Origin of the sequence: Rhodohalobacter sp. 8-1 (genome assembly GCF_038150125.1) — a bacterium.
Classification (GTDB): domain Bacteria; phylum Bacteroidota; class Rhodothermia; order Balneolales; family Balneolaceae; genus SW132.
Map to the genome: position 1 here is coordinate 115,344 of NZ_JBBVMF010000002.1, position 57,671 is coordinate 173,014.

53 protein-coding genes (2 of these 53 cut by a window edge) are annotated in these 57,671 nt (G+C 42.5%); 31 read left to right on the forward strand and 22 right to left on the reverse strand.

From position 1 onward, the window contains the following. The 4 genes from AABW11_RS02080 to AABW11_RS02095 form a co-directional block, all read left to right on the forward strand. Positions 1–77: the final stretch of an ABC transporter permease gene (locus AABW11_RS02080; protein ID WP_340102930.1), read on the forward strand. Its footprint begins 694 nt before the window's first position; 77 of the gene's 771 nt are visible here — the last part of the coding sequence; the start codon falls outside the window, past its left edge; the stop codon is at positions 75–77. Position 78: 1 nt separating this feature from the next. Then, entirely contained in the window at positions 79–795 is a 717-nt protein-coding gene (locus AABW11_RS02085; protein WP_340102932.1) for an ABC transporter ATP-binding protein, read from the forward strand. A 267-nt stretch (positions 796–1,062) separates the two neighbouring features. Continuing rightward, on the forward strand, positions 1,063–1,869 hold the full coding sequence (locus tag AABW11_RS02090) for a phosphorylase family protein (RefSeq protein ID WP_340102934.1): 807 nt from the start codon (positions 1,063–1,065) through the stop codon (positions 1,867–1,869). Next, positions 1,862–2,908, forward strand: a complete 1,047-nt coding sequence (locus tag AABW11_RS02095) for a phosphotransferase (protein ID WP_340102936.1) — start codon at positions 1,862–1,864, stop codon at positions 2,906–2,908. Before AABW11_RS02090 ends, AABW11_RS02095 begins: the two co-directional genes overlap by 8 nt. Before the next feature lie 66 nt (positions 2,909–2,974). On the opposite strand, the gene AABW11_RS02100 is transcribed toward AABW11_RS02095, so the two are convergent. Beyond that, positions 2,975–3,259: a DUF427 domain-containing protein gene (locus AABW11_RS02100; protein WP_340102938.1), complete on the reverse strand. Its 285-nt coding sequence runs from the start codon at positions 3,257–3,259 to the stop codon at positions 2,975–2,977. Positions 3,260–3,584: 325 nt separating this feature from the next. On the opposite strand from AABW11_RS02100, the gene AABW11_RS02105 reads away from it, so the two are divergent. Then, complete coding sequence (locus AABW11_RS02105; RefSeq protein WP_340102940.1) at positions 3,585–4,307, forward strand: hypothetical protein; 723 nt, start codon at positions 3,585–3,587, stop codon at positions 4,305–4,307. Positions 4,308–4,370: 63 nt separating this feature from the next. Here the strand turns inward: AABW11_RS02105 and AABW11_RS02110 are convergent, their stop codons facing one another. The 5 genes from AABW11_RS02110 to AABW11_RS02130 all read right to left on the reverse strand — a co-directional run bounded on the left by AABW11_RS02110 (position 4,371) and on the right by AABW11_RS02130 (position 11,765). Continuing rightward, a complete protein-coding gene (locus tag AABW11_RS02110) occupies positions 4,371–4,856 on the reverse strand; it encodes a hypothetical protein (RefSeq protein ID WP_340102942.1) in 486 nt (161 codons plus the stop codon). A 92-nt stretch (positions 4,857–4,948) separates the two neighbouring features. Next, a complete protein-coding gene (locus AABW11_RS02115; RefSeq protein WP_340102944.1) occupies positions 4,949–5,593 on the reverse strand; it encodes a hypothetical protein in 645 nt (214 codons plus the stop codon). Further along, on the reverse strand, positions 5,590–6,288 hold the full coding sequence (locus AABW11_RS02120) for a cytidine deaminase (protein ID WP_340102945.1): 699 nt from the start codon (positions 6,286–6,288) through the stop codon (positions 5,590–5,592). Before AABW11_RS02120 ends, AABW11_RS02115 begins: the two co-directional genes overlap by 4 nt. Beyond that, positions 6,285–9,218, reverse strand: coding sequence for a glycoside hydrolase family 3 N-terminal domain-containing protein (locus AABW11_RS02125; RefSeq protein WP_340102947.1), 2,934 nt, complete (start codon positions 9,216–9,218; stop codon positions 6,285–6,287). The genes AABW11_RS02120 and AABW11_RS02125 overlap by 4 nt, the downstream gene beginning before the upstream one ends. Positions 9,219–9,311: 93 nt before the next feature. Next, positions 9,312–11,765: a penicillin acylase family protein gene (locus AABW11_RS02130; protein WP_340102949.1), complete on the reverse strand. Its 2,454-nt coding sequence runs from the start codon at positions 11,763–11,765 to the stop codon at positions 9,312–9,314. A 119-nt stretch (positions 11,766–11,884) separates the two neighbouring features. Here AABW11_RS02130 and AABW11_RS02135 point away from each other — a divergent pair, with 119 nt between their 5' ends. The 3 genes from AABW11_RS02135 (at position 11,885) to AABW11_RS02145 (ending at position 15,498) form a co-directional block, all read left to right on the forward strand. Then, positions 11,885–12,730 (forward strand): 3-hydroxyacyl-CoA dehydrogenase family protein, encoded by an 846-nt coding sequence (locus AABW11_RS02135; RefSeq protein ID WP_445263731.1) that lies wholly within the window; start codon positions 11,885–11,887, stop codon positions 12,728–12,730. A 320-nt stretch (positions 12,731–13,050) separates the two neighbouring features. After that, positions 13,051–14,070 (forward strand): threonine aldolase family protein, encoded by a 1,020-nt coding sequence (locus tag AABW11_RS02140; protein ID WP_340102952.1) that lies wholly within the window; start codon positions 13,051–13,053, stop codon positions 14,068–14,070. A 375-nt stretch (positions 14,071–14,445) separates the two neighbouring features. Beyond that, complete coding sequence (locus AABW11_RS02145) at positions 14,446–15,498, forward strand: AI-2E family transporter (protein ID WP_340102954.1); 1,053 nt, start codon at positions 14,446–14,448, stop codon at positions 15,496–15,498. A 118-nt stretch (positions 15,499–15,616) separates the two neighbouring features. On the opposite strand, the gene AABW11_RS02150 is transcribed toward AABW11_RS02145, so the two are convergent. From AABW11_RS02150 to AABW11_RS02165, 4 genes are all read right to left on the reverse strand, one after another. Beyond that, the gene (locus tag AABW11_RS02150) at positions 15,617–17,017 is read right to left on the reverse strand and encodes a glycosyltransferase family 2 protein (protein ID WP_340102955.1); all 1,401 of its coding nucleotides are present in this window, start codon (positions 17,015–17,017) and stop codon (positions 15,617–15,619) included. Then, positions 17,014–18,075 (reverse strand): HEAT repeat domain-containing protein, encoded by a 1,062-nt coding sequence (locus AABW11_RS02155; RefSeq protein ID WP_340102957.1) that lies wholly within the window; start codon positions 18,073–18,075, stop codon positions 17,014–17,016. The genes AABW11_RS02150 and AABW11_RS02155 overlap by 4 nt, the downstream gene beginning before the upstream one ends. Before the next feature lie 143 nt (positions 18,076–18,218). Continuing rightward, complete coding sequence (locus AABW11_RS02160) at positions 18,219–18,596, reverse strand: response regulator transcription factor (RefSeq protein WP_340102958.1); 378 nt, start codon at positions 18,594–18,596, stop codon at positions 18,219–18,221. Positions 18,597–18,937: 341 nt separating this feature from the next. Further along, positions 18,938–21,511: a T9SS type A sorting domain-containing protein gene (locus tag AABW11_RS02165; RefSeq protein ID WP_340102960.1), complete on the reverse strand. Its 2,574-nt coding sequence runs from the start codon at positions 21,509–21,511 to the stop codon at positions 18,938–18,940. A 539-nt stretch (positions 21,512–22,050) separates the two neighbouring features. On the opposite strand from AABW11_RS02165, the gene AABW11_RS02170 reads away from it, so the two are divergent. After that, positions 22,051–23,271 (forward strand): YaiO family outer membrane beta-barrel protein, encoded by a 1,221-nt coding sequence (locus AABW11_RS02170; protein ID WP_340102962.1) that lies wholly within the window; start codon positions 22,051–22,053, stop codon positions 23,269–23,271. A gap of 469 nt (positions 23,272–23,740) precedes the next feature. Here AABW11_RS02170 and AABW11_RS02175 read toward each other — a convergent pair whose 3' ends face one another. Beyond that, entirely contained in the window at positions 23,741–25,033 is a 1,293-nt protein-coding gene (locus AABW11_RS02175) for an ABC transporter permease (protein WP_340102963.1), read from the reverse strand. Further along, the gene (locus AABW11_RS02180; protein WP_340102965.1) at positions 25,030–25,968 is read right to left on the reverse strand and encodes an ABC transporter ATP-binding protein; all 939 of its coding nucleotides are present in this window, start codon (positions 25,966–25,968) and stop codon (positions 25,030–25,032) included. The genes AABW11_RS02175 and AABW11_RS02180 overlap by 4 nt, the downstream gene beginning before the upstream one ends. A 193-nt stretch (positions 25,969–26,161) precedes the next feature. On the opposite strand from AABW11_RS02180, the gene AABW11_RS02185 reads away from it, so the two are divergent. Both AABW11_RS02185 and AABW11_RS02190 read left to right on the forward strand, forming a co-directional pair. Beyond that, the gene (locus AABW11_RS02185; protein ID WP_340102967.1) at positions 26,162–27,607 is read left to right on the forward strand and encodes a glycogen synthase; all 1,446 of its coding nucleotides are present in this window, start codon (positions 26,162–26,164) and stop codon (positions 27,605–27,607) included. Positions 27,608–27,610: 3 nt separating this feature from the next. After that, positions 27,611–28,885, forward strand: a complete 1,275-nt coding sequence (locus AABW11_RS02190; RefSeq protein WP_340102969.1) for a glucose-1-phosphate adenylyltransferase — start codon at positions 27,611–27,613, stop codon at positions 28,883–28,885. Between the two features lie 92 nt (positions 28,886–28,977). On the opposite strand, the gene sucD is transcribed toward AABW11_RS02190, so the two are convergent. Then, entirely contained in the window at positions 28,978–29,844 is an 867-nt protein-coding gene (sucD, locus tag AABW11_RS02195) for a succinate--CoA ligase subunit alpha (protein ID WP_340102971.1), read from the reverse strand. Between the two features lie 175 nt (positions 29,845–30,019). Continuing rightward, the gene (locus AABW11_RS02200) at positions 30,020–30,886 is read right to left on the reverse strand and encodes a bacteriorhodopsin (RefSeq protein WP_340102973.1); all 867 of its coding nucleotides are present in this window, start codon (positions 30,884–30,886) and stop codon (positions 30,020–30,022) included. A 271-nt stretch (positions 30,887–31,157) separates the two neighbouring features. Here AABW11_RS02200 and dnaG point away from each other — a divergent pair, with 271 nt between their 5' ends. From dnaG to AABW11_RS02220, 4 genes are all read left to right on the forward strand, one after another. Next, positions 31,158–33,158, forward strand: coding sequence for a DNA primase (dnaG, locus tag AABW11_RS02205; RefSeq protein ID WP_340102974.1), 2,001 nt, complete (start codon positions 31,158–31,160; stop codon positions 33,156–33,158). Between the two features lie 55 nt (positions 33,159–33,213). Further along, positions 33,214–34,275 (forward strand): DNA polymerase III subunit delta, encoded by a 1,062-nt coding sequence (gene holA / locus AABW11_RS02210; protein ID WP_340102976.1) that lies wholly within the window; start codon positions 33,214–33,216, stop codon positions 34,273–34,275. Positions 34,276–34,323: 48 nt separating this feature from the next. Continuing rightward, a complete protein-coding gene (locus AABW11_RS02215) occupies positions 34,324–34,932 on the forward strand; it encodes a sigma-70 family RNA polymerase sigma factor (RefSeq protein ID WP_340102978.1) in 609 nt (202 codons plus the stop codon). A 138-nt stretch (positions 34,933–35,070) separates the two neighbouring features. Beyond that, on the forward strand, positions 35,071–35,364 hold the full coding sequence (locus AABW11_RS02220; RefSeq protein ID WP_340102980.1) for a hypothetical protein: 294 nt from the start codon (positions 35,071–35,073) through the stop codon (positions 35,362–35,364). On the opposite strand, the gene AABW11_RS02225 is transcribed toward AABW11_RS02220, so the two are convergent. The 4 genes from AABW11_RS02225 to AABW11_RS02240 all read right to left on the reverse strand — a co-directional run bounded on the left by AABW11_RS02225 (position 35,343) and on the right by AABW11_RS02240 (position 38,937). Next, the gene (locus AABW11_RS02225) at positions 35,343–35,978 is read right to left on the reverse strand and encodes a tetratricopeptide repeat protein (RefSeq protein WP_340102982.1); all 636 of its coding nucleotides are present in this window, start codon (positions 35,976–35,978) and stop codon (positions 35,343–35,345) included. The genes AABW11_RS02220 and AABW11_RS02225 overlap by 22 nt on opposite strands. Then, entirely contained in the window at positions 35,978–38,170 is a 2,193-nt protein-coding gene (locus tag AABW11_RS02230; RefSeq protein WP_340102984.1) for a patatin-like phospholipase family protein, read from the reverse strand. Before AABW11_RS02230 ends, AABW11_RS02225 begins: the two co-directional genes overlap by 1 nt. 52 nt (positions 38,171–38,222) lie before the next feature. Next, a complete protein-coding gene (locus tag AABW11_RS02235) occupies positions 38,223–38,612 on the reverse strand; it encodes a response regulator (RefSeq protein WP_340102986.1) in 390 nt (129 codons plus the stop codon). Positions 38,613–38,712: 100 nt separating this feature from the next. Next, positions 38,713–38,937, reverse strand: a complete 225-nt coding sequence (locus AABW11_RS02240) for a translation initiation factor (RefSeq protein ID WP_340102988.1) — start codon at positions 38,935–38,937, stop codon at positions 38,713–38,715. A 373-nt stretch (positions 38,938–39,310) separates the two neighbouring features. Here AABW11_RS02240 and AABW11_RS02245 point away from each other — a divergent pair, with 373 nt between their 5' ends. From AABW11_RS02245 to tmk, 5 genes are all read left to right on the forward strand, one after another. Next, positions 39,311–39,868 carry a bifunctional nuclease family protein gene (locus tag AABW11_RS02245; protein WP_340102990.1) on the forward strand — a complete coding sequence of 186 codons (558 nt, stop codon included), beginning with the start codon at positions 39,311–39,313 and terminating at the stop codon, positions 39,866–39,868. Position 39,869: 1 nt separating this feature from the next. Then, positions 39,870–41,486 (forward strand): bacillithiol biosynthesis cysteine-adding enzyme BshC, encoded by a 1,617-nt coding sequence (bshC, locus tag AABW11_RS02250; protein WP_340102992.1) that lies wholly within the window; start codon positions 39,870–39,872, stop codon positions 41,484–41,486. Next, a complete protein-coding gene (locus AABW11_RS02255; protein ID WP_340102994.1) occupies positions 41,486–42,070 on the forward strand; it encodes a 5-formyltetrahydrofolate cyclo-ligase in 585 nt (194 codons plus the stop codon). Before bshC ends, AABW11_RS02255 begins: the two co-directional genes overlap by 1 nt. 94 nt (positions 42,071–42,164) lie before the next feature. Further along, positions 42,165–42,845, forward strand: a complete 681-nt coding sequence (locus AABW11_RS02260; RefSeq protein ID WP_340102995.1) for a PspC domain-containing protein — start codon at positions 42,165–42,167, stop codon at positions 42,843–42,845. Between the two features lie 15 nt (positions 42,846–42,860). After that, entirely contained in the window at positions 42,861–43,463 is a 603-nt protein-coding gene (gene tmk / locus AABW11_RS02265) for a dTMP kinase (protein ID WP_340102997.1), read from the forward strand. Here tmk and AABW11_RS02270 read toward each other — a convergent pair. Next, positions 43,438–45,738 (reverse strand): efflux RND transporter permease subunit, encoded by a 2,301-nt coding sequence (locus tag AABW11_RS02270; protein WP_340103000.1) that lies wholly within the window; start codon positions 45,736–45,738, stop codon positions 43,438–43,440. The genes tmk and AABW11_RS02270 overlap by 26 nt on opposite strands. A 164-nt stretch (positions 45,739–45,902) precedes the next feature. Next, positions 45,903–47,192, reverse strand: coding sequence for a hypothetical protein (locus AABW11_RS02275; RefSeq protein ID WP_340103001.1), 1,290 nt, complete (start codon positions 47,190–47,192; stop codon positions 45,903–45,905). A 210-nt stretch (positions 47,193–47,402) separates the two neighbouring features. Here AABW11_RS02275 and AABW11_RS02280 point away from each other — a divergent pair, with 210 nt between their 5' ends. The 8 genes from AABW11_RS02280 to pssA all read left to right on the forward strand — a co-directional run bounded on the left by AABW11_RS02280 (position 47,403) and on the right by pssA (position 54,543). Continuing rightward, positions 47,403–47,870 (forward strand): SRPBCC family protein, encoded by a 468-nt coding sequence (locus AABW11_RS02280; protein ID WP_340103003.1) that lies wholly within the window; start codon positions 47,403–47,405, stop codon positions 47,868–47,870. A gap of 117 nt (positions 47,871–47,987) precedes the next feature. Continuing rightward, a complete protein-coding gene (gene aroE / locus AABW11_RS02285) occupies positions 47,988–48,872 on the forward strand; it encodes a shikimate dehydrogenase (RefSeq protein ID WP_340103005.1) in 885 nt (294 codons plus the stop codon). Then, entirely contained in the window at positions 48,872–49,612 is a 741-nt protein-coding gene (gene pgeF, locus AABW11_RS02290) for a peptidoglycan editing factor PgeF (RefSeq protein WP_340103007.1), read from the forward strand. The genes aroE and pgeF overlap by 1 nt, the downstream gene beginning before the upstream one ends. A gap of 70 nt (positions 49,613–49,682) precedes the next feature. Next, complete coding sequence (locus AABW11_RS02295; protein ID WP_340103009.1) at positions 49,683–50,534, forward strand: histone deacetylase family protein; 852 nt, start codon at positions 49,683–49,685, stop codon at positions 50,532–50,534. Continuing rightward, positions 50,482–51,732 (forward strand): 1-deoxy-D-xylulose-5-phosphate reductoisomerase, encoded by a 1,251-nt coding sequence (locus AABW11_RS02300; protein WP_340103011.1) that lies wholly within the window; start codon positions 50,482–50,484, stop codon positions 51,730–51,732. The genes AABW11_RS02295 and AABW11_RS02300 overlap by 53 nt, the downstream gene beginning before the upstream one ends. A 3-nt stretch (positions 51,733–51,735) precedes the next feature. Further along, complete coding sequence (gene rseP, locus AABW11_RS02305) at positions 51,736–53,079, forward strand: RIP metalloprotease RseP (RefSeq protein WP_340103013.1); 1,344 nt, start codon at positions 51,736–51,738, stop codon at positions 53,077–53,079. Positions 53,080–53,082: 3 nt separating this feature from the next. Next, positions 53,083–53,730 carry a phosphatidylserine decarboxylase family protein gene (locus tag AABW11_RS02310; RefSeq protein WP_340103015.1) on the forward strand — a complete coding sequence of 216 codons (648 nt, stop codon included), beginning with the start codon at positions 53,083–53,085 and terminating at the stop codon, positions 53,728–53,730. A gap of 3 nt (positions 53,731–53,733) precedes the next feature. Further along, on the forward strand, positions 53,734–54,543 hold the full coding sequence (gene pssA, locus AABW11_RS02315) for a CDP-diacylglycerol--serine O-phosphatidyltransferase (RefSeq protein WP_340103017.1): 810 nt from the start codon (positions 53,734–53,736) through the stop codon (positions 54,541–54,543). A gap of 23 nt (positions 54,544–54,566) precedes the next feature. Here the strand turns inward: pssA and AABW11_RS02320 are convergent, their stop codons facing one another. Together AABW11_RS02320 and AABW11_RS02325 are read right to left on the reverse strand one after the other, a co-directional pair. Beyond that, on the reverse strand, positions 54,567–55,067 hold the full coding sequence (locus tag AABW11_RS02320; RefSeq protein WP_340103018.1) for a hypothetical protein: 501 nt from the start codon (positions 55,065–55,067) through the stop codon (positions 54,567–54,569). Further along, entirely contained in the window at positions 55,064–56,155 is a 1,092-nt protein-coding gene (locus tag AABW11_RS02325; RefSeq protein WP_340103019.1) for an alanine racemase, read from the reverse strand. Before AABW11_RS02325 ends, AABW11_RS02320 begins: the two co-directional genes overlap by 4 nt. A gap of 119 nt (positions 56,156–56,274) precedes the next feature. Between AABW11_RS02325 and AABW11_RS02330 the strand changes: the two genes are divergently transcribed. The 3 genes in view from AABW11_RS02330 to AABW11_RS02340 are tightly spaced (at most 10 nt apart) and all read left to right on the forward strand, a layout consistent with a single transcriptional unit that may run on beyond the window. Beyond that, entirely contained in the window at positions 56,275–56,691 is a 417-nt protein-coding gene (locus tag AABW11_RS02330) for an ATP-dependent zinc protease family protein (protein ID WP_340103020.1), read from the forward strand. Between the two features lie 10 nt (positions 56,692–56,701). Then, a complete protein-coding gene (gene rimK / locus AABW11_RS02335; protein WP_340103021.1) occupies positions 56,702–57,640 on the forward strand; it encodes a 30S ribosomal protein S6--L-glutamate ligase in 939 nt (312 codons plus the stop codon). Next, positions 57,633–57,671, forward strand: partial view of a succinylglutamate desuccinylase/aspartoacylase family protein gene (locus tag AABW11_RS02340; RefSeq protein ID WP_340103023.1) — the start only. Its footprint extends 915 nt past the window's final position; 39 of the gene's 954 nt are visible here — the first part of the coding sequence; it begins with the start codon at positions 57,633–57,635; its stop codon lies off the right edge, out of view. The genes rimK and AABW11_RS02340 overlap by 8 nt, the downstream gene beginning before the upstream one ends.

Genomic DNA, 57,671 nt, shown 5'->3' on the forward strand with positions numbered 1-57,671 from the left:
CACTCCTCATCATTCCGCCCATAATTTTGTTATTTGTAAACCGTAAATTCATCTTTCAAAAAGGCTGGAGCCTGTAGTATGATTGAAGTAAAAAATGTGAGTAAATCCTTCGGTGGTGAGCACGTGCTGAAAGATATTGAGTTTGAGCACCCCCGGCATCAAACGCTGTCTATTTTGGGAGAATCAGGAAGCGGAAAAAGTACCCTGCTAAAGATAATTGCTGGATTAGTGTCCGGATATGATGGCCAGATTCTATTGGATGGAACAGCCGTTGATCATCTGAAACCGCGTGATCGAGGTGCCGTTTATTTGTACCAGGAGCCTCTGCTCTTTCCGCATATGACCGTGGAGGATAACATCGCGTTTGGATTGGAAATAAAAGGGAAATCTCTTGATACGATTGAGAGAGAAACGGAACGTATGATCGGGCAGCTGAAACTAAACGGACAATCGCAGAAATATCCTCATCAGCTATCCGGCGGACAAAAACAGCGCGTGGCGTTTGGACGGGCATTTATTATTCATCCGAAAATATTGCTGCTGGATGAACCCTTCGCCAGCCTCGATCCCGGCACACGCCAGGAAATGCAGGTTCTTTTTAAAGAAATTGCTGAAAAGGAAAAGATTACAAGCTTGTTTGTTACCCACGATTTAAAAGAGGCCGTTATGACCGGCGATCGTTTCGGTATGATGATCAACGGAAAACTTAAGGTGTATGAAAATCGTGACGCGTTTATTAAGGATTCCGGAACCGGCGTGAAAAAGGAAATTGAATTTTGGAAAAACCTGAAGTGAATAAAATTTTATTTAGGAGTGTCCCCCTTCAAAAGGCTGTGAGGAAATTATTTATAAACAGTAATCAAAATGTCATGATATCAGCCACGAAGTCTCGAAGACCCGAAGAATCTCGAAGGGTATTTATTTGATTATAATGAACTTCGTGCAACTTCGGGTCTTTGTGGCTTCGTGGCAATACTAACTGACTCATTAATTTGGTTGGTAATTCTTTCACAACCTCTCGAAGGGAGACTTTTTCTACTGAATTAAAACCACATTAATAAAATGAATTCAAGCAAATCCATAGCAATTATTTTAGGCAGTGCATTTGAAGGAAGCTTTGCGGGTGAGCTGAAATTAACGCCGCATCAAGTGGATACTAAATTTGGGGGCATCACGCTGTTCAGATCAGATCTGAGGAATGACCGTCCCGCCTTTGTGATTTTCCGTCATGGATTGTCGCACTCGATGCTTCCGAACCAAATAAACTACAGAGCGCAGGCAGCAGCTCTTAAAAAGGTTAATTGCGGCGCACTGCTCATCAACAGTTCGGTGGGGGTGATGGATGGCGATTTGCCGCTTTATAAGCCTATGCTGGTCACGGATCTCCTGATGCCTGATAACCGGCTTCCGGATGGCTCAACCTGCACTATGTTTTCGGAGCCGTCTGATAATCAAGGACACTTGCTGATCAAAGACGGGCTTTTTTCATCGAAACTGAATGATTGGCTGATCGGGAAGCATCAGGCTGATATCCATCAAGCCGAAAAAGGGATTGTGTTTGTGTATGCGGGCGGGCCACGGGGAAAGACTCCGGCCGAAAATCGGATGTGGGCACAGCTTGGCGGACAGGTCAACTCCATGACGCTGGCTCCTGAAGTGGTGCTGGCAAACGAGTTGGAGATACCGACAACAGCGCTGGTGGTGGGGCATAAATATTCGGTGCCGGATATTGATAATCCCAAAGAAGAAGAGATTGGCACAACACTTGAAAATGCAAGATCAGCCACTGAAAAGATCCTGCACTCCTTTTTGATGGAAGCTGAACCAGTGCCTTTTGGAAATGAAATCTACCGTTTTAAAGATGAGTGACTTTACCCGTGATCAGCTTATAAAAATTCTCCACGAGAATGTACCGGAATTCTCTTTTTCGGGTGAAATCGATTGTCTCAGCGGGGGCAATATCAATGTTGTGTGGCGGGCAAAAGGGGAGACAAACGTAATCATAAAGCATGCACCGCCGCATATTGCCGTCAATCCGGATGTTCCGTTGAGTGATTTCCGAATTGATTTTGAAGCCCGGGCGCTGATGGCATTAAACAAAGGCGGGCAGTTTTCCGAAATCACAGGAGAAGAGATACGTCCGCCGGAACTGATTGCTTATGACAAAGAACGCTCGCTTATCATTATGGAAGATGTGGGTGATTTCCAGCAGCTGAATAAGCTTGATATAGTAAATCATTCGCCCGAACAAATCGGTAAGAGACTGGGACAATTCATTGGGAATCTTCACCGTACGACGTTCCACGATGAAAAATTTGGCAGTGAATTTCGCAATCTTGACATTCAGAACGTTCGCAATCAGCTTCAGTATCAGTCCGCTCATGAGTATGCAGATGTGCCGGACTCAACCCTGCAAAACAAGCTTCAGAAAAAAAGCAGTAATCTGGGGCATAGACTGCTTAAGCCGGGAAAATGTCTCATAATGGGAGATCTCTGGCCCCCATCAGTTCTGGTTAATAAGTCTGATGACATTCGGCTCATTGATTGGGAGTTTGTTCACTTTGGCCGGCCGCTCCAGGATATCGGACATTTTGCTGCCCACTGCCGGATGCAGCAGCATATAGCAAAGAGTGAGGCAGTCTATGATTTCTGGACGGAAACCTGGCGTGAATTCTGGTCAGCTTACCGAGAATCTACAGGATCATTTTATGATGATTTGTTTGATACAGAAGAGCTGAATGATATGGGTGTACATATCGGAACCGAGATTTTAGTCCGTGCGTTTGGGCCGTTCAAGGATGGATATGTCTACGAGCCGTTCGATAAAACTCACTCGGTTCTTGACGAGGCCAAAGAGATGTCAATAGATTTTATTCTGAACCCGAAACCTGTCAGGTTTGGAGTATGATAACTTGATTCAGAAATCGATTAATAAAAACCTGACAGGTTTTACACATATTCAAACACTGCCCCATCACGACTCTTTTACTTCAACGCCTTTCCAGAATGCTATGTGATCTTTTATCTCATTCGCGGCCTCTTTAGGTTCAGGATAGGTCCAGGCGGCATTTTCGTTTTTGTCGCCATCTGCTTCAATGGTGTAGTATGATGCAGTGCCTTTCCACGGGCATTCGGTCGTGTGATTTGTCGGCTTAAAATGCTTCTCTTTTACAGATTCAGGGGGGAAATAATGATTTCCTTCAACAACTTTAGTGTCATCGCTTTCGGCAAGCAGTGTGTCATTCCAGATGGCTTTCATGGCTTATCAATTGAATTTAAGACATTATTAATCTGCTCTAACAACAAATTATGTTTCAAAAGGAATTCCCTTGATTCTGTAAATCTGATGAGCGATTACAGCTTGTCGCTCCAGGTAACAAAACTGTAATTTTCAGATTAATAATGGTATATGTTTGATGAGAACTTATGATAGTTACTTATTCTTATTTGAAGTACTTACACTCGAAATTTAACGGCATCAAACAGTTGGCTTATTTATATTCTGCACCCGTTAATTTTGAAATATGCGGCGATAAATTTTGCCTTTTTCAACATCAATCAAGCATCATATTGAAATCATAAAAATGAAAATCTACATTAAAATTATACTATTTGCTCTTATTACAGCCATGACCGGCTGCAATTCTTCAAACAATAATATCACCGGATTGTGGCGTATAACACATGTACAAGCGGGCGACCAGGAAATGACGCCTGTTGCGAAATGGACGCGCATCAGCGCTGATGGAACTTATGAATCGGGGAATGGATGGCTAAAGAGTTCGGAGGGGACGTGGTCATTTGATGATCAGAACAAAACCTTTCTTCCGGAAGAAACGAATGGACTGGTTGATCCATACGGAGCATTTGCGGTGTCGGTTGATGGGGAGGAGATGACCTGGCGTCGCGATGAAGGGGGAACAGAATTAGTGGTGTCGCTGGCTCAAATCGACGCATTGCCTAAAGCCCCGGCCGATAAAGTGCAGGGCCTTTGGGATTTATCAGATGTGCAGGAAAATGGAGAATCAGTAATAAACACGTTCGATCCGGATAACAAGCATTACTTGTTCATCAGGTGGGACAGAATTTTTGTGGAGCGTACGCCTGATGGAAATCGCCAAACCGGCTACTGGTACATGAACGCCCATCGACCGGAACTTACTCTGATGAGCCACGTGCCCGGAACCGATCCTCAGTCATGGACAGTAGAAATTTCGGACGACGATAAACTTCAAATGACCGGGACCCCAGATTCAAACCGGGAGTTGGTTAAGACTTACTCCAGGCTCGATAGATTTCCAGGGTAGGAAAGGAAAGACCTCCAAGGCTTTTGAAACCTTGGAGGTCTGTGAACTTTTCTTCAGGACCGTTCAGTTTACCAAAACCGGTTCACCTACTAACCAAAAATCTTCACGGGCATTCATACGTGGTTTGTATCTAAATATTGCAACAATTGTATAGGAAGTCTTTGAAAATCTTTTCATTCTATATGTTTTAATATGAGCTGCATTATTATGAATCACTTTGGGGTTTAAGTCATCAAAAAAGAACTGCTCTTCAAGCGGAAGTGTCAGTTGATTACCGTCTTCATAGGCTATCAATTGAGGGAAACTTGATGAATGATAAAGAGTATGAACAGGGTTTGTGTTGGATGAATTACTGAAAGATAAATTTACAAATATACTGTCTGGTTGAGTTTTAGAAATCTCAATTGAAAGATTGAGAGAATCTGGTGACTTATGACTCAGCTCAAAGATTTCTACTATTTCTGCAGGCATAGTATTATTCTCAAGGCTGCCATCGGTACAGCTTACAGAAAGCAGAATGACAAGTATTATAACCGCACTGATTTTCATGTATTGGAAATATTGATGCAGATGTGAATCACATGTACTTTGAGACCTCCAAGGTTTTAGAAACCGTAGAGGTCTGCGTATGGAATGAATAACTACAACTGCGTAAAATTCTTCAGGTTTGGATAGTTTCTGAAATCATTTGCAGAAATCAGTTTGGCTGAGACTGTATTCTCCTGAAACTCTTCCGGGACATTGTTCTGCAGAAATTCTTTTTCGTCAGGCACATCTTCAAGAGACTCAGGCAGTTCTTTTTTGATGAGTTCTGAATCATCACTTCGGGCAAAAAGAAATGTATGCTCAACGTTTAGTGCTTCTTGAAGGGAGGCTGTCACATCGGCCAGCGGGGCAGAAACCGGCTGCTGAGAGTCATGGGAATAGATGAGCGATGAGAGAAGCAGCACAGGTTGTTCCGGAAGTTTTTTGAGCTGTTCCACATCAACCGAAATATTTCCGTTAGTCATTGAAATGAGCTCACGCTGGTATCCGTTCAGCCCGATGGCCGACACTCCTTCATCAGCTAACAGGGCAATAAGCCTGTTATTCAGATCTTTAATGGCACGTTTCCTGGCATCGTCCCGCATCACACCGGTTTGTATGATGCGATCGGTATACTGGCTGTCGGAGTGAATAATCAATCCGCGATGCTGATGTTTGGCCAAAGCGTTTGCAAATGTTTTCAGGAACAGACCATTATCAAGATGATCGTGATCAAGAACAGCGATGTAATCGATACTCATATAGTAAGTTTGCTTGATGAAAATGCGTAGGGGAGTAGATCCATTGTATTGTGAGTGGAGTGTGAGCCGTCACCGTGATGAAGTTTGATACGTCCGCGGGGAATCCATTCCATCAGCACCTGGCGGCAGGCACCACACGGGCTGCTGAAATCTCCTTTAGGCGCGGTCACCAGTAAATCAGAAAAGCCGGTCAGGCCGTGCGATACGGCCCTGAAGAGTGCAACCCGCTCAGCACAAAGGCCCAGCGTCCAGCTCTCCACTTCAACGTTCACGCCCGGGACAAATCCCTCATCTGTTTTAAGTAGAGCGGCCACTGGGAAATCTGAGTGAGGGATTACGGCCTGATGCGTGAGTTTCTTAAGCTCCTGCTCGGGATTAATATCCCCGGAAAGTACTGGATTATATAATGTAGCTGATGCGGGTACTCCGTCTAGCTTTTCCATGTTAAATTTGTCAGCCCAATACTCTTCAAGGTCAAGCGATTCTGAATCCGTGACATATGCCGCCGGCCGGTCACCGTTTGCAAGACAGCTGCACAACGCTCCATGGATGGATGTGATCGTCAGCGGAAAAGCGATATTTTCAATTCTGACCCCGGGGTAGGCCATACCGCTTGAGCCTAAAACAACGCACCATTCATTACTTTTATCGGAATAGGGTGAATAAACGCGTTCTTTCAGGCTGTTTTCTATCATTCAGTTTGTAAACTTTTCATTATTGCATCGGCCACGTCGGCCCGGACCCGGCTGATTCCGCGGCCGAGATCACGGTCGGGATATGTTCGGTTCGTCAGCAGTATTATAGATATATTTTCATTCGGATCAACCCATAAACTTGTGCCGGTGAATCCGGTGTGACCAAACGAATTTTCGCTTGTCAGCGATCCGGCTGTGCTGAAACCGTCACTCTTCATATCAAAACCGTAGGCACGCTGATTTATAGGTGACTGATGACTCGTAAACTGCTCGATAATCTCAGGAGACAGGTAGTCTCTGCCGGCATAGGTCCCGCCGTTTAAAAGCATCTGCGTAAAAATAGCGATGTCCCGGGCATTTGAAAAGAGTCCGGCATGGCCTGCCACACCTTCCATGAAGTACGCTCGCTCATCGTGGACTACTGCTTGAACGGTTCCGCGATTGTACACATCATCAATTTCTGTTGGCGGAATTCGGCGGGTCATCCAGCCGCCCACGCTTTTAGGATTGTAATGTGTGGAGTACATTCCCATCGGGGCGAAGAAATTATTCCGAAGATAGATGTCAATACGATCGCCGGAAATCTCCTCTACAATTTCAGCAAGCAGTATAAATCCGAGATCGCTGTATACGTAATCTGTGCCGGGTTCATACTCAAGCGGTTCATTTTTTATGGCTTCCATGATTTCACCACGGGTCTTCAGCTTATCAACATATATCTTAAAAGCAGGCAGCCCGGAGGTATGAAGGAGCATTTGCTCAATAGTAATCTCACGCTTCTCTTCCGTATCGAACTCTGGAATGTAGTTTGCTACTTTATCATCAAGAGCAAGCCTGCCTTCATCAACCAATTTCATAACAGCCGTGGTGGTTCCCATCACTTTTGTGAGAGATGCAAGATCGTACACATCGTTATCGGACACAGGGGTGGTTTTGCTATAGTCGTGATATCCGTAACCTTCGTTCCAGACCAGGGCACCGTCTTTCATAACGCCAACCACTCCGCCTGGAAACATGGAATCGTTGATAGCGTGCTGCATAATCATATCGATTTTGATCAGGGAATCCGTTCGCATTTCTACTGCTTCGGGAATGTCGAAGCGCAAGGCTGTGTGATTGAATGAAAGTCCGGATCCAATTGGATACATGCCGGGAATTTCGGACGTTAGTCGTCCGTTAACATGCTCTGCTGCAAATAGTCCCGGTACGGATTGCTCTACCTGGTTTGAACTGGAAGACCATGCAAGAACGTGGGCGTCTGCACCCGGGATATCGCGAACAACGTATGGATTTCCAAAGGCCATAAGCACAGAAGGCTTCTGAACATCCGTGAGTGCGGTAACAATCTTTTTCAGCTCATCAGGAAGCTGAATTGGCTGATGGGATCTCACCATAATAAAAGAACCTATCACCAGCAGGTCGGCCTGCCGTGCAGCTTCCATAATCTCTATTTTTTCTTCGTCTGTTGTTCGCTGATCAATATTGTGATAGACAACCCGCTGATGATACTTTCGCATTTCACGTGCAAGATTACTGCCTGTATCTCCGTCTTTATCATCGGCTACGGTTACAACTAAAACAGAAGGAAATTTTGCATCTGTGATGGGCAGAATATCTTTATCGTTACTGAGAACAGTGAGCGACTGCCTTGCGATAGAATTTGCAATGGCCTGGTAGTTCAGAGTATTTATTTGATTGTTGAGGCTCGCAAGATCAACCGTATGATCTTTTAGAACGCCACGGTTTTTTTTCAGCTCAAGAAGTTTTCTAACTGATCGATCTACGCGCTCTTCAGAAAGCCGGCCGATTTGAATTGCATCGTACACATCGTCGATCGCGGTAAGTTCGTCCGGACTAATGAGCATCAGGTCTGCTCCGGCCCGTAATGCCAGTACAACAGCCTCGCCCGGGGCATAGTGGTTGGTGATACCCTGCATTTCGAGCCCGTCTGTTACAACAAGACCATCAAAACCGAGAGAATCTATAAGAATGCGATTAAGCACAGATTCATCAAGGGTCGAGGGCCGCCCGATATTTTCGCTGATATTCGGATACGCAATATGCGCACTCATTATACTTTTAAGCCCGCTTTCAATATTTACTTTAAATGGAACAAGCTCAAGATTTTGGATTCGTTCAAAGTCATGACCAATCGTCGGTAGCGCAAGGTGGGAATCGGTGTCTGTGTCGCCGTGACCTGGAAAATGTTTTGCTGTTGCAAGAATTCCCTCGCTTTCAATACCGCGTATAAAATAATTACCATATTCGGCAACTATTTCCGGCACGCCCCCATATGATCGAACATTAATAACAGGATTGTCTGGGTTATTGTTGACATCGAGGACAGGTGCAAATATCTGGTGCACCCCCAGAGCTTTCGCCTCACGTGCCGTTATCACACCTTTTAAATAGGCGTTCTCAGGATCTTGTGTAGCTGCAATCCCCATAGCAGGCGTAAATCGTGTGGTTCCCCGAACGCGCATCGCCGCTCCGAACTCCATGTCCTGTGTAATCCAAAGCGGTATTTTGGCAAGCTGCTGGAGCTCGTTTGTCATCACGCCCTGGCCATATACATCTCCCTGCATAAAAATGATGCCCCCAACATTATGTTCGGCCACAAGGCGTTTCAGGCGCAGATAGCGCGGCTCATTTTCATTAGTAAAGGAGCCATAGGCCGGAACTATGAAGAGCTGTGCAATTTTATCGCGTAACGACATGCTGTTAAGCAGCGAATCAACATTCACGTCCGGGCTGACAGGGACTATTTCAGGAATCTGCATTTCGGAATCAGATGGATCAAAGAGTGGCGGTACCACGTAATCAACGCTTTGTTGGTCGTCAGATATGGTTTCTGTAGATTTACAGCCGGCAACAAAAAGTAACAGAATGAGAAAGAAAGAGGGTAAAGCGAATGAATATGATCGCGTCATGAAATAGGGTATTAAATGCATGGTGGTTATTTGACGAACTGCCTGTTTCAGCTATAAGCAATACAGCTTACAAATGTACAATAATGAATTGTGTTATTGAACTGAGAGCGGTTCCAATCTCATGGTTTCAACGTTGGTTTCAAGAAAAAAAGTACTGTCTGAATAAATATATCGGTAGCGGCCCTCGAGCCACAGGTCTGTTTGATCGCCGTAGTTGGCAGACAGTGGATTACCAGACTGCCCGGTTGGAAGTACTGATAGTGACCGGTAGGGCTCACTGAAATCGATAATTCTGCGTATAGATGGACCTAAGGTTACTTCAAATGGATTATTCCAGCTGTACTCACCTTTATTGATAGTCATCCCATGGCCCGGAACGGGATGAGGGCCTTCACTTAAAAGATTTCGAACAATCAGACCCAGGGTTTCCGGAGAGTCGGGACTGTCGGAGATCTCTCCAAGCAAAGGAGGGCTTAGTGTGAGTGTGTGCAGCGCTTCCCACCGCCAGGCAAAAGGCTCAGGCCCGAATTCATCTGATAGCTGCGTGATTGTTTCTATCATGGCAGAACGGATGACCTGTTGACGAATCTGCTCTGCTTCTTCATTTGCAGTATTAAAGTAGGAGCTTCCATTCAATAATATTTCTGTAACCATCCGGACCGGAATGTATTCTAATCTGTAAAGACCTTCACGTAAGTTTTCCGGCACATCACGATCGAGAATATGGTCAGACAGCTTCAGGAAGAAAAGATCAAAAATGGTGGCTGCTGTTGAATTGATGCTGTATCGGTGATCCCAGTTCTCAAGGTAGGTCAATACGGTTTCAAACTCATTGTCCCGCTGAGAATTTCGTAATAGCGGCAGAAGTACTTCAGTCAGGTCGGCGGCGTGTTCAGAAAAAATATCTGCCTGCATACGCTGCATCGCATTTACGTCTGAACGCACATTCTCATTAACAAGGTACTGAATACGTGAAATGCGTGATCCGGTAGCCCAAAAACGACCGATATAGTAAGGATACGACTCCGTAATCACGCTGTTATTAGCGTTTGCCACGAATCCTGATTCAGGATTGATGTTGCGTGGCATCTGATCAAACGGAATCCATTCAGCCCAGTCTTGTTCAGTGTCCCAGCCTTTTTTAAAATTTGTGGCGTCTTCAAAACGGACCGGAAGGCGTCCGGCACCAATCCTGGCGATATTGTTTTTGTTATCTGCATAAATAAAATTCATGACCGGAGAGCCAAAATGCTCAAGTCCCTGAGTGAATTCATCTAACGTCTCAGCCTTGTTAAGCTCGTAAATTGCCTGAAGTTCATGCGATACCTCGTGCCCTGCCCATCGCATTGCCACAGGTTTTAGGCCCAGTTTATCTCCATCAGGATGGACCTCGTTAATGATTGGGCCATGCTTGGTGTGCGGAATCCGAAATAAAACATCGTCAGAGTCTTTTACCCCGATGATTTCTTGCTGCCAGGTGTAGTTTTCATACACAGCCTGGCCATTTGAACTGTCGGCCACGTACTGATCCACGGCTTCAGGATTGTTTTCTATCAGGTAAAAATCGGTGTCGTCAGCCATCATATTGGTGATAGACCAGGCCAGGTGTTCGTTCTGTCCAATCACAACAAATGGAGTCCCCGGTATGGTGGCTCCCGTAATCGAAAACTCCGGAGTTGACGCATGGAGTTCATACCAGTTTCCGGGCATGCTTAGTCCCATATGCGGATCCCCTGCAAGCATCGCTTTACCACTTGTTGTAAGGCTTCCACTGAGTGCCCAGGCGTTACTCCCAATAGCTCCGCCATTATTTTGAAGCATATTTTTGACCTTGGTGTCTGTCTCTAAAAATTGTGCGCTAACCGATGCAATAGATTGGGTGTCAGCAGTATAAGATTCTGTAATTCCAGATCGGTATTCGCTTGGCAGCAGTTGATTGACTTTCGAGTTTCCAATGCCGGCGGCGAGCAGGGCTATTGCAATTTCACTTTTCCACTGAATGTTCTGATCCCACGCCATCAGCCGGCTCACGGCAACCGAGTGTGAAGGAGTCCAGTTAATGGGAGGGATGCCCAACAGCGTCATTTCAATAGGGAGTTTGTCACTGTTTTGAGCCACATAGGTATTGATGCCCTCGGCATAGTGTTCGAGATTGGTCAGAATTTGTGGAGATGTCTTATTTATTATTGCTTTAGCTGTTCGCCAGATACCAAGCGTTCTTTGATGTTTATCAACCTCGATGAACGGATCTCCCAGGAACTCAGAAAAACGGCCCTCTGCCATGAGCTGGGCAAGAGTGAGCTGCCAAAGCCGGTCCTGGGCATGCACGTAGCCAATTGCGAAATAAAGATCTGATTCGTTATCTGCGTAAACGTAAGGCACACCATAAGGATCCCAGTGAACTTCTACGGAAGCCTCCAGTCCGCTGGCCTGTATAACAGCAGTATGGTCGGGAAGCTGCTTATAAAAAGTATGGTAACCCGTAATTCCTATAATACCAATCAGCAGAATGACAATAAAAATGGATACTCTGAATAGAATTTTCATGCAGTAATCTGCCGCGGCATAATGAAATTTAGATTTGTAAATCCTTGCTAAAATACATACTCTCAAATCCGAATGAAATGAATTGAACGGATTAAATAAACAAGATTATCATGAGCAAAATAGAGCAAATTTCGGTGATTGGCGGCGGTACAATGGGAAATGGTATTGCCCAGGTATTTGGCGCTAACGGATTTAACGTTAAGCTTGTAGAAACGAGCAAAGAACTAGCTGAGAAAGCCGTAGCTACCATCGACAAAAACCTGTCGAGAATGGTAAAGAAAGAGAAGATCGGAGAGACTGAAAAAAATGATGCGTTAAAGCGGATTGAAACAGCGACAGATATTGCCGACGGCGTAAAGTATGCTGATCTGGTTATCGAAGCTATTCCTGAGAACTTTGATCTCAAGAAAAAAGTGTTCGCAACTGTTGATGAGTATGCACCTGATGATGTCATTTTAGCTTCAAATACCTCCTCAATTTCGATCACTAAACTGGCTGAATGCACCACGCGTCCTGAGCGGTTTATTGGCATGCACTTTTTCAACCCGGTGCCGGTCATGACGCTTGTGGAAGTAATTAACGGCCTCAAAACGGATGAGTCTGTTACCACGCAGATACTTGATTTGTCAGAAAAACTGGGTAAGTCTGCCGTGCCTGCAAACGACTCGCCTGGCTTTGTCTCCAACAGGGTTCTTATGCCGATGATAAACGAGGCGATATTTTGCGTGTACGAAGGCGTGGCCAAGCCCGAAAATATTGATAGCATTATGAAACTTGGAATGGCTCACCCAATGGGTCCGCTCCGCCTGGCAGATTTTATCGGGCTTGATGTATGCCTTGATATTTTGAAGGTTTTGTATGATGGATTTAAGGATCCAAAATACCGGCCATGCCCGCTGCTTATACAAATGGTGGATGCCGGCAAATTAGGTGATAAAACTGGTGAAGGGTTCTTCAGCTATTAGCAGGGGTGGGAGAACCGGACTTAAAGATCTCCCCTCGGGGAGTGCCGACGCGGAGCGAAGGCGAGGGGTGTCCACGTCACTTTTAAAATTTTTCGATCTATTTAGAACTTTTAGATGGCGATTAAATACTCCCCTCCTTTTGAAAGGAGAGGCCGGGGGTGGTTGTCAGTTACAGATAAGTGAAACATGACCAGTAAACTTTCGGTTAACCTACATTTAACCACCCCTAATTCCCCTCCTTAAAAAGGAGGGGATTTCTATATCCCACTAAATTCATCACATTAATGAACACCGGTTAAAAACAAATTCAAACAAACTCAATGATTGACCTCAGAAGCGACACCGTCACTAAACCAACCCCAGAGATGCTTAAAGCCATGACCGAGGCTGAAGTCGGCGATGATGTCTTCGCCGAAGACCCGACCGTCAACGCGTTTGAGCAGAAAATGGCGGATCTGTTCGGGATGGAAACCGGGCTTTTTGTACCCAGCGGCGTAATGAGCAATCAGCTTGCCCTGCATGTGCTTACCACGCCCGGTGACGAAGTGATTATCGATGAGCTGGGTCATGTGTTTAATTACGAAAGCGCGTCGGCGGCTCATCTCTCATCCATTCAGCTTAGGCCGGTTAAAGGACATCGCGGGAAGTTAACGCCGGAAATTACAGAAGCTGCCATTCGAACGCGGAATGAATGGGATCCGCACACGCGTGTGATTGCCGTCGAAAATACTACTAATAAGGGGGGAGGAGCCTGCTATTCAAAATCAGAGCTTGAAGATATACTTGGATTGGCCAACGATCACGGTCTTGCAGTTCACCTCGATGGCGCCCGAATCTGGAATGCGATGACCGCAACCGGTATTGAACCTGAGTTTTTTGGCACTATCGCCAACACCATCTCAATCTGCTTCAGTAAAGGTCTGGGTGCACCTGTTGGCTCTATGATGCTCTCATCAGCAGAAAATAAAAAAGACGCACGCCGCTACAGAAAAATGTGGGGAGGAGGGATGCGCCAGATTGGCCTCCTTGCCGCTGCTGCCGATTACGCCGTGGACAATCACTGGCCGCTGATGGAAAAAGATCACCAAAGGGCCCGACAATTTGCTGAAGCACTTGATGCATCTCAGGCTTTCTCAATAGATCTCGATACTGTTGAAAGCAACATCATCCTGTTTGATCCCGTCGAAGGCCTGGCCACGGACTGGGTTCAGAAATTCAGTGATCACGGAATTGGCGTGGTGCCGTTTGGTAAGCATACCATCCGGGCAACTTTCCATTTTCAAATTACGGATAAGGAGTTTGTGAAAGTGCTGGACTTTGTGCGCACAGCTCAGGTTTGATGGGGATCACTTTTAAAGTGGATCATAAAGGGCCGGATGTATTCATCTGAAAAGCGTCGATACTGAATGTTATTACCAGGTGAGTCTTATTTTTAGTATCGATTCAGGCTATTAAATTAGGTTTATCCAGATCATAGCACAAAGAAAAAGTTAATTTTAATACACTGAGAAGTATCAGCATCTTCTTTATTTTAGATGGTACAAGTATCATATCCAAATCCTGTGTATATATATTGCTTATATCATTGAAACCGATCGGTTTAATAGATTCATTACTTGATAGTTTCATTCCGGATATACTTTTTGCAAATAGCTGTTTAAATTAAAGATTGATTCAGCCTAACAATTCAAAAGCTGAATAATAGAATGAGGAACATGGAGAGATATAAAGGAATACTTCTATATACGTTAGCTGTTAGTACCGGCCTCTTCTTTCTGCTATGGGGTCTAATGGAAGCCCAAAATATTCTTGCACCGCTGGTAACTGCTATTATACTGGCATTGTTGATCTTACCTTTGGAAAAATGGATGGAGAATTTGATAAAAAGAGGGATCGCTTCTCTGATAAGTACCTTTATTATTTTTCTTATTTCACTGGGATTTGTTGCCTTGTTCTCATACCAGACCAAAGTTTTTGTAGATAGCTGGCCCGAAATAGAAGAAACCATGGAGCCCAAAATTGAACAGTGGAAAGAATTTGTGACGGGCAACACGTTTTTAACTGAAGAAGATCTTCCAACGATCGGCATCTTATTGCCTATGGGGTTTGGGGCAGGTACAGGTTCTCAAATAATCAGTATGTTTGGTCGAGGCACCGGGTATCTGGGTACTTATCTGCTGACTATTATTTACGTATTTTTCATGCTCAATTACAGGAACCGGTTCAGGATATTTCTCTTGCGCCTTTTCCCGGAAGAGGACGATACTGAAGTCAGTCAAATTATCAAGGAGTCCGCACATGTTGTTCAACAGTACCTGGTAAGTAAGTTTATAGTAATTGGCCTGCTTGCAATAGCCTATTCGATTGGCCTTGGCATTACAGGTGTTAGTAATTTTGTGCTCGTTAGCCTTGTAGCGGCAATATTCACATTAATACCGTATATCGGGAATATCATTGGTTTTTTAATGGCTTTGGTATTCGGCTATTTAACGTCCGGAGACAGTGGTATACTTATCGGGATTGTAATTACCTTTTCGGTTGCTCAATTTTTAGAAAGTTACATACTTTATCCATATGTAGTGGGCCATAAAGTTGATTTGCACCCTTTCTTTGTAATTTTGGCCGTGATTGTGGGGAATGCGCTGTGGGGTGTTATCGGGATGATTTTGTCTATCCCCGTTTTGGGCATCTTTACAATTGTTTTTTTGCGAGTTCCGGCCCTGGAACCCTTCGGCTATCTCTTAAGCGATAAAAAGACCGACATTTAACTTATATTTTGTGATGTTAATTCTATCGATAAAATTTTTCTGTCCCGAGCAGTTGAATAAAAACAGAAAGAATACATTTAAGGACTTGGTGGCACTTCATCCATGAAACGACACAAACTCAACCGCCAGAATTAGCCTCAAATCCTTCCCGCTTCATTTTGCCCCAGCTTCTGTTCCCTTTGATAAAATCTATGATACCCGACACCTGCCATACACAATGCAGTTGCCGATAACCCATATTTTCAATAAATGAGTAGGCCGTAAGTACAAGGATATCTTTTGTGCTGCTGTACGTTTTATAGGCAATCTCTTCAGCCAGTACGGAGATAAGCGATACAATCATTCCATAGACAATCGATACAGCAAAAAAGAGGATAATAAACGACAGGTCGGTGTAACCGGGAATAAAAAAGAGTACGCCCAGGTAAAGGTAGCTAAAAATGATAATAATAGGGCCGATCAGCTCAAAGATCAGGAAGAACGGTAAGACCAGCAAACCTATGCGCCCATATGTGGGATTGAACAGCATATACTTGTGACGCCAAATAGAATCGGTCAGCCCGCGGTGCCACCGGTTGCGTTGATTTTTGAGACTTCGATAGTCAGTCGGCACTTCTGTCCAGCAGATTGGTTCCGGTAGAAACCGGATATTATACTGCTTTTTTTCCCGGAGAAAGTGGCTGTGAAGGCGAATGATCAGCTCTATATCTTCGCCCACGGAGTTTGTTAAATAGCCACCGACTTCCAGGATTGCTTTTCGATCAAAAATGCCAAATGCTCCGGAGATAATCAGCAGGCTTTTAAGGTAGTCCCAGCCCACGCGCCCAAAAAGAAATGCTCTCAAATACTCTACAGACTGCAGTCTTCCAAGAAATCCATTCGGTACATGAATCTCTTCAATCTCCCGGTTCACGATTTTGCAACCGTTGATTACACGCACAATGCCACCGGCTGCGATGGTATGTTTGTGACGGACAAAAGTTTGAATCAGCTTTTTTAGTACATCCTGTTCCAGGATTGAATCGGCATCAATTGAGCAAATCAGATCGTAGTCAGACACATTGATTCCGGCATTGAGCGCATCTGATTTCCCGCCGTTTTCCTTGTCAATCAGCACAAAGTTTGGGATATCAGGTGACTTATAAATTCCTTTTATATCCTGGTGAGAAATTGTCTGTTCGTAAAACAATTCCGTTTTCTTCAGGCTAAAATGGTTGATCAGGCGGTCAACCGTATCGTCACTGCTTCCATCATTAATCACGATAATTTCATATTCCGGATACTCAAGCCTGAGAAGTGATTCCACAGATTCGATAATATTCTCAGCTTCGTTGTAGGCAGGAACCAGAATACTGATCGTTTTGTAGATACGTGATTTAAAAAGTGCTGACGGCTTCACAATCTCATTTTGAAGCATTTGGCGACGGATGTATATCAGTGATCCAACAACAAGAATCAGGTAGACACTGTTAAGCGTCAAAAAATATGAAATGATAGCCCACTCAATAAGCTGAATCATACCGACATGTTTTTAAACCGCTTCGTTTTGTTGGCAGACGTAATCCGAATACCATTTGTAGTGCTTCGCAATTTGTTAAGGAATGTAAGCATGTCTTTGGGAGCCATGTCATTTTCCCACACTTTTGACAGAAACCTCAAATACGAAAGCATAAATTTTTCGAGAAGTAGATGGCCGTTATCTGAATCTTCTACAAGTGATTGAATGACTCTTTTTCGAACATCAAACTCCATGTCCATTAACATATTAGTGACGAATACCAGGTTCTCTTCCCCTCCGAGTTTATTTAGAGCTTCTACACAGCAAAGCCTCAACCCGTGGTTTGGGTAAACAGAGTAGTTTCTAATTAGAGGAGCTGCTTCCTGAAAGTTGAGTTCGCCCAGAGTTTCAATTAGTTTTTTAATAAGTGATCTGTTGTCGGATCTGTAGAGTAGTTTTTTCAGGTAGTTGTGCAGAAACAGACTATACTCATAAAGGTTATGATGTGCGATGTATTCAATAATAATCTCTTTTCTCTCTTTTTGTATACTTTTATGAAGTAACAGGTGCTTAAATAAAAGCTCTTTTGACAGGTACTCCTTATCAGATTTTAGATAAAAGATGTGTAAAACCTCACCCAGCATCAGGCTGGTTACATCTCTGCGTTTGAAAAAATTTATGAGTGAAATCAACCGAACGTCATTATTGGTTGAGTTTTGAATGCCTTTGGCTGCCCCGTATACAACTTTTATCTCTTTGGATTTACTCAATTTGAGAAGCCGCCGGGTGACATTGTGTTCGATATTTCCAATTTTTGAGTAATAGACACAGCCCTGGAGCTGATTATTTTTTAAGGACGAATTAAGCTTCTCCAGATAGTAATTTTGAAATGTTTTGTGCTGAATGAGCCAGTTCAGTTTCTGACGGTCATCACCCTCAAGAATATCGATTATCTCATGCACTACCTTTATGAAAAGTTCGATGTCTCTGTCTCGTCGGGTCACTTTTTTTACGATGTCGTCGGCATCAGGCCGCTTCTTAGCGGTTTCAACAAAATCAAAAATTATGGGAGCAAACATATCCCTGAACTTTTGACCATACCGTTCCCAGTATTTTTTTTTGATCCGGGTCCAAAACGTATAACCCAACAGATATAAAAACACACATGTGAGCACTAATACGAGTATCACAACGCTTTGATATGTCGGTGAAGTGAACACCTTTAGCTTGCCCTCATAAGTTTCTTTACACGTACAACGAACTCTTTCTGTTGAAAGGGTTTTGTGACATATTCATCTGCCTCCAGATCGAACCCGCGTTCGATGTCGGAAGAGTTTGATTTTGCTGATATTAGAATAATTTTTGTGTGTTTATGTTTTTCGCTCTGCCGAAGATCTTTTAGTATTTCGAACCCGTTTTTGCCGGGAAGCATCAAATCCAGTACAACAAGTTTCGGCTCATTCTTCTGAACATATTCAAGGCCTTCCAGTCCATTTTTGAAGGAGACGATATTAAATTTAAATTCTCGTTCGAGAATTCTTTGGATGAGCATACAGGTGAGCTCATCATCATCAATGATTACGGCGTTATTATTTGACATTCTTTACCTGTTTATTTTGGAACAACTTTAATTCGAGCAATTTATATTTACACAGATTTTATTATGTCCGTCAGGACATCACATCTTCTTATCGTCACAATACAACAATTCAATCAGTAATATTAAAATTTATTAATGTTAGAGAGAATGCATAGTTTTATCGATGATATAAATCACTTAAAACTTGATAAACTGACCACATCACAAATTGTACGGGAAGATCGAATAAGCTGTTAGAGAACGGATGACAAATCATCATTGGTAATATATTTCGGGCGGGGTCACTTCGAAAAACGGCTGATATGATCAGGTATTCAAAGTGTAAATGTTTCAAGAGAAAATCAGCGAACAAGCATAAACTTTCTATTCAGAACTTCACTTCCTGAATAAATTCTTGCGAAATAGATTCCAGTCGAATATCCGTTGAGTGAAATTTCTGCTACCCGGTTATTGACATTTGTATGGAGAAGAAGTTGTCCTGTAATGGAATAAATTTCTACACGGTCGACGGTAGCTGTTGAATTAATAGTAAAACGGCCATTTGTTGGGTTTGGGTAGAGTCTCACAAAACCAGAACCTGTTGGGGTTCCACTGATATCAAGTGAAACCGTAACGGGTTCTGACAGGTGTGAACCAGCACTGATACGGTAGGTAAAACTATCTTCACCCGAGCGTCCCTCATCCGGGCTATAAGTAAAACTTCCGTCGGGTTGCAGGTCTATTATACCAAAAGAAGGCGTTTTAACGACTGAGACGGACATCGGACTTCCATCCAGGGAAAGGTCATTGCTTGATACACCATGCTCTGCGGAAATATGACTATCCACTCCCGTGCTGACCACGTATTGGTCAGCAAGTGCAACTGGATTTCCGGGAAGATTTGGCAATCGTTCTTTCATTACTCCATAGCTCTCTTTTAAATATTCTTCTGCATTAAGTGCGTGATTCCAGTTCTGCCACATATGCCGTTCTGTTGTCTCTGCAAAAAAACCGTTATACGAAATGGCAATGCTTAGCCCGTCTGAAATCCTCGTTTCTGTGGGTGGGGTGTTGCGGTCATCGTGTATAACCTCTGCCCGGCTGGGGTCAATTACGTTTAACAGAGTCCAAGGCAGCCTGATCTCGATTTTGTGATCATATAGCCTCACTGCATCTATACTACTTTTCGGCAGATCAAGTCTGTTAACCTGCATACTGCCTATGTACTGTACCTCATTTTCGAACTGGTTATTTTTCCATCGCACAATTTTCCAGGGTGCTCCATCGGTGGCAGTTGATCTGTATTGCTGCTCGGGGGCAGACTGGTTGTGCCACATTCCAAACAGATCGTACGCTTCTGTAACATATAGTTCAGCCTTGTAGTTGGTGATCATAAGAGCGAATTCAGCCCTGTTTTGAACAGATTGCCCTGAGGGCAGAATGGACTCGCCTATGTCAGCATTATACGTATCTATTCCAACCCAAACTGTATCCAATACGGATAGATGCTGGCGCGTATTCAAATTAAATTTGAGGTAAGCAAAATCGGAGCTAGTTTCAATTCCGGTCACAGGACAATCGTTGCAAAACTCTTCCCAAACTTGCATTGAATCATTTGCCTTTTTGTAACCAAGTAAACCGTAATTCTGTTCTGCCGCGGTTACGTTATGCCAAATGATACGTCTGTTGGGATCAAAGTCAACCGGATCGGTTATCCAGGTGCGTTTGAACCACTCATCAATCCACGAAAACTGCAGGCCGCCTCCGCCATTTGCCATATGTATATTTTGCAACATTCGAATATTGTGTTCTCCCTGCGATTTTTCGTCATGTCCGCCATGATGAATACCATTGTGCGCATAGTGGGCGACACCCCAACTGGAAGGCGCCCCAAACTCGGCAACAATAAGCGGGGTAGTGTTGTAGTGTTGTTTGAGGTACGTCAGGTATCCAAGATAGCTGTTTTGGCCCAGATGATCGGAGAAAAGGGTGTATTTTGGATCACGACTGATATAGTCCGGATAGTATGGATAGGCGTGATAGCTTATGAAAAATCCTGCTTTGGCGTTGCTATAATCAATTTTGGACAGATCTAAAGATGCGCTCACTTCATAGTCATTAGCCTCCCCGGGATGATCAAGCGGATCGAGTGAGGGCCAGCTAGAAAAACTGACGGGACGCTGTGTACCATAATTTATCTCTTCAAATAAAACGAGGTTGTCGAGTCTGTTCGTGACCCATGATTCAGAGGCACTGGCGTCCTCAATGGAAAAATAGGATCCATGATATGAGGTTACCTCCGCATGAGTCTGGTCGGTTTGAAGAATTTCGGGCGGATGAACTTCACGCCCGATAATATAACCGATCATCCACCGGGAAGTGTCAACTTTGTAGGTACCGTACGCTTTACCGCGGCGTTCGGGGATAACAGCATTTCCGTGAACGCTGTTTACATTATCCTCAATTTCTTGGTCAAAAAGCTGGGTCATCGAGTAGAGATCATCATCATAGCCGGGTATGCTCTCTTCAAGCCAAACACCCTGAAAATAGTAGAGCGGATGGTTGGGGTTTTTACGGTTAAACTCTTGCAGGGCTTCGTAGAATCGCGGAAAATGGAGGGTGTAGAGTCGGATTGTGTTGAATCCAGCATCACGAATTAACTGTAGCCACCGGTCGTAATCTTCACGCGTTGCGGCAAGCTGTCCTGGAAAAGTACCGGGCAGAGATATCCCTAAGTTTACTCCTTTGATAAACAACGGTACATGGTGATCACCATTCCAAACGGTGATATGGGTTGTATCGGTAGAAAAAGGGTAGATCTTCTGTGCTTTAACAGGTTGGGTGAATAGAACAAAAGTTAAAATACAAAAAGTGGCTGCAGGTAGATTTTTGCAGATTGTTACGGCTGTTATAAAAGTATAGTCTGCGATTCTCATTAAGTTGTTGGCACCCTTATTACAAGTAATTGTAGTTTTTATTATCGGCCACAAACTGCGGCAGCATTAACAAATAGGGTGGGGAGTAGAATGATCAAATCGTTTCAACTTCCGACTTTGCCATGAGATAGTTAAAGGATGTGCGCAACAATTAATCAAAATTTTTTACCAAAAAATTACTTTGATAATCAGGGTTAATGAAATCTGCAGATTTGTACGATAATAAACATTGATCGCTATCATCGATAAATAATTTTTTGCAGGTACCGGTTGAGTGTTTTGGAAAAGTCGAGTCACTTTGAGATTCTATGTCTTTCGTGGGTGACTCCTCCGATAACTTTTTTAGAATTATCAATCTTAGATACATCAACATAATTGTGATAAAAAAATGGCTTGGAAGGAATTATATTTTCCAATTCGTATAAATCAGATAGCTAAACCGATCGCTTCATAAGATGTCTTGCATCAAGAAATTTTAACTTATTTTTCGTCAGGATTATATGTCAATGATCTCAGCTCAAAGCAAATTCTGCGGCTATTTGATAATTTTATTTATTTACTTTTTGATGATGAGTATTCCGGTTCTTCAGGCACAAGATCAACCACTTACCGTTGATGAACAGTTTGACCAGGCGCGTGACGCAGCCTTCAACGACGGTAACTACGATAAAGCCAGAACCATCGCATACGCTGCCCTTGAACGAAGTCCGGACTATCACGGTATCAGACTATTTATTGCCAGGCTCTACGGGTGGGAGGGAGATTACGCCAGCGCCCGGAATGAGTTGGAAACCGTGCTAAATCGTGATCCTGATAACCGTAAGGCTTTTGAGGCATTGATAAATATTGAATCCCGGTCAGGTGACCTTGACCGGTCACTAAGCGTTACAGATCGCGCATTGGAAATTTATCCTCGCGATGAAGAGTTTTTACTTCAGCGTGCGTCAGTGTTGTACTCATTCGATGAATTTGTAAGATCTGAGCAGGTATACAGATCCATCCTTCTAATCCATCCATCAAGCCGCGAGGCAAGGGATGGACTTGAGTCTGCTCGCTTGAAGCAGATGAAGCATTCAGTTTCACTATCGTATCGCCACGATCAGTTTGATCAAATCTTTGAGCCTTGGAATTTTTGGGAGATGCAGCTTAACAGGCAAACGCCGTATGGCTCGGCCATCGGACGGCTTCAATACGCCAACCGGTTTTCACAAAACGGTGTACAATTTAATCTCGATACCTATCCTTCGATTACCAGTGGGTTTTATGCGTATTTGAGCGGAGGTTTTTCTAATTCTTCAATTTATCCCCGGTTTCGCTTTGGCTTTTCACTATACAAATCACTGCCATTCGCGTTAGAGTTAGAAGGCGGCATTCGATATCTAAACTTCACTACATCTGAAACTTACATTTACACGGCATCACTGACTAAGTATCGGGGCAACTATATGTTCACTGGGCGATCGTATTTTGCACCTTCTTCTCTGGGCAACTCATTGTCTGGCAACCTTCTGATTCGGAGATATTTTAGCAGTGCAGATTCTTATGTAAGCATATCCGGCGGTTACGGAACCGCATCAAACGACATTCAGTTTGCCCAGGAAATCAACACCCTTAACTCATGGTCTCTGTCATTTGATGCTCAATATCCGCTCAGCAACCGGTTCCTGGTTTCCGGAAAAGCAGGCATCGATTCCGAAGAATTTCGATCGTACACGAGGAGGCGGGTAAGCATTAAGGCTAGGGTGTCTTACAGGTTTTAAAGGTTGAGGTTCTCTGTTTCAACTCTCCTCAACCTTAACCTTCCCAGAAGTGGCAATCAGACACCGCGACATCGACAAGTTACTAAAGGCTAAAGGCTAAGGTTCTCCGTTTCAACTCACTAAACCTCAACCTTCTCAAACAAGGCAACCAAATTCTGATACATCGACAAGACTACTAAAGGCTGAGGTTCTCTATTACAACTCTCCTCAACCTTAACCTTCCCAGAAGTGGCAATCAGACACCGCGACATCAACAAGTTACTAAAGGCTAAGGTTCTCCGTTTCAACTCACTAAACCTCAACCTTCTCAAACAAGGCAACCAAATTCTGATACATCGACAAGACTACTAAAGGCTGAGGTTCCCTGTTTCAACTCACCTAAACCTCAACCTACTCAAACAGGGCAACCAAATTCCGATACATTAAGAAGGTTCCTGAGGCTGAGGTTCTCTATTACAGCTCTCCCATCCTACTGCTTAAGCCACTTGTAAATATCTTTAAATCCGGCAGAGCTTCCGTAGCTCAGAATACCCACTTTGTAGATTTTGGCGCTTAGCCACATCGTGCCAATAAAGGTAATGATCATCAGAAAGATCGCCAGCGCAATTTCCCAGAAGGGTACGTCGCTGATGGCAATCCGGGTGATCATGACAATAGGGGAGAAGAAGGGAACCAGAGATCCGATGACAGCAATAATTCCGTCCGGATTGCGGACCGCCTGGAACATGATAAAGTATGCAATAAAAATGGGTGCCATAATCGGCAGCATCAGTTGCTGTGTATCTGTTTCAGAATCAGCTGCTGATCCTACAGCAGCAAATAGCGAACTGTAGAGAAAGTATCCAAGAAAGAAGAAAATGATAAAATAGATTACGATTGACGTTTCAATAGCGGGTATCTCCGATAAAATAGGTATATCAGCCTGAGCTGCAGCCTCACCCATCATTTGTTCCGTATTTGCATCACTCAGAAAAGCACCCAGCAACGGGGCCGCAAGAAGTCCAAGCCCGATAATGGTGATCGCCCAAATACCAATTTGCGTGAGCGCCAGCGAGGCCACCCCAAGCATTTTTCCGGTGAGTAGTTCAATCGGTTTAACAGACGATGTGATGACCTCAATAATCCGGTTTGATTTCTCTTCGATCACACCCCGCATTATGTAGCCGCCATAGCTGAAAATTGCCACAAATATGATGAGTCCCATAGCAAACCCAAGGCCCGACATAAAGGCTGTATCATCTTCTTCCTCCTCGCCGGTTTCTGTCAACCGCCGCGTTTCCACACCGATGCGGGTCTCGAAAATCTGTTGAATATCGTCTGATACATCAGCGCGCCTGAGTTTTTCTTCACGGATCACATCCCTCATGTCCGACCGTACTGTCGAAAGAAGTGTCAACCCGCCTGATCCACTGTAGATAAGTTCGAGACTTTTATTTTCCTCAATATTTTCCTCAGTTATCGTAATATATCCTGTCAGGTCACCGCTTTGTATCATAGACCGAAGAGAATCTACCTGCAGATCCGTTACGTCGGTATAGCTATCAGGACTTCGTTCAACTATCTGATTTACTACAGTGCCGGTTCGATCTACAATTCCAACCTCATACGAAACATCACTTTCCCAGATGATCACCAAAAAGCCGATTCCGTAAATGGCAATGATGCCAATGGGTACCAGCAGGGTAGCGGCAATAAATCCTTTGCTTCTTACCCGGGTTAAATATTCACGCTTTAGTACAAGAGATACTTGTCGCCAGTTCATACTAATGCCTCATTTTCGGTTTTGATATTATCCTCGCCAACGGTTGAAATAAATATTTCATTAAGTGACGGCTCCACAAGCTGAAATTTATGAATCTCTGCGTGATCAATAGCCGTCTTTAGAATTTGTTGCGGATCCTGATCATCCAGGATCCGGATCTCTGCAAAATTAGTAGACCGGTTGTTTACCCTTACATTTGAAAGATTATCAATAAAGCTTCCATCTCCCTGGAATTCAATCAGTACCGTATTCTTTCCAAAATCTTTTTTTATCTTTCGCAGGTTTCCATCAAGCACCATTTTTCCATTATTGAACAGGCAGATATCATCACACATCTGCTCAACCTGTTCCATTCTGTGAGTGGAAAAGAGCACCGTTTTCCCTTTTTCTCTCAACTCAATAATAATCTCTTTCAGCAGTTCACTGTTGATTGGATCGAGGCCGCTGAACGGTTCATCAAAAATGTAGATTTCCGGATCGTGTACAATAGTAGCGATGAACTGTATTTTCTGGCTCATACCTTTACTTAACTCACCTACTGTTTTCATGTGCCAGTCTGCGGCGCCAAACCTGTTAAGCCAATATCTTATTTGAGTTTTGGCATTAGCCACATTCATCCCTTTTAGCTGCGCAAGGTAAATTAACTGCTCACCCACTTTCATTTTTTTATATAGACCGCGTTCTTCCGGCATGTAACCGATTAGCCGCTGGGTTTTAGCGCTCACTTTCTGATCATTAATTGTGATGGAGCCTTCATCAATTGGAATGATGTAGTTGATCATTCTGATCGTTGTGGTTTTTCCAGCCCCGTTTGGTCCGAGAAGCCCTGTAATCTTGCCATTTTCAACGCTGAATGAGACATCCTGAACGGCTTTGGTTTTCCCAAATGTCTTGCTTAATCGATCTACCTTGATGGTACTGTTGTGGTCAGTCATGGAGTGTGGCCGGATTGCATTAGATTCAAAGTATATGTGTATCTCTTTGAGACAAATGATGTTGTTGAATAAAGAATATGAAATTTGGAATTTATTTCACGATCTCTTTTTGTAGATTGAAGTAAGTATTTACGACTGTAGGGCAAAAAATCAAAACAAAAGTACGTAGGTTTTTTCATTAGGTTTCGCAAGTATGAACATAACACACATATCAGCTGAATGCTATCCTGCGGCTAAAGCCGGAGGTTTGGGAGATGTTGTCGGCGCTTTACCAAAATACCTTAACAAAGCTGGTGATGAAGCTATGGTTGTTTTACCATACTATCAAACCGACTGGCTGAAAGAAATCGACACTGATTTTATTTATGAAGGCACATTTCCATTTGACGGTAAAAGCCTCAGCTTTTCTGTTTGCCGGGTAGAAAAAAAGGTTCTGGGATTCGAGCTTTACCTTATCAGTATTCCCGGCCGATTCGACCGGCCGGGTATCTATATAGATCCATGGTCGGGGCATCCTTACTGGGATGAAATGGAACGCTTCTTTTCTTTCCAGATTGCAGCACTTGAATGGTTGAATAATCGTCAGAACAAACCCGATATTATACACTGTCATGACCATCATACTGCTCTTGTGCCATTTATGATGAAAGAGTGCTTCCGCTTTGATGAATTTAAAGAAATTCCCTCTGTCCTTACTATTCACAATGGAGAGTATCAGGGTAAATATCCGGCAGATGTATATAGAACTCTGCCCGCATTTAATCTTGAAAATCTTGGTATTCTTGAGTGGGATAAACAGGTTAATTGTCTTGCAGCCGGAATTAAAACGGCCTGGAAAGTAACGACCGTTTCTGAAGGCTATATGCAGGAGCTGCTTGATGACTGCAACGGACTTGAACATCTGCTGCGCCAGGAAGAGCAAAAAACAGCAGGGATTGTCAATGGAATTGACGTGGATGTCTGGAATCCAAAGACAGATCCTTTGCTGGAAAAAAACTTTACCGTCAGATCTATCGTAAAAGGCAAAGATTTGAACAAACACGCACTTTGTGATCAATTTTCAGTACCGGCTGACCGCCCACTATTTGCTTTTATCGGACGGCTTGTCCGTGAAAAAGGGGCTGATATGATCCCTGACCTTATCACCACTTGTCATAACAGGGGTATTGAGGCATCGTTTATCGTTCTTGGTACCGGCGACCCGGCTCTCCACGATATTTTACGAAAACTTGTAGACACTCATGTTGGCTATTTTGATTCCCGCCTGGAATACAACGAAAAACTAGCCCATCAAATTTATGCCGGCAGTGATTTCTTAATGATGCCGTCGAGGGTAGAACCTTGTGGTCTGAACCAGTTTTATGCCATGAGATATGGTACTATTCCAGTGGTTCGCAAAACCGGCGGCCTAGCCGACACTGTCATTGATATATCGGAACCAAACGGCTACGGAATTGTTTTTAAAAACTTTAACCTGGAAGAATTTGTTGAATCTGTAGAACGAGGAGTTGACGTTTTTAATCAGAAAGAGTTATTTGAAAAAAATCGGAAAGAGATCATGAAACTCGATTTTTCATGGAATCGCTCCACTGAGAAATATATCGAACTGTACAAATCCCTAATTTCTAAACAAATATAAGCTATGAATTCATCTACTATCGCTGTTATATTAGGCGGTGGGCGGGGAACCCGTCTGCATCCACTCACTGGACACAGAAGTAAACCGGCTGTTCCTGTAGCAGGCAAATATCGACTGGTTGACATTCCGATATCCAACTGCTTGAATTCCAACATCAGAAAAATATTTGTACTCACCCAGTTCAACTCTGCATCACTGAACAGGCACATCAAAAACACGTATAATTTTGATCTGTTCAGCCACGGATTTGTTGATATCCTTGCAGCGGAGCAGACACCCAAAAGTCAGAACTGGTTCCAGGGAACGGCAGATGCAGTACGCCAGTCGATTCACCACATGGCCAACTATGATTACGAGCACGTGATGGTGCTGTCTGGCGATCAGCTCTACCAAATGGATTTTAACACCGTGATGAAACATCACAAAGAAACGGAATCAGAAATTACTGTTGCTACTATTCCTGTAGATGGCGAAGATGCTACCGGATTTGGGATTATGAAAACCGACAAAGACTCAATGGTACAGAGTTTTGTTGAAAAACCATCTTTCGACGAGCTTTCGGAATGGAAATCAGCTGTGAGTGATGACCTGAAGAATCAGGGCAAGGAGTATCTTGCCTCAATGGGAATTTACGTTTTTAGTAAAGATGTTATGATCCGGCTGTTTGAGGAGAATCCGGATGCGACCGACTTTGGTAAAGAGATCATTCCAAAAGCGATCAAAGAGGGTACAAAAGTTTCAAGCTATTCGTTTGATGGATACTGGACTGATATTGGAACCATTAAATCTTTTTTTGAAGCCAATTTGTCGCTTACAGATACGCTGCCTTCGTTCAACTTATACGATAATGAGCAGCAAATATATACACGCGCCCGTCTCTTGCCCGCATCTAAACTTGCAGGTACTAATCTTGAACGAGTCATTGTTTCCGAAGGGTGTATTATTGAGGCCAGCCGTATTGAACGGTCGGTTATTGGAATTCGATCAAGAATAGGCAAAGGGACAAGTATTGAGGAGTCCATCATTATGGGGAATGATTACTTTACCTCACGGGAAGATATTCAAAACCGCAACTCAAGCCGTCCGCTAATGGGAATCGGCGAGCGATGTTTCCTCAGCAGAACTATCGTCGACAAAAACGTCAGAATCGGTAACGATGTGAAGATTGTTGGCGGTTCACATCTCGAAGATGGAAAGTTTGACAACTATCACGTTGTAGATGGTATTGTTATTATTCCGAAAGGAGAAGTGATACCTGATGGATTTCAGCTTGGCTGATAACTTGTATCATCAATCAAACGAATAAAAAAAGCCACTTTTGAAAAATCAAAAGTGGCTTTTTTTTGCTGTCAACCGATTTTATATAAAAATCAGAGCATCTCTTTAAGCGTGACTCCAATTTCGGCCGGGCTATCAACAACTTTAATTCCGGCGTCTCTGAGTGCCTTCTTTTTATCCTGGGCAGACCCTTTTCCACCGGAAATAATAGCGCCAGCATGGCCCATCCGGCGTCCGGGAGGTGCAGTGCTACCGGCGATAAACGCCACAACAGGCTTGTCTACATTATCTTTAATATACTCTGCAGCTTCTTCCTCAGCAGTTCCGCCGATTTCACCGATCAACACGATAGATTCGGTGTCGGGGTCGTCCTGAAACAGTTTTACAGCATCAAGGTGATTAGTACCGATAACAGGGTCGCCGCCAATTCCAATGGCTGTGCTTTGTCCAAGGCCGGCTTTGGTCAGCTGATCAACCGCTTCATATGTGAGCGTGCCAGACCGGGAAATTAGCCCTACATTTCCGGGTTCAAATATCATCGCAGGCATAATCCCGATCTTAGCTTCACCCGGCGTAATGACGCCGGGACAGTTAGGGCCGATTAAAGTTGCTCCATGACTCTTCACAATTTGTTTAGCTTTAATCATATCAGCTACGGGTATACCCTCCGTAATACAAATTATGACCTTGATTCCTGCAAAGGCAGCCTCAGATATCGCGTCAGCAGCAAACGGTGGCGGCACAAAAATAACAGACGTGTTTGCACCTTCATTTTCAACAGCATCAGCAACCGTGTTAAATACCGGTAAGCCAAGATGTTTTTGCCCGCCTTTTCCAGGTGTTACACCACCAACGACGGTCGTTCCATATTCAATCATCTGCTCGGCGTGAAATGTCCCTTCACTGCCGGTAAATCCCTGTACAACCAAACGGGTATCGTTACCTACTAATACACTCATGAACTTTTGCTATTTGTATTGAAAATTCGGTTCAGTAAAATCGATTAGAATATACCATCATTGAATAGATTTGCCAAAGCTCAAGAACAGAGAGTCGAAATTTCAAGAAACTATCTTAAACAAAAAAGCCCGGTAACTGACCGGGCTTTTCTTTAGAGAATATGTTTCGAATTGCTTAGAGAGCAGATTCCATTTTCTCATAATCATATCCTTCTGCTTTGCTCATTTCCTGAGCAGCAAGAGTAAGGAAAATACCATAGATCACTTTAGATGCAACATCAGCAACAGTGTATGTTATGTGACGTGCAACTACAGCTGTTTCAGTCAATGCAGGGTCTGCTGACAGGCTAAACAAGTAAGGCATCAAGTATGCGCCCGGATAGAGCATCCAGCTAAAGAAGAATAAAGTCCAAATGTAACCTAAATATTTCTGAGCTTTGGCAGGTGCACCTTCTTTTCCTTCGTTAATAACACGTTTCATCAAAATGAGTATATGTACAAAGAAAACCGTTGATATGAATCCCCAAACAAAGAAAAGAGTCGGGCTTGTTACTTCATAATATTGACCAACGTACCCAGTAAGAATCATTGCGGTACCTGAAAACCAGAATTGGTTTCTTATAGAACTGAAATCACTTTTTGTAAGTGTTACAACAAAAAGAATCTGAAATAACAGCATTGGCACGTCAATCAGCCAATTTAAATAACGATAACCGTTATTAAAAAGGTCATTGCCGCTTCCTAGCATGTAACGTGCTGTGTCGGCATCATAAACCATTGCGCTTGACCAGTTATTAGACTGAACAAACAGCAATAAAAAAGCCGATACCATAACAACAACAGATAATACTGATGATGTTCTGTATTTCGGCGCGACTGTTTTAATGGTTAGTATGAAATATAAAAGAGCGGCTAGCATGACGGCGTAGCCGAGTGTAAGTACGTGGGCTGACATTTGATAGGCCATTTCGGTGTACCCTTCAGCAGCACCAACATAGTTTTCGAATGTGGCATTACCCAGCATTTCTATTAAAGCTTCCATAGTTATTTGATTAGTTAGGGGTTAGGTAAAGTTCGGTTCGACAACACGCCGTTATTTGAGAAAGTTCACAATTTTTAAAAATATTTGAAAATAATGAAAGCCGACATGTTAGCGCTTTTATGGTAATTCTGGCAAACTATTCAAAGTGACTTAAGACACTTCTATCAATTCAACATAAATATCAGAAGTTCCCGATTTGATATATTAATCAGCCTTATTATTTAGTAGTTTGTAAGCCTGGAAAAAAAGCTGCCGTACGAGCATTATTTTTATGAGATCTGAAGACAAAAAAGAGGAAGTTCGCGATACTGCCGACATAGTTGAAGTGGTAGGAGACTATGTACGATTAAAAAAATCTGGCAGTGGTTTTGTTGGGCTGTGTCCATTTCATGATGAAAAAACGCCTTCATTTCATGTTACGCCCCGTCTGGGTATATATAAGTGCTTTGGCTGCGGTGCCAGCGGTGATGTGTTTAGTTTCATTATGGAGATGGAAGGCGTAAGCTTTCCCGAAGCACTCCAATCGCTGGCGGACCGGTATGGAATAGACCTGCCTGAATATGGGAACAGTGAAGAACATGAAGAGCATACAAAACAAAGAGAAGGTATTTACCACGCCCTCAAATTTGCGGGGCTCTATTACCACCGACAGCTCCACGAAAATGAAGAAGCTTCAGCAGCACGTGAGTATCTTGACAAACGAGGATATGGTGAAAAAACCATACGCAAATTCGGCCTGGGCTATGCTCCGGGCGGTGGATCCCGTTTTTTAAAGGCGGCATCAGCAGAAGGAATTAAAGAGGAGTATCTCCTTGAAGCGGACCTCATAAAAAGAAGCAACCGTGGCGACGGTTATTACGATACGTTCAGAGACCGATTGATTTTCCCCATATTTAATCCATCGGGAAAAGTAATTGCGTTTGCCGGCCGCATTCTCACTAATAGAAAAAAAACAGCTAAATACGTTAATTCTGCCCAGACACCTGTATACAATAAGAGCGAAGTTGTTTATGGAGTGAATTTCTCTAAGAATGACATTCGCAGACAGGAAGAAGTAATCCTCGTTGAAGGCTACACAGACGTGATAACACTTCATCAGCATGATATTAAAAATGTGGTATCATCAAGTGGTACATCGCTGACATCACAGCAGATAAACATTCTAAGGCGGTATGGCAATAAAATAACAATGCTTTATGATTCGGACGAAGCGGGCCAGGCTGCCATGGATCGTGGAATAAAAATCGCGCTTAAAGAGGGCATGGAAGTCGACTTGCTTGAATTACCGGAAGGTGAGGACCCCGACTCCTTTGTAAAACAGTTTGGAAGTGAGTCATTTCGGGAACTTAAAAAGGAGAAGTCTGAAGATTTCGTCACGTTTACAATTCATAAAAGCGAAAAATCAGGGGCACTTGAAAAACCGGGTGACAGGGCAAGGCTTATCAATAAAATCCTGGAACAGATTGCTGAGATTCCCGATGAAATTCAGCGCCAGGTTTATGTTCAGCATCTGCATCAGCAAACTCAAAAATATAGAAAGGGGAGTGACCGGGAACTTTTTCAACAGCTTGATAAACTTCTGGCTGAACAGAAAAAAGCAGATCAGAGGTCTGCCCGGCGTTCACAGCGGGCTGAGGAGAGAGAGTCGCCACCGCCTGAAGCCGGATTCGTGCGGCCATCTGCGCCAGAGCCGGAGGTATTAAAAAAGAAGCCACATTACGAGAAGGAGGTCATACGTCTGTTGTTGCAATACGGGGAAAAGATGCAAAAATTTATCGGACACAATGTTGGAGCAGATCATTTTGAGGATTCGCAGCTTCGGTCATTTTACGAAGATATCATGACACGCCATGTAGAAGGCAAAAAGATATCTATTGATCACTATTCAAGCCGCGAAAAACCATATCCATCCCTATTAAGTGATATTCTGCTTGAGCGGTATACTGTGAGTGAAAGCCGGTCGAATGAAAATGGTGGCGAGTTTAAGAAAGACAGGTATCCTTATAAAATTGCCAAATCATCAATGAAACCACTTAGGCTCCACTTTTATGAACGTAAGAGAACTGAACTGTCTCAACTGTTGAAAGAGGGAGAATATGAAACCCGGAAAAAAATGATGAAAATGATTTCAAACGTACAGAAAGAGATCTCAAAAATACAAAAAATGTCGGCGGATGAACTGTTTGATGATCCTGTGTTCGAAAATGATGCATCTGATGACCCTGATATCGAGAAAGTCTTTGACTATAAAATGAAAAACGATCGGGATTAACTCTATTACTTTTAATATTCATCTATCCTGAGAACTCTTTTTAATCTTATTTATCGTGGCTAAACCTACCAGCATAGACCATTTTAAAAACGCAAGAAAAAGTATTCGGTCACCTGAGCACAGAAAACCGATCTATTACTTTTACGGTGACGAACGGTTCTTTATCGACCGGTTACAGGCCGAAGTCGCAGAACTGATACCAGACCAACAGAAAGATTTTAACTACGACTTGCTATATGGCGGTGAAGTTTCTCCTGAAGCAGTATTGGGCATGGTTCGCAGCTATCCCATGATGGCGGATATGCGGGTTGTGATTGTACGAGACTTTTTGAAAATGCGAGGTACGGATCAGGGCGGCGGACATATAAGGGATTTTGAGCACTACGCGAAAAACCCTAATCCATCGACCCTTTTATGCCTTATTGATAAAAAAGCCCCGGATGGACGTACCTCGCTTGGTAAAGCCTTTAAAGGCAGTAATAATGATCATGTTGAAGATTATGAGTTTAAAGCCCTTCCAGATTACCAGCTTACAGACTGGGCCATTGAGTGGGCATCTGCTCAATATGGGAAATCTATAGATTCACAGGCAGCCCAGGTATTAGCTCAATTGGTAGGTAATAATTTACAGGTGCTGTCTACTGAAATAGAAAAAGTGTGTACTTTTGTAGACACCCGGGAGAAAGTAACAATAGAGGACGTAAAAAAAATAATCGGCTCATATCGCGAATATTCGGTGATTGAGCTTAAAGAGGCCATATTTCAGCGAAACCTCGATAAATCACTTGGTATAGCGGAACAGATGTTGCTCAAGAGTAATGCAGATGCGGGTGAAATTATTAAATCCGTAGGGTTCTTTTACAGAGTGTTCGCAGATGTCTGGCAAATACGCCGGCTGATGGAAAAGCAGCTTTCCAAAACTCAGATACAATCTGAACTTGGGATACGTAACAGTTACGTATTTAACTTTAAATGGAAAGATGCTTCTCAGTATCAGTTGGCAGAGATGCCACGCATTTTCGAAGCCTTAATGGACGCAGATCGCGCCGCAAAAGGTTTCAGCACTCTGGATGTCCCTTCGATTTATCTCCTGCTTATAAAGCGCATCATCGGATAAGTTTCATTCGGTGGTGCCGAATCTGCAACTTAAATCCGGGGTACCACCATGGAAGCAACGAACAAAGTAAATTTGCGTTCATTATCAGATGAAGATGTAATGGAGCAGCTTCAGGAAGGAGTGGTACAGGCTTTCGATATTATCGTACAACGATATAAAGATCGTCTGCACAACTTTCTCTATCGATATACTCATAATCATCAGGATTGCGAGGATTTGGTACAGGAAACGTTCTTACGTGTCTACAGAAGCCGCCAATCTTATGTCCGTATTGCAAAGCTTTCAACCTGGATGTACACCATTGCGCTGAACCTTGCAAAAAGCATGTACAAGAAAAAGCAGCGAATGACGACGATTTCGATGCATGCCGACCCGTCTGATCCCGATGACAGAGAGTTTGAAATTGAAGATTCAGTTATTCTCCAGGATGAACAGCTTCATCAAAAAATGTCTGTCAGTGAGCTTGAAAAAGCCCTCATGAAGCTCAATGATGATTTTCGTGAAGTGATTGTTTTACGGGATATTCAGCAGCTGACCTATGAAGAGATTGCTGAAATTACGGATACAGCGATGGGTACGGTGAAATCAAGAATTAACCGCGCCCGGCAGCAGCTTCAATCTTTGATTGGAGAATATGTAAATCCGGAAACAATTTAGGACAGCTGAAGTAGCAGTAGTGTACATATGGCGCATCTGTCAGTGAACATCAATAATTCCGGGACACATATTTCGGGTGATTGATTGAATCGAAGACAGGTGCAGCCATTGACTCTAACCCAAAACTGTTGCTTCATTATGAGTTATACACTACAATCGAACGTGCTCGACAGCATAATAAATGATTTTACAGAGGGAAAACTTTCTGTAGCTGAACTCCGGTCATTTTCTGAACTACAAGACAGCGATGATTCAATCCGGTTGGTGGCACAATCCGGAATTAAAGTTCGAAAATATCTGAAAAACTTAAAAAAAGTTCAGTGTCGACCGGGATTTGATCAGCGCATGGCCGCGAAGTTTGCTATTGAGTTGGAAAGAGAAGTTACCGAAAGAAATAAGAACAGAAGATCTCATATCGCAGTATCATCCTGAGCGCTGGTAACATCTTTTTTCAATTTTAGAAGGTCATCACTATTTTTATCAAACGATAAACCATCCTCTATATAGCTCATCGATTCTTTATACGCTCTCGACTTGTAAAGTATCCAGGCGATATTGTGGTATGCATCTACAAATGTTTCATCCTTTTCAAGTGCCTGTTCATAACATTTTGCGGCCTCAATATGTTGATTCTGGCGTAAGAAGAAATTACCGAGATTAAAATGTGACAGCGCTTTATCGGGTTGAAGATGGGTGAGATAGTGAAATAACTCATGTGCTTTGTCAAGTTCTCCTTTGTGCTCATATTCATCGGCTAAATTATTTAGCGCACCGATATGGCCGGGATCTTTCTCCAAAACCTTCAAGAATGTAGCTATTGCTTGATCAGGTTCCTGCAAGCTCGAGTATATATTTGCAAGATTGAATAGAATACCTGGTTTTTCGCTTTTTTGTGCAGCCTTTCTTAAATATTCCATTGCTTGTTTCAGCTCTCCCAATAAATAGTACCCAACGCCGGCATCATTCAGCAAATCGGCAGATGATTTTCCCGACTTTAGTTCAGCTTCTATCGTACTTAGCGTTTCCCGTATTTCCTGTTCAGTCATTAAAACTTATATCCTATTTGAAGTTCTGCAAGAAAATTATTTTCAGTACTCGAAGATACTATTAATTCAACCGGGCCAAGAATGGTAAGTGCCCCAATGCCAAGGCTTGCACCGTGAACGATATTGTCGGTAGAAATGGACCATTCATTCAAGAAACGTCCGGCATAGTAATCTATATTTATAAATCTGTGATAAAGAGGCTCAAACTGAAAGCCTGCAGAGAGCATTTGTAAATTCCGTGTGTTTAGTTCATAGCGTTGAATTCCGCCAAACCGGACGTATCCATAATCGGGATCAAGCCGATTCAATGAAAACCACGATGTCCATGGAAGTTCATTGCCGCTTGTATACCCGCTATAAAATAAATTTCTAAAACTTACGCCCGGCGACAAGGGCAGATAGTATTCAAAGAGCCCTCCGAAAGCAACGTATTCAATTGGGCTGAGCGAAAACTCCCCGCTGTAGTTTCCATTTAAAAAGACGCGCGAACCACGGGATGGGAAGTTTTTACGATAGAATTGATCATTAACAATTTGAAGAAAGTACGACTGGTGATTGTCAGACGAAATGGTAATAAGTTCTTCATTGATAATATTATTTTTGAAGATGAAATCACCTCTTACGCCTCCGGCCACCAAGAAATTTGAACTGAGATAATTACCGACCGATAATTCCAGCCTGGTGAGATTGTTTTTAAAACGTGCATTACGTTCGTTGTTTTCAAATTGCTCAACATTTTCCGATTCAAATAGTGCTGACGTTAATAAACCAATTCTGGAGCCAAGACTTCCATAAAGCAATAGGTCTGCCTGGGCACGGATTTCGTTACCAAGGCGAAGATCGAAACGTGAGCTCGTACCTTTAAAGGGAAAATTTCTGAACTCAGAGGCTAAAAGTATTGAGGCATTTGTCTGAGATTCATATCGGAGCCCGACCCGGAATACATCAGTATTATTTTCTACCACATGAATGTGTAAATTATAGTAGTAATCCTCATCCGGTAATATACGATAAGTAATAAGTTCAAATAGCTGGGTGCTGTAGAGCTGTGAGATTTTATTTTCGATAAAATCGGGTGTCAGTAAAAATCCCTGCGATAGTTGCAGTTCACTTAGAATAAAATCGTCGGAGATTAATTCATTTCCCTCTATGATAACTTGATTAAGCGGAAGACTGCCAAATTCGCCAACTCCCCGGCGAAGGGGAGAGCCGGTTGACTGTTGTTCTGCAATTCTGTTTATCTGTTCTATATACTTCCCTGCCTCATCATAACCTACCTGTATAAGTTCGTCCACTTTGTCGAAATCCAAAATGTCAAATGAATTGGTTCTCTCCGGGTTGATATATAGATCGGACTTCTCAATTTGCGGCTCAATTTTTTCATTAATCCTGTAGTTTACTACCTGATTCAAAACTTCTGCGAATGTCTTGAGACTATCAGTAGGCATGACCGGAGATGCTACATTCACAGCGATGATGAACTCGGCTCCCATGTCTATGGCCTGCTCAACGGGGAGATTATTTGAAACCCCTCCATCGATATATGCAGTGCCGTTAATTTTATGAGGCCGCATTAACGATGGAATTGAAATACTGGCGCGAATAGCATCAGGCAAATATCCTGAAGTAAATGTTTTTGGTTCACCGGTTGATAGCTCTGTGGCCACCGTCGCAAATGGAATTGGGAAATCTTTAAAACTCTGTGTTCCATGTACAGGCCAGGTATATTTGGATAAAAATGAGTATATGTTTTGGCCGCTGATGATTCCAACAGGAAGGTCCAACCCTCGCTCAGATATGGGAAACGAGGCTATAGTACGATTATCAAATGTACGCTCGTAATTTGAAATAAAAAGGCGAGAGGGCTTTTCTGTAAATAACTGACTCCAGTTACTTGATTTGGCAAGATCTACTAATTGTGTTGATGTATATCCAATGGAGTAAAGTGCGCCCACAAGGCTTCCCATACTCGTGCCTGTAACATAGTCGACCCGGATACCGGCTTCTTCAAGTCGTTTTATCACGCCAATATGGGCGATACCTTTTGCTCCGCCACCGCTTAATACAAGGCCTACTCGAAGGCTATCAGCACTGTCTGCTGAGTGATTGCCGCTATAAAAATCTTCAGCAAGAAGCGGAACTGAGATGAGAAGATAAAGCGAGATGAAAAGAGTCAATATTCGTTGATACATGGCCGTAAAAATACCATGAATTTATCAACGAATGCCAATATTTTTAAAATTATTATGCCGCAGTGAAGGCAGCTGAAACTGCATGTTTTAGTTGTTCTTCAGTGACCGGTTTTTCCAAAAATGCTTCATAATTTGTCTGCACTGCCCTGTTACGTGTTTCAGGTTCAGTGTTTCCCGTCACGTAAATTACTTTCACTGAGTTGGATACCTTGCGAATTTTCTTCATTGCCTCGATACCATCAACTTCGTCTCCGAGACGTACATCCATCATAATAAGATCCAACTGGGGGAGACTACGGGCTATACGTACAGCTTCATTTCCGCTGGCTGCAATTCCTAATACGTTCAGCCCCAGGCGAGAAGCAAGACGCTTCATGATAATTTGCTGAATACCATCGTCTTCAACAATTAGTATGTTTTTGCGGCTGTCTTTTACTGTCAAAATACTCAGATTAATTTCAATACTTAGAGAACACTAGACAACAAGAGTATCTTAAAGCGTGATTGTTACAAATAAATCACTGATTTTAAGAATCTTAAGATTATCTAATGTTATACCCCTCTTTTTCTAAGATTTTTTTAATTTTATCGGTATGAGATCCGTGTATGATGATAGTTTTTCCTTCTGTGTGTCCACCTGCACCACAACTTGACTTTAATTTCTTCTCCAACTTTTCAATGACTTGAGGATTGTGTGTGATTCCTTCTATTACAGTTGTGGGGTTACCTGTACGCGGATTTCTTTTTTCTGATATTTTTACATTCATGACACTTCAAATTAGTAGGTTATCAAATCACTTTTTGACTGTTTATAGGTCAGCAGCGTGATTTGAACTATAAAAAACTTTAACTGACCTGACATTCCGGGATTTCAGTTTTTACAAACTATGTTCTGACTCTCTCTTAAGATACTCATACTATCGGGTCTATCGTAATTGTATGATTAGTTGGCAGCAGAACATTAATTCATAATTACTTAATGAGTAAAAAGACTTGAATTTCAAGAAAATAGTAGTCAAACAGGGCAGAGTGAAATTCTAAATTACGGAACGTAAACAGTTTAAGAGATAGTTGAAATTCCGTAACTTTAAATCAGTAAAAATTTAAAGCACACCGGAGATACCATTGCAAAATATTGAAATGGATATATTAGGACTGTCAACTAGTCCAAGCAGCGGAGGAGCTTACGCTCTGATACTTACAGAAAAGGAAGGCGGAAGACGGTTACCTATCATTATTGGAACATTTGAAGCTCAGGCAATAGCTCTTGAACTTGAAAGTATAAAACCACCACGTCCCATGACTCATGATCTGCTCAAAAATATAATCATGAGTTTTGATTCGGCAGTAGACTATGTACTGATTAATGAACTCTCAGAAGGCACGTTTTTCGCAAAACTCGTTTTTACACGCGAAAATGAAAAAGTAGAAATCGATGCTCGCCCAAGCGATGCAATTGCTGTAGCTATCCGATTTGGAGCATCAATCTTTGTACATAAAAGCGTGCTGGATGAGGCTGGTATAGAATCAGAAGAAGAGAAAGGGGAAAAAGGGACATCACAGGCGGTAAAAAGCAGTGAGCCAAGTGAATTGAGCGGCATTGAAAAGCTTGAGCAAGAGCTTCAAATGGCCATTGATACAGAGAATTATGAAAAAGCAGCAAAAATTCGGGACAAAATAAATCGGTTAAAGGGGTGAAGTGGACGTAAAAAAAAGCAGTTTCGATACACTTCCCTTTTCTAAACTTTTTCAGCATTACATATCGGGCAACGGAACAATCACCGATTTTTTTGAAACGCATCCGGCCAACAAAGGTTCAGTTCATGAATCGGTTGATTCATTCGAATTCAAAGGTGAGAGGTCAGTAGGTGCCTCAATATTAGAGAAATACAATCACGAGCATCTGGATCATGAAGTTACGCGCGATCAGATTGGAAAAGTAAAAAAGCACGATTGTCTTACTGTTGTCACCGGGCAGCAGGTGACTCTATTTGGTGGGCCACTTTACACCGTTTACAAAACAATTACTGCCATTCTCTATGCAAAAAAACTTGAAAAAGAGACCGGCCGTCCGGTAATTCCAATATTTTGGCTGGCTGATGAAGACCATGATATCGAGGAAGTGTCCACAATAAATATCCCTGGATCTTACGATCAAACAGAAATAACCTATTCACATATAGACTATGAGAATGCTCCTCCGGCGAGTACAATTCAATTGGGCGATGAGCTATCTACTGTTCAGAAACTTCTGAAAGAGAATTTAGACGAAACAGATTTTACGGCAGATCTCCTGGATCAAATAACGTCTTATTACAAATCAGACCGTACATTTGGTGGAGCATTTGGGGATCTTTTAATGTCGTATTTTGGCAAACATGGACTCTTACTGGCCGGAAGTCTTAATCAAACAGCTAAATCTCACACAACACATCTGCTGAAAAAAGCTGTAAAGCTTCATGTAAATTTAACCAGCTCACTCGATGACACAACCTATGCCCTCAAGGAAGCCGGTTATCATGACCAGGTGCAGGTTCAGCCCTCAAATCTGTTTTACCTCACCGAATCCGGAGAAAGAATTAAAATTCAGTGTGTGGATGATACCTGGAGTATCCCATCCAAAAAATGGAGCAGTTCTGAACTTTTGGACGAAATTGATAACCATCCGGAACAATTTTCACCAAATGTGTTTTTGAGACCAATCTTACAGGATTGTCTTCTGCCCGTAGCTGCTTATGTGGGCGGCCCCGGGGAAATCGCATACTATGCACAGATGAAGGAATTTTATGAAAATTTTGGTTACAAGATGCCGATTATTGTTCCCCGATTCAGCCTGACGATTTTTGAATCTGCCATAGACAGAATATTAGAAAAATTACCGTTCGAATGGCAAAAATATCTAGATAGAATCGAAGATCTCGAAAAGGAATTTGTTGAAACGACCGACAGTGTTGATATCGAAAAAATGTTTGGCATCTGGAGATCTCAAATTGATGAGCTATCGCGGGCAAAACGTGATAAAATTGGTGATATTGATCCATCACTGAAAGGAAGTGTTGGTAAAGCTAAAGCTACCTATTTTTCGGAACTGGATAAGCTTAAAGGAAAAGTCTATCGAAGTGTTAAAGAGCAGGAAAAAGTTCAGATCGACAGAATTAAGCGAATCAAGAATAACTTATTCCCAAATGATAATCTGCAGGAACGGGAAATTGCATTTATCTTTTTTATGAACAAATACGGTAATGACTTGTGGGACCGTGTAATCGACAAACTGTCTGATGAAGACCCTTATAATCACCTTACCCTTCATTTGTGATGAAGATTTCACTTCCTGAACAAAAATTATACGTACGACAACACCATCAGACTATTCGAAAGTCTCTTCTGCCTGGTGAGTGGAAGCAAAAGAGTCAGGCAATCATACACCGGTTAATGTCGAGTAGGATGTTTATTTCATCTGAATCCATTCATACTTATGTATCGATAGAAAAAAGTCGGGAAGTCTATACGATTGACTTTATAAGGTCTTGTATTGATGCGGGCAAAGAGGTAATTGTTCCACGGATGAAATCAGGAGGTGAACTTTCGCATCACAAAATTACATCTATCGATTCGTTATCGAAAAACAAGTGGGGAGTCTATGAACCAACTGGTGATAGCCCCGTTAATCTGCCGGAACATTTATTGGTTATTGTACCAATGGTGGCCGCAGATTTTCAGCTCAACAGACTGGGATACGGAAAAGGGTATTACGACCGTTTTTTAGGTAGTGTTACTTCAACTAAGGTTGGCTTATGTTTTAACTGCAATCTTAGTTTGGAACCATTGCCCTCTGAACCTTGGGATATTAAGATGGACACAATTATTACAAATCAGTTTGTATTGCAGATGGATATGTAGGCTAAGAGAATTACCGTTTTTTGTTTTTGAAACACATTCTCAGCCATTCCGTAGGCAATCAATAAAGCTTCAATGAAATTAAAGCCGCAATGTTATGACTGAACATACAAAATCCCGAATGCATACATCTACTATAAACGTTACGGATGAAGATCTTCAGCAGTCTTTGAAATCGTTTTTAGAAACAAATGAGGAAAAAGAATCTCCATCCATCTGGAATATAAAAACCATAAGCGGGCTTGCTCTTGTTTTTATAACGTTAGCGTTTGTAGGGCAATCTATTGGTGCAGAACTGATGGGAACGACCGGTGTGTCATTTTTGACTACTGTAATGAGATTCTTACCGTACCTCGGCGGCGCGATGCTGGCAGTGATTAGCCTTGGATTTATGAAACAGTCAAAAGCTGAAAAGAAAAGCGTAAAAGAAGAGGAGACACAGAAGAAAAAAACTTACGATAAGCTGGACGACTTTCTTTATACGGATGATGAACCGCGAAGCCGATCGTCACGTTCAACCCAAACAAAACAGTCAAAGAAACGCTCGTTCAGAAATAAATTAAGCGTTTCCGGAGGGCTTTCAAGATCCAGAACCGACAGCAAAATATTTGGTGTCTGTGGCGGCCTTGCAAAATATTTAGGTATGAACTCCACAGTTCTTCGGATCGGCTTTTTAATTGCATTCTTTTTAAGTTCCGGAAGTTTCCTTCTTTTATATATCGCGATGGCAATTGTGATGCCGAAGGAATCGATAGACGATATGGACGATTTCAGATAATTAACCGGATAGTTAGTGTTTATTACCTTTGAAGGGATTGATGGCAGCGGCAAATCGACTCAAATCAGTCTGCTGAAAACTTACTTGTCAACAAAAAATATACAGAGCCATATTTTTCGGGAACCTGGCGGTACAGATATTTCTGAACGTATCCGCTCTCTCTTGCTCCATGATACCGAAGAAATGGACCCCGTAACTGAACTATTGCTTTTCTCCTCGGCAAGATCACAACTAATTGCTGAAAAAGTTATTCCGCTTCTCGAAAATAACGAAACCGTTATCCTGGATCGATTCTATGATTCAACGGTAGCCTACCAGGGATACGGAAGACAATCAGCTTCATTAAATGATATTGATCATCTCAATCGAATTGCTGCTCATGGACTTGTGCCAGATCTAACGTTCTATCTGCGATTGAGTATTGAAAACGCCGATCGACGAACGTCATCAAATGATAAAGACAGAATGGAGAAATCGGGACGAGCCTTTTTCGACAAGGTTTCCGAAGGATTTGATGAATTGAGCAGCCGTGAAAAGAGGTTTAAAGTAATTGATGCAAATCGCGAAAAAGCCAAAGTTCACCAAGAGATTGTTAACCACGTAGAATCTCTCCTTTGAACCGAAGTTCTGGTTTTATCAGGTAAAACAAGGAGGGGAGGATAAAAAGGTCGGCAATTAAGGCGGCTGCTATGGTTGAGCAGACCAGAATCCCCATCATGGCAGTGGATGTGAACGCACTGGTAATCAGGGTTCCAAATCCCGCAATAAGAATCAGGCTCGTAACGATTATTGCTCGTCCCGTTTGAACCGTTGTTGTAGTAAGTGATGCAAAAAGTGATCCGCTTCTCATATGTTCAATCCGGAACCGCGCCAGGTAGTGAATGCTGTCATCTACTGCAATTCCCAGTGCGATCGTAAATATCACGGCGGTTGACGGTTTGATGTCGACATTAAAAAATCCCATGATTCCTGCAATTGCAAGTAGCGGAATGATATTTGGAACCAGTGAAATTATGACCATATAAAGATTTCGAAAAAGGAGCGTCATAATAATAGATATTGCAAAAACAGCTATAAGAATACTCCAGGCCAGTGAATAGACTATTTTGTTTGTCAGATCAGCACTGAGAATCGTTGTGCCGGTAAGGGTAATCTCTTCATTGGGGAAATTTTCAGAAAGGTAAACGGAAATCGAATCCCGCATTTCATTGATCCGTTTTGATCCCACATCTTCCGTAAATGCTGTTACTCTTAATTTACTGTAATTGAAGTTGACGAGGCGTTCGAGCATGGGGGCGTCATTGATCTCTAACAGCAGCGCATACTGCGCCACGGTGGCATCGTCTGGCGGAAGTGCACTGCTCCTGTCATTTTCAGAATCACTTAACAGCCTGTGGACTTCTTCTATAAGCATGTGCAGCCCCGACACACGCTCAATCTCATCATATTGAAGAAGATACTCTTCAAGATTTTCAACTCGTTTTAATAAATCATGGCTGAGTGCACCATCTTCGGTTTGAGTTTCAATAATAAATTCAAGAGGAAATTGTGGTGTTAGTTGCTCAGAGAAAAATTCACTGTCTTGCATTAGCTCAGTATCTTCACCCAAGTCATCGAACACTTTTCCATTGACGTCTACGTGCCTGACACCAGTAAATATCGCAAGCGTTCCAATAAAGCCTAATACAAGAATCTTTCTGTAATGCAGGCGATTTATCGCTGTAATTTTGTTGAGTACCCTGCTAATAAGAGGATAAAACGAACCCGACTTTTCGTTGAAAACACGTCCTTTTTTTGATTTAGACAGTGCTACAGGAAGAAAGAAAATCGTGACGATGTACGCCAGCAACACACCTATCGCTGTGTAAGCTCCAAACTTTGCCATCGGCATAACCGAGCTGCTAAGCAGAGAAGCAAATCCAATAGCCGTAGTTACACTGGTCAGAAAAGTTGCGCTGCCGAGAGTGGTTAGCATTTCAATGATTGCCCCTCTTTTTGGCTTGCCATTTTCCCTGGCATCATCATATTTAGAAATCATGTGTATAGAGTCTGCCACACCAACACAAAGTAAAATCGGTGCAATGGTACTGCTCATTATTTCAAGATATCCACCAGATAAGTGGATGATAGCTACTGTGAAAAGCAGGGTAGTCCACACAATAATCATCGGGAAAAGTACTCCCCAGACACTCCTGTACAAATACCATAGCAACAAAATAATCAGCAGTGAGGAGAACCCGATATATATGATAATCTCACCGTTCAGAAGATTTACATATTGATTTCGAAAGAACGGAATTCCTGATTTATGGAACTCATACTGGCCCCTGTACTCTTGAATAATAGAGTCTATCTCTTCAATAATTTTATTGCGGTTCGGGTATGTGTTTCGCTCTTCGTTTATTTGAAGCATGAACGCAGCCGTAGTGCCCGCTTTATTGATCAGTACTCCCTCAAGAAATGGATCATCCGTTAGCTGACTTTTTAGCTGCTCGAGCTCTCCACTCGTTTTTGGAACCTCTTCTATATAATTAGTAAAGGTAAGCCGGTCATTTAAATTTTGGATCTGCTGCGCATTTGTGATGCTTCGAACCGATTCAATGAACATTATCTGCTCAAATGAATGTGTAAGAGAGTCAATATCCTGAAGAACTTCTGTGGAAAAGATTGGATCACTTTCTAAAGCAATAAGAATAGTATTGTCATCCCGCCCGAATTCCTCTTCAAGAAGCTGGTAGTCTTCGATGACAGGGTCTTCCTCAGGATAAAATCCCTCAAGATTAAAGTCTGTACGAATCTGTGATGCAGGGTAAATGGATAAGAAAATAAGAAGCACCAAGCCGGTTATAACTGAGCCGGGTGCCGCCAGGATGATGTCACCAAATTTTTTCAACTGGAATAAAAATAACTGATCATTTCGTTTCAGGAGCTTCAACTAATTGGGCTACTGTTACATTCCCGGTAAATCCTGAAATATAGTCTGTATCTGTCCGGTACTACATTTTTTTGCCATATTGCAGATAAAGATATAACCGCGATTTAACACTGTATTCTCAATCAGAAATAGATTGCTGTTTGCATAAACAAAAAGCTATTATCTCTGAACTGCTGAAATGTGAGGTGTCCATAAAAGGGTGAAATAGACGGACCGCCAAACAGATTACCGCCAAGGGAGAATTCAAACCCATCTGCTATCTCGTATGTACCCTGGAGCTGTGCCCAGAAATCTTCTCCATATATATTGTAACGGCCTACCGTAAATAGCTGCAGCCGGTCCCGTAAAAATGAGCGCTGACCAAATACGCTTATATATGGAAACAGACGCTGAGGTAAAATGCGATCTTCATAATTCAATATAATTTCGAGATATCCCTGCAGTCCGGCTGTGATGCCACTAAAACTTGTTTGTACCCCTATCATTTGTTGAATCCATGGTTTTGTGAGAAGATACCCGTCATCTCTGATGTCAAACTCCTGGAGAACCGGGATTGCCTCCAGCGGATTTTCTAATGCATCTTCCAGCCGATTGATGGATACCGGCAAAAAAGTAAAAAGCCGTTCATTCACAAAGAGTCCTTCCGCTGAAAAGATCCACCTGTCACCTCGTTGCCAGGTCAACGCAAAACCAGCCATCGGCGACGTTTTGTACGTTTCTCTGAGTGTTACCTCGGGCAATTGTTGTAATGAGAAGAATCTCGGCCGGATGGAATATGCTGGCATCGGGTGCGCCCAATGATACGCCATCAGATCTATGTCGAGTGAAAGTGAAGGACGCCAGGAATATCGCGCAGCCAGCTGAACATTTGATAGATTGTTCTCATGCGTTGATTCCCTAAAACTAAAAGGGATAGGGGAGGGCAGGGTTTGAACCGGGAACCAGCGGGAATCTGAGTCAGGTAATAAATCTGTTGTAAGCGAAGGAGAGACAATAACCTGGAGTGAACTGTTCTCAAAGTAACGGCGTATATTTATTGCGGTTACTCCGACTCTCAAATCGGACATGTCTTGGGTTAAAAATTCGCGCAGATCAACCGGTGTGAGAATATCGTTCACGAATGCACCATTCGATTTACCCCATATAATAGTTTGTTTACCGATGCGTATATCGTAGGATGGGGTAAACCAATCAGCATAAATTTCGCGGGGAAAAACTTCAAATTCTCTGCCAGAACTATATCTGTCAATCAGGTCGACCTCTGCTACCAGCCCCCCGAACGAAAGATTTTGATTAAATTGGAGCTTAAAACGATTCCGCCCGGCTATTAATTCGTTATTTTCATAAACCTGAAAGGCATTATAATTCTTTGCTGTACCGCTGAACTCCTGGCCAAACCCGTTGGCGGGCAAGCATAAAGTAGCAGATAAAAAAGAGAAAATGAGTAGAAAAAAAGATGGTGGAAATATTAATTTTAACCTATTTAAATGTTTCTGCACGAAATTGATTGATGCTTAATCAAAATATGTTTAAATTTAGAGCATTGTGGATAAGCCGTATCTGCTTACCTCAACCTTCTCAAACTTGAATTAAAATTCTCACTTCCGAAGTTCAATCATACTATGGCGCACGAAAGAATTGAAGTTGATCTACCCCTTGCTAAAGCCTACGAATTGCTTTGCAATCCAGTACATTATACAAAATTTTTAAACAGAATTGATGAAATTGAAAAGGTCAATTCTCAGACGTTCGACTATAAAACCAATATTGGCGGCGAGGAGTTTCAGTGGACAACAAATGTTATTGATAATCTTCGCAATACACGCTTTGCCTGGATAACGATCAATGGTAACCTAAATCAGACAGGTACTATTCGATTTACGCCTCTCGACAATGGTAAGCGTACACGTATTGATTTCTCTCTCGATTATCGCACATTCTTCGGAGATCCTGAAGAAGAGCTCGCAAACTTCATCGAAGGTTTGCCGCAACAGCTAAAGGCTGATTTAGGCAAATTTAAGGAATTGGCCGAATCAGATACCTTTAAAGATGAACAAACTGAGAAAGAGGGCAGCGAAGTAACTGCTTAATTTTTTTTGTATCACATTTATAATGCGCACTTTTTCCGGAGTGCGCATTTTTTTTATGGTTTTTAACTCTGACCTGAGAACGGGGCAGGTTTAGATTCCAAAATCCAATCGCCTCTGATGAAAAGTACCGAGTCACTGAGTTTTTCTAATTTTAAGGCTTCGAAATTTTCTTTACGACCCCACTATCTTGTTGTAGGCCAGCCGATTGACCACTCATTATCTCCATTAATGCACAATCTCTCGCTCCGGTATCATTCCATCGATGCGGAGTATATAGCTGTTGAACTCCCGCCGAATTCTATAACTGATTTCGTTGCCTGGATCAATAATGACAATTTTTTGGGATGTAATATCACCATACCCTGGAAACGGGAGTTTGTACAATTTCCGGACCAGCTTTCTGAAGAAGTCCTGGCGGTTGGAGCGATGAATACCCTTTCAAAAACGGATGATGGTTATACATCAAAGGGTGATAATACTGATATCTATGGTTTCAAGGTTCCGCTCCTTGAATATGATAATTCACTGGAAAGAGGCCGGGCCATTATTTTTGGCACAGGCGGTGCAAGTCTCGCTGTTCAGTATGCTCTCATGGAAATGGACTTTGAAGAAATTATTTTAGTTTCCCGGTCGCCATATTCTGCGAATCCGCTAAATAATTCTGTTTTTACAGAAGTTGTAGACTATCATCAATGGCAAAGTTTTGCTGAAGAAGCAGAGCTGTTTGTCAATACCACGCCGCTCGGCATGGGAGCGAGGAAAGATCTGAGTCCAGTAGATGCTGTTGATTCAGACCTCCTTGCTGGTAAAATTTGTTACGATCTTATTTACAATCCGATCACCACTGAGTTTCTCTCACTGGCTGAATCGGCTGGGGCAAAGACGATCGGTGGGCTGGATATGCTTATTCATCAGGGATCCCGTTCGTTCGAAATATGGACTGGACACACCTTTCCGATTGAGAAAGTCAGGAATGTGCTTTTAAACTATTTTTCAGCCTGATGATTTATTATGCTCCCGAACAATTAAATCGTCAGCATAAACTTATTGCCGGTATCACGTATGCCAGCCGGGAGAAATACAATTCATCAGAATACATCGAGGGTCTAAATTTTGGTGAGAATACCGTTACGCCTCTGCCGGTTATTAAACATAACCTGGAGGTGTTAAATCATGAAATTAACCACGACGGTGAATTTGCACTTGCCGAACAGGTGCATGGGGCAGACGTAGCCGTAATATCAGATTCCGGATATTACTCCGGTGTTGACGGGCTGGTCACGACAACTAAAAATTTAGTGATCGCCATTAAAGTAGCCGATTGTGGTGCAGTACTCTTATCAGATCCAGCTAATAACATCATTGCGGCGGTGCATGCAGGATGGCGGGGTGCTGCAGCCGGAATCCTTCCAAATGCACTGGATAAAATAAAAAAGGCTGGAGCCCGGCCAGCCAACATTATTTGCTATATATCGCCGTGCATTTCGTTGCAAAACTTTGAAATTGGTGAGGAAGTTGCTGAAAAATTCCCATCTCAATTTATTGACCGTTCCATTGGGCATAAGCCTCATTTGAATCTCAAAGAATTCTTGCGAACTCAATTAGTTGATGCGGGCGTTGCCCCATCAAATATCGAGATTGATTCTCGTTGTACTGTAGACAATACCTCATTTTATTCCCACAGAAGAGAACGCGATAAGGCGGGACGCATGTTAGCCTTTATCAAACAATCACCGAACTAAATTACCCAATGTGCGCGTAAGTTTTTCCCAGGGCTACAATGCTCAACTTCCTGAGGGTCATATCTTCCCGATGAAGAAATTCGTTTTTTTGCACAAACATCTTTTAAAAAGGGGTATTATTACAGAAAGTCAGGTTATTGAGCCCTCTCTGGCAGATTTTGCATCTCTTTGCAGTGTTCATACTCTTAGATATGCCTCTGCCGTCTGGAATGGTACGCTCACCCGAAAAGAGGAGAGGCGAATGGGTCTTCCATGGAGTAAAAGCCTGGCAATACGCTCACGGCTTGCCGTTCAGGGAACTATAAATGCCGGTTTGATGGCACTTCAAGACGGAGTATCGGGCAACCTTGCAGGAGGTACGCATCACGCAATGCCAGATCTTGGAGAAGGGTTTTGCGTATATAATGATGTTGCTGTTGCCATAAAAGTGTTGACACAGGCTATGTGGGTTAAAAAAGTATTGGTCATCGATTGCGACGTGCACCAGGGTAACGGAACGGCAGAAATCTTTAAGGATGATGAAAACGTCTATACGTTTTCTATTCACGGCGAAAAAAATTACCCATTCAAAAAGCCCCCGTCAACCTATGACATTGGGTTGCCAGATCGTACTGAAGACCGGTATTATATGAACACACTTACTGATGCATTGAACTCAATTTATTCAGTTTTCACACCCGATCTGATTTTTTACCTGGCAGGAATCGATCCACTGAAGACAGATCACTTTGGGCGTCTTTCACTCACAAAACGTGGATTGCGGGAACGGGATCAACTTGTAATTTCTTCGGCTGCAGACAGGGATATACCTGTAACGTTGTTGCTTTCCGGCGGTTATTCACCATCAGTACAGGAAACTGCAGAAAATCATGCTATACTTTACGAATCAGCAGCTGAAATCTATTCGTCCCGATTTAATTAGAAATTTTTCTATTTTGACGCCCAATATGATGCATACCAAAGACAGTTCACAACTTAAGCGTATTGCAATTTTGGGAGCTACAGGTTCGATTGGTACCCAGGCTCTTGAAATTATATCTGATAATCCTGAATCATACGAGGTACTTGGATTAACCGCACATTCAAACTGGAAAAAACTTGCAACACAAGCCAACGAATTTAGACCCAAAAGGCTCATTTTATCAGATAAATCAAACAGCCAATCGTTTGAAGATGCCCTACTATATAAACCAGAACAGATTGATTACGGGCCAGAATCTCTGCGACAAATGGCGGCAGACCCTAATGCAGATCTCATATTAAATGCTTTGGTTGGTTTTGCCGGATTCAGCTCCACATATGATGCATTAAAAGCCGGGAATAGCGTTGCACTTGCGAATAAAGAATCGTTGGTTGTTGGTGGTGAAATATTAACCGCAATTCCCGGATTTCACGATCGATTAATACCGGTTGATTCTGAACACTCCGCTATGTGGCAATGCCTGGTCGGTGAAGATATGAACACTGTCGAGAAGATTATTATTACGGCCAGCGGAGGGCCCTTCAGGCAGTACAGCAGGGAAAAGATGAAATCAATCACCGTTAAAGACGCGCTGAATCATCCAAACTGGGAGATGGGAAATAAAATCACCATCGACTCGTCAACTATGATGAACAAAGGGCTCGAAATCATTGAAGCTCATTGGCTTTTTGGCATTAATATAGAATTAATAGAGCCCGTTATCCATCCTCAAAGTATTATTCATTCAATCGTTGAATTTAAAGACGGGTCGTCGAAAGCTCAGCTTGGCCCGCCCGATATGAAGGTGCCTATTCTTTATTCTCTTAGTTATCCTGACAGACTTCCGCTGAACGTACCTCGTCTCGACTATAAAAAACGGATGAGCCTGACATTTGAACCTGTAGACTTTATCAAATTTCCCTGCGTTGAAATAGCTATTGAGGCGGTGAAGGAGGGAGGCATTAAGCCGGCTGTGATGAATGCAGCCAATGAAGTTGCCGTGGAGCGCTTTTTAAACGAAGAAATTCGGTATATTGACATCCCTGTACTCATTGAAAAAGCACTGAGTAAGTTTAATCAACGAACAATTACATCACCCCAAACGCTATTTGAGGTTGACGCTGAAACAAGAAAATTTGCGAATACACTATTTAAGTAAAGAATGGACTGGATTATAAGTATCTCTTCAACGCTCGCAATCTTTATAGCGGCGATTTTTATATTGGTAACTATTCACGAACTGGGGCACTTTATTGCCGCAAAGTTTTTCAAAATGCGTGTAGATAAGTTCTCAATCGGCTTCCCGCCTAAGATTTTCAGCTTTAAAAAAGGCGAAACAAAATATGTTCTCGGGGCAACACCGCTAGGTGGATACGTAAGTATTGCGGGCATGATTGATGAATCAATGGATGATGAATTTCTTGAACAGGAGCCTAAAGAAGACGAATTTCGCAGTAAGCCGGTTTGGCAGCGAATGATCGTGATTACAGCGGGTGTGATATTTAACGCCATTCTTGCAGTCATCATTTATACGGGAATTGCTCTTTCATATGGTGAGGAAGTTATTCCAATTGAGTCGGTCGACAGCCTTTATATTCCTGAGGAATCTGTAGCACATGACGTGGGTTTTAGAACCGGTGACCGTATTATTGGCATAAACGGTGAACGTGTTGAGTACTTTAATGATATCTTCAATCCTGCGGCTATAACCGGCCGTGACCTCTCGTTCATGATTGTGCGTGATGGCAATGTCCAAAGTTTGTCAACTCCGCCAAATTTTCTCGATCAAATTGGGGAGCAGGGATTTATAAATTCAACTTACACACTGCCAAGCCGAATATCATCCATACTTGAAGGAAGTCCGGCGGAAGAAGCGGGGTTTCAGGCAGGCGATAAGGTAGTATCAATAAATGGCAAGCAAGTTGACTACTGGATTCAGATGGTTCAGATCATCCAAAATGCAGAAGGTGAACTCGATTTTACCGTGATGCGCAATGGCCGTCCAGTAGAAATGAGCGTAACGCCCGATCCGGAAACCAATCAGATTGGTATTGCTGCGCCGAACCCGAGCGATGTTTACAACGTCCAAACACTGAACTATAATTTAGTTGAGGCTGTAGGGCAGGGCTTTAAAAAATCAGAAGATACATTCGTTGGAATTATACAGGGCATAGGAATGATGTTTTCCGGTGATATTTCAGTCAGACAAAATTTGGGTGGACCGGTAGCTATCGCAAGTGTTACTAAGCAGGCGACGGATGCTCGCGGTTTCCTTGGATTCTGGGAAATAACTGCATTCCTTAGCATTACGCTAGCAATTATGAACATGCTGCCTATTCCGGCACTTGACGGCGGACACTTTATGTTCTTATTGTATGAAGGAATAACGCGGCGTGAACCAAGTGCTAAAGTAAGGATGGGTCTGCAGCAGATAGGGTTCCTGTTTTTGATTGGCCTCATCATCCTGGTCACATTTAATGATATTTTGAGAACATTTGGCAGTTGATTTATGATTTCAAAAGAAGGCATTGGTACGATCACGGTTGTTGTTCTTTTTTCATTAGTTGTCGGGTTTGGGTCGTCTTTTCTGCCGGACTTGCTGTCCTACCTAATCTATGCTGTATTGGGAGTTTTGTGCCTGCTGACGATTTATTTCTTCAGAGATCCTGATAGAAATACACCCAATGACGATTCACTTATTATTTCGCCGGCCGATGGCAAAGTAGTCTTAATAAAAGAGGTTGATGAATCTGAGTATATGAATCAGCCTGCGACTCAAGTCAGTATTTTTCTCTCTCCTTTAAATGTGCATGTGAATCGTGTCCCGTTTTCCGGTGATGTTGAATACGTTAAATATTCACCGGGTAAATATTTGATGGCGTGGGAAGATCACGCGTCTGAAGAAAACGAACGCGCACATTTTGGTGTGAAGCATCCATCAGGTACCAAAATGCTCTTTAAACAAATTACCGGGTTTTTGGCACGAAGAATTGTCTACAATCTCAAAGAGGGAGATAAGGTCACTGCTGGCGAACGGTTTGGTATCATGAAATTTGGATCACGAATGGATCTTCTTTTGCCTGATAATGTTGAGATTCTTGTAAAGAAAGGTGAAAAAACAGTAGCAGGTGAATCGATTATTGGAAAAATTCGATAACACATGAAATACCCGATTCAAAAATTACGATCGAAACGTAAACGAGCCAAACGAAAACGGAAGCAGATTCCAAGGATCGTTATTCCCAGCTTTTTTACGCTGATGAATCTGTTTTGCGGATTTTTATCGATCATAATGGTTGCAGAGGGAAATCTTGTATTTGGGGCATGGCTGATTGTAACAGCCGGACTTTTTGATGCTCTTGATGGGTTCATGGCCCGGCTGGCAAACGCAACCAGCGAGTTCGGCATTGAGCTTGATTCCATCAGTGATGTAGTCTCTTTCGGAGCAGCTCCCGGGTTTTTATTATACACCTTTGTATTGCATGAACTCTCGATCATCGGAATCATCCTAAGCGCGCTTCCGCCATTATGCGGCGCAATTCGCCTGGCACGATTCAATGTGGATTCCAAATATGTGACTTACGACTTTTATAAAGGCTTACCCATACCCGTACAGGCTGCGATGGTCTCAGCGCTTTTCCTAACGTTTAACAAACGTATGGACTGGTTCGTAAATTTTGAGCATGGCTTTCTCTCTTTTATTATTCCCATCGTGATTGTTCTATCATTTCTGATGGTTAGTACCATTCCTTTTGATAAAATTCCAAGATTTGATAAAGATTCCATCAAGAAATACAAAAATCGAATGATGCTATTTTTTGTGTATATCATCATTATCGGAATTTTTCAGGACATAGGATTGATGATCGTATTTACCTTTTTTATTGCAAAAGGACTTGTATTAGGAGCTGTTGTATTTTGGAAGCGCGCTTTTACGGATGAAGAAGATCCACTGGAAGTTCCTATTTGATACCTTTTATATAACAATACTTTTTACTTTATCTGATCCCCGATAAATGTTACAATTTTCTGCGCATTTTCCTGGCTCAGTGGTATCATCCGGCCATGTAGTTCATTGAGGTATAGCCATCCATCCATGTGTTTCTTTTTCAGGCGCACTGATCTGTCAATCTTATAAAAGTCGTTATAGAGCGATCGATTCGGCATCTGGTCAACTTTGATGCTCTTAATATCCGACAGGTCAATTGATTCTTCATGGATAGTTTGATCTCTTACAGAGTACGTAATCATCATCTCATTTTTCTCATCCGCGAGATTATAGGTTATCGTAATTTGTCCCTCACGTAGTTTAAAATAGCTCAAAAAGCCAATCACGAAGAAGGCGAATGCCGCAAGCCGCAGATAGCTTTCCAACAAAGCACTATTTGCATAGATATAACCACCTAAGAAAAGAGCTGATACAATCAAGCTTCCCAGGGTAATGGCCGGCCAGTAGCGGGAATATTTTTCTGATACTTCTAACTGATTTCTCATGAAAGCACTCGTTTTTCTATCGATTCGCCTGTTGGAGTGATGTACGTTTCAAACAGATTTGCCGTCAGGCAGGAGTGAACCGGACAGACCCACAATTCACTTAGATGTTCCGTTTTGTAGGCAGCTTTCAAAGCCTTAAGACCTGTGACTGTTCCATGCTCCTGTGAAATTGCAGTGACAGAGGTACCCTCAATTTTTTGAATGTTACCGTCGTCATCAATTACGACAGGCTGACCATATGTGTCACCTCCATTTATCCTTAGTCGTTCTTTGGAAAAATGGACGGCTCCGCCATGAATAATGCATAAATCCTGATACGGTTTCTCTTGAACAACCGGAACGCGAACAAGCAGTCCGAGATCTTTATATGAACAGCTGCCAATCTCAATTTGCATCAAATCATAGAAAATAAGATTTCCCGGTGAAAGCTCAGTAACAGGATATAACTCCTCAACCAGTGAAGAGGAAGGAGTGTCACCTAAACCAAATTCAACCCCAGGATATTGTTTCCGTAACTCTCGAAATGCATTTAAATCACGTTCAATGGTTTTGCGCACATCTTTTTCTCCCTGTACATGGTAGGTGCCACCGTCATGGATGTAAAATCCCTTGAAAGAAACATTTGAAGATTCGTTTATAGTGCTAATCAAATCGTTGATCTTATCTTTTTCAAGATACGATATCCCGCTTCTGTTATATCCGGCATCGATCTCTATCATTAGGTCAACAGGATGAATGAGATATTCACCGAGAAAATGTATGTCGTCAGAATTTTGAACAAAGAGTCGAATCGCAGAGTGTTCAGTAAGTTTATTAATGTCGCCTATTTGCTGCCGGTAAAATGGAAATGCAATAGTAATGCTATTCCATCCATGTTTTGAAAAATAAGCAGCCATTTCAGGTGTAGATACCGTAATTCCGTGAACACCTTGATCGGCAAACCACTGCCCGACAACATGCGACTGATGAGTTTTAAAATGAGGCCGAAAATCAGCTCCTAAATAATCAGCTTTCTTACACAGTTTTTTGATATTTTCTCGACAATTATTTTCAAAAACAACAGCTTTCGGCCGGTTTAATATCTGCATTATATATATAAGTAGTAATTTTTTTGGTCTGTTTGTAGACGTTCACAAATTAAATCAAAATATGAAATGCAACCGAGTTTAAAAGCTGTTATTTTGGTTTTTTAAAATCATTGAATGGCGTGAAAAAAGTTATCGGCAGAATTGAAAAAATCGGATTCCCTAACTGGGCTATCGACCAGCTGGATGCCAAGGTTGACACCGGGGCGTACACTTCCAGCCTGCACTGTCACAAAATAAACGTTGTATCGAAGAGTGATGGTGAGTATGTTCAGTTTTCACTTTTCGATCCAGAACATCCATCATACCAAGAGAGGGTTTTTGAATCCAAACTTGTAAAAATTCGAAAAGTTAAAAGCTCCAATGGGACGGTCCAAAAACGCTACACTATAAAAGAGACAGCAAGGTTTTGTGGTAAAAATCGTTCAATTGAACTTACACTGACCGACCGCAGCGCAATGAAGTATGACCTGTTGCTTGGTAGAAAATTTTTGGAATACTTCCTGGTGGATGTATCAAAGAAATATTTAACATCTTAATCTTAAGATAATGTCGCACAAACCGTTACACATTGTTGTACTATCCAGAAACCGTTCGTTGTATTCAACCCGAAGGCTGGTTGAAACGATTGAAAACAGGGGGAGCAGGGCAACCGTTCTTGATCACCTGAAGTGCGATATCGTAATTGAGCAGGATAATCCATCAATCTACTACAAAGGAGAACTCATAGATGATGTGGATGCTGTGATTCCGAGGATTGGCGCATCCGTAACATTTTACGGAGCTTCAGTTGTCAGGCAATTTGAAATGATGGGAGTTCCAACTGCTGTAGAATCACAGGCACTGGTACGCTCACGCGACAAGCTTAGAAGTTTACAGGTTCTGGCCCGCTCTGATGTTGGAATGCCAAAGACAGTGTTCACAAATTACTCAAAAGAGGTCGCGAAAATCATTGACAGTGTTGGTGGCGCACCTTTAATTGTAAAGCTTCTTGAAGGCACACAGGGCTATGGAGTTGTGCTTGCACCAACTAAAAAAGCAGCAGAATCCATAATTGATGCTTTTCACAGCATGAAAGCACGCGTAATAGTCCAGGAATTTATCAAGGAGGCAAAAGGCGCGGACATCCGTGCGTTTGTTATTAACAATAAAGTTGTTGGCGCAATGAAGCGCCAGGGAAAGGAGGGGGAATTCCGTTCTAATCTGCATCAGGGTGGAACAGGTGAACTGATAAAGCTCAGTAAGCGAGAGCGTCAAGTCGCTTTAACAGCTGCTAAGGTAATGGGATTATCGATTGCCGGCGTTGATCTGCTCCAGTCTGAACGAGGACCGCTCGTATTGGAAGTGAATTCATCACCAGGCCTTGAAGGCATTGAAAAGACAACAAACCAGGACATTGCTTCGGATATTATTACTTACGTAGAAAATTTAGTTGAAAAGGGAAAATCAAAGAAAAAATCCCCAAAAAACAAGAAGAGTAATGCCTAAAGAGATTGAAATCAACGACGAGAAAATTCAT

What these genes read in the sequence shown, in the direction of transcription:
- AABW11_RS02105 (WP_340102940.1), top strand. Translation starts at nt 3,585, where the DNA reads ATGAAAATCTACATTAAAATTATACTATTTGCTCTTATTACAGCCATG.
- AABW11_RS02120 (WP_340102945.1), bottom strand. Translation starts at nt 6,288, where the DNA reads ATGATAGAAAACAGCCTGAAAGAACGCGTTTATTCACCCTATTCCGAT.
- AABW11_RS02300 (WP_340103011.1), top strand. Translation starts at nt 50,482, where the DNA reads ATGCTATACTTTACGAATCAGCAGCTGAAATCTATTCGTCCCGATTTA.
- AABW11_RS02095 (WP_340102936.1), top strand. Translation starts at nt 1,862, where the DNA reads ATGAGTGACTTTACCCGTGATCAGCTTATAAAAATTCTCCACGAGAAT.
- AABW11_RS02255 (WP_340102994.1), top strand. Translation starts at nt 41,486, where the DNA reads ATGAAGATTTCACTTCCTGAACAAAAATTATACGTACGACAACACCAT.
- AABW11_RS02260 (WP_340102995.1), top strand. Translation starts at nt 42,165, where the DNA reads ATGACTGAACATACAAAATCCCGAATGCATACATCTACTATAAACGTT.
- AABW11_RS02225 (WP_340102982.1), bottom strand. Translation starts at nt 35,978, where the DNA reads ATGACTGAACAGGAAATACGGGAAACGCTAAGTACGATAGAAGCTGAA.
- AABW11_RS02240 (WP_340102988.1), bottom strand. Translation starts at nt 38,937, where the DNA reads ATGAATGTAAAAATATCAGAAAAAAGAAATCCGCGTACAGGTAACCCC.
- AABW11_RS02125 (WP_340102947.1), bottom strand. Translation starts at nt 9,218, where the DNA reads ATGACGCGATCATATTCATTCGCTTTACCCTCTTTCTTTCTCATTCTG.
- AABW11_RS02230 (WP_340102984.1), bottom strand. Translation starts at nt 38,170, where the DNA reads ATGTATCAACGAATATTGACTCTTTTCATCTCGCTTTATCTTCTCATC.
- AABW11_RS02165 (WP_340102960.1), bottom strand. Translation starts at nt 21,511, where the DNA reads ATGAGAATCGCAGACTATACTTTTATAACAGCCGTAACAATCTGCAAA.
- AABW11_RS02220 (WP_340102980.1), top strand. Translation starts at nt 35,071, where the DNA reads ATGAGTTATACACTACAATCGAACGTGCTCGACAGCATAATAAATGAT.
- dnaG (WP_340102974.1), top strand. Translation starts at nt 31,158, where the DNA reads ATGAGATCTGAAGACAAAAAAGAGGAAGTTCGCGATACTGCCGACATA.
- AABW11_RS02320 (WP_340103018.1), bottom strand. Translation starts at nt 55,067, where the DNA reads ATGAGAAATCAGTTAGAAGTATCAGAAAAATATTCCCGCTACTGGCCG.
- AABW11_RS02115 (WP_340102944.1), bottom strand. Translation starts at nt 5,593, where the DNA reads ATGAGTATCGATTACATCGCTGTTCTTGATCACGATCATCTTGATAAT.
- AABW11_RS02295 (WP_340103009.1), top strand. Translation starts at nt 49,683, where the DNA reads ATGAAGAAATTCGTTTTTTTGCACAAACATCTTTTAAAAAGGGGTATT.
- AABW11_RS02310 (WP_340103015.1), top strand. Translation starts at nt 53,083, where the DNA reads ATGATTTCAAAAGAAGGCATTGGTACGATCACGGTTGTTGTTCTTTTT.
- AABW11_RS02200 (WP_340102973.1), bottom strand. Translation starts at nt 30,886, where the DNA reads ATGGAAGCTTTAATAGAAATGCTGGGTAATGCCACATTCGAAAACTAT.
- AABW11_RS02325 (WP_340103019.1), bottom strand. Translation starts at nt 56,155, where the DNA reads ATGCAGATATTAAACCGGCCGAAAGCTGTTGTTTTTGAAAATAATTGT.
- AABW11_RS02140 (WP_340102952.1), top strand. Translation starts at nt 13,051, where the DNA reads ATGATTGACCTCAGAAGCGACACCGTCACTAAACCAACCCCAGAGATG.
- AABW11_RS02155 (WP_340102957.1), bottom strand. Translation starts at nt 18,075, where the DNA reads ATGTTTGCTCCCATAATTTTTGATTTTGTTGAAACCGCTAAGAAGCGG.
- AABW11_RS02085 (WP_340102932.1), top strand. Translation starts at nt 79, where the DNA reads ATGATTGAAGTAAAAAATGTGAGTAAATCCTTCGGTGGTGAGCACGTG.
- AABW11_RS02130 (WP_340102949.1), bottom strand. Translation starts at nt 11,765, where the DNA reads ATGAAAATTCTATTCAGAGTATCCATTTTTATTGTCATTCTGCTGATT.
- AABW11_RS02100 (WP_340102938.1), bottom strand. Translation starts at nt 3,259, where the DNA reads ATGAAAGCCATCTGGAATGACACACTGCTTGCCGAAAGCGATGACACT.
- pssA (WP_340103017.1), top strand. Translation starts at nt 53,734, where the DNA reads ATGAAATACCCGATTCAAAAATTACGATCGAAACGTAAACGAGCCAAA.
- rseP (WP_340103013.1), top strand. Translation starts at nt 51,736, where the DNA reads ATGGACTGGATTATAAGTATCTCTTCAACGCTCGCAATCTTTATAGCG.
- sucD (WP_340102971.1), bottom strand. Translation starts at nt 29,844, where the DNA reads ATGAGTGTATTAGTAGGTAACGATACCCGTTTGGTTGTACAGGGATTT.
- AABW11_RS02280 (WP_340103003.1), top strand. Translation starts at nt 47,403, where the DNA reads ATGGCGCACGAAAGAATTGAAGTTGATCTACCCCTTGCTAAAGCCTAC.
- AABW11_RS02215 (WP_340102978.1), top strand. Translation starts at nt 34,324, where the DNA reads ATGGAAGCAACGAACAAAGTAAATTTGCGTTCATTATCAGATGAAGAT.
- AABW11_RS02190 (WP_340102969.1), top strand. Translation starts at nt 27,611, where the DNA reads ATGAATTCATCTACTATCGCTGTTATATTAGGCGGTGGGCGGGGAACC.
- AABW11_RS02145 (WP_340102954.1), top strand. Translation starts at nt 14,446, where the DNA reads ATGGAGAGATATAAAGGAATACTTCTATATACGTTAGCTGTTAGTACC.
- AABW11_RS02160 (WP_340102958.1), bottom strand. Translation starts at nt 18,596, where the DNA reads ATGTCAAATAATAACGCCGTAATCATTGATGATGATGAGCTCACCTGT.
- AABW11_RS02185 (WP_340102967.1), top strand. Translation starts at nt 26,162, where the DNA reads ATGAACATAACACACATATCAGCTGAATGCTATCCTGCGGCTAAAGCC.
- AABW11_RS02175 (WP_340102963.1), bottom strand. Translation starts at nt 25,033, where the DNA reads ATGAACTGGCGACAAGTATCTCTTGTACTAAAGCGTGAATATTTAACC.
- AABW11_RS02090 (WP_340102934.1), top strand. Translation starts at nt 1,063, where the DNA reads ATGAATTCAAGCAAATCCATAGCAATTATTTTAGGCAGTGCATTTGAA.
- AABW11_RS02110 (WP_340102942.1), bottom strand. Translation starts at nt 4,856, where the DNA reads ATGAAAATCAGTGCGGTTATAATACTTGTCATTCTGCTTTCTGTAAGC.
- aroE (WP_340103005.1), top strand. Translation starts at nt 47,988, where the DNA reads ATGAAAAGTACCGAGTCACTGAGTTTTTCTAATTTTAAGGCTTCGAAA.
- rimK (WP_340103021.1), top strand. Translation starts at nt 56,702, where the DNA reads ATGTCGCACAAACCGTTACACATTGTTGTACTATCCAGAAACCGTTCG.
- AABW11_RS02180 (WP_340102965.1), bottom strand. Translation starts at nt 25,968, where the DNA reads ATGACTGACCACAACAGTACCATCAAGGTAGATCGATTAAGCAAGACA.
- AABW11_RS02150 (WP_340102955.1), bottom strand. Translation starts at nt 17,017, where the DNA reads ATGATTCAGCTTATTGAGTGGGCTATCATTTCATATTTTTTGACGCTT.
- pgeF (WP_340103007.1), top strand. Translation starts at nt 48,872, where the DNA reads ATGATTTATTATGCTCCCGAACAATTAAATCGTCAGCATAAACTTATT.
- AABW11_RS02245 (WP_340102990.1), top strand. Translation starts at nt 39,311, where the DNA reads ATGGATATATTAGGACTGTCAACTAGTCCAAGCAGCGGAGGAGCTTAC.